Source organism: Paraburkholderia sp. BL6665CI2N2 (assembly GCF_004366535.1).
GTDB lineage: Bacteria > Pseudomonadota > Gammaproteobacteria > Burkholderiales > Burkholderiaceae > Paraburkholderia.
Genome location: NZ_SORC01000001.1, coordinates 3,961,545 through 4,018,924 on the forward strand (window position 1 = coordinate 3,961,545; position 57,380 = coordinate 4,018,924).

Genomic DNA, 57,380 nt, shown 5'->3' on the forward strand with positions numbered 1-57,380 from the left:
GGTCTTCACGCGCGCGACCAGCGTGCCGTCGTCGCGGGACAGGAAGTGCACGTAGCCCTGATAGTCGCCGAGTACCGCGGCGTGACCCAGAATGAACGGCACGCTCAGGTCGCGATTCTTCAGCTTGTCGTTCTTCCACAGCGGCGCGCCGCTGTTGGTATCGAACGCCGACACCACCGACCAGTCGTCCGCCGCGACCACGGCGCGCTCATCCTGCGCCAGACCGCTCGTGCTCGAAAACGCCTTTTCCCACACGGCGCGGCCCGAGTTCGCGTCGAAACAGCCAATCTGGCCCTGGAACGTCACGGCGCAGGTTTCCGAACCGACCAGCGTGGGCGGACCGGTCACGTCGTTGATGCGCTCGACTTCCGTCACGCCCTTCGGATAGGACACCGGCGTTTGCCAGTAGTTGTCGCCCGTTTGCAGGTTGATCGCCGCGAACGCGCCGCCGGGGAAACCGGCCAGCACGGCCGCGTCGCCCGCGAACGTCATGCCCGACGACACGCGCAGATTGAGCGGCACCGCGCGGTTGCGGTAGTTCCACTTCTGCTCGCCGGTTTGCGCGTTGAACGCGGTGATCTGACCGTCGACCGTACGCACCACCACGAGGCCGTTGCCGACGAGCGGCGGCGAAATGATTTCGCCCGGCGCCTTGGCGGTCCAGAGTTGCTTGCCGTCCGCGCCGAGCACGTAGACGTCGCCCTTCAGGCCGCCGACCGCGGTGAGTGTGCCGTCGCTGCCGACGCCTGCCGACAGGTCGTCGTGCAGTTTGACGCGCCAGACGTCCTGACCGGTCTGCGCGTCGATCTTCGCAACCGAACCGTTCGCGCCTGCCGCGTATACCGCGTTGCCCACCGCAACCGGCGAGAACAGGTAACGGCCTGCCTTACCGACGCTCGCCTTCCAGGCCTGCTGCACGTCGAGCACGGGTTTGAACTCGGTGAGCGGCGTGGGCACGCGGCGCTCGTCTTTCGTGGATGAGCAAGCCGCCATGGTGAGCACGGTCATCGCACAGGCAACGGGCACAGCGTAACGTTTCAGCAGATTCATCGGTGGACGAAGCATTCAGGAAATTAGTTAAAAGAGACCGGTTGGTCGTTGCACGCGGCGCTGATTGGCGCGCTCATATGCGGCGATCAGCCGCCCAGCGCGTCCAGCTTGAACTGAATCAACTGGCGTGCCGAGCTATCGTTTTTCGACAGCGAGTCGAGCGCGAGCTTATAGGCCGCGCGTGCATCGTCACGCTTGCCTTGAGCGGCGAGCAGATCGCCGCGGCCGTTCGCCACGATGCCTTTGAACGCGTCGGACTGCGGTTCGGCGAGCAAGGCGAGGCCCTGATCGTAAGCCTTGTCGTCGAGCAGCAATGAAGCAAGACGCAGCTTGGCGATCTGCTTGAACTCGTCATCTTTCGCGTGATCGATGGTCCATTGCAGTTGCGCCTTCGCAGCGGATTCGTCGCCCGCGGCGTACAGCGCCTTGGCGGCGCCCAGCGCGGTCATTTGCGCATACGCGGTGCGGCTGAACTTATCTTCCATGTCGGTGGCGACGCGCGTGATCTTCGCCTTGTCGCCCGATGCCACGGCTTGCTGCACCTGGTCGTACAGCACGGCGGCTTCAGCCGCCTGGCGCCGTTGCCAAAAATTCCAGCCGTTCCAGCCGGCGGCGGCCACCAGTGCCACCAGCACGATCCATGTGGTTGCATTGCCCCACTGCGTCCACCATGCCTTCAGACTTTCAATCGATTCTTGTTCGTCGTGGTAACTCATTGCCCGGCGATTTCCTCTTTCTTGCTACGTGTGCATGTCGAACCCGATTGAAAACCAACCGGCTCGACGACATCGCGATCAGTCGTCGCCGTCTTCGGCGGTTGCAACCATCGCATTGATTAGAAATTCGGTCAAGTCTTCGGCCGGCACGTTTTGTTGCTCGTTTTTACCGCCGTTAGCATTTGTATCGCGCAGCGGTTTGACGCCGACCGTGCCGTTGGCAATCTCGTCTTCGCCGAGCACCACGGCGAAGGCCGCGCCGCTTGCGTCGGCACGCTTCATCTGCGATTTGAAGCTGGCCGGTTGACCGTCGGCGCTGCAATGCAGGATCACGTCGAGACCGGTGTCACGCAAACGCTCGGCGATGATAAAGGCTTGCTCGCGCGCCGCGTCGCCCTGATGGACCACGTACACGTCACAACCTTCGTCTTCCGGCACGAGTTGCTCTTCCTTCAGCAGCTCGAGGATGCGCTCAATGCCCATTGCCCAACCGCATGCCGCCGTCGGCTTGCCGCCAAGCTGCTCGATCAGCGGATCGTAACGGCCGCCCGCCGCGACGGTACCTTGCGCGCCGAGCTTGTCGGTCACCCATTCGAACACGGTCAGATTGTAGTAATCGAGACCGCGCACGAGACGCGGATTGATCTTGAACGGGATGTTGTTCGCCTTCAGAATGCGCTGCAAACCTTCGAAGTGCGCGCGCGATTCTTCGCCGAGAAAATCGATCAGCTTGGGCGCGTTCTGCGCGACTTCCTGCATGGCCGGATTCTTCGTGTCCAGCACGCGCAGCGGGTTCGTGTAGAGACGGCGCTTCGCTTCTTCGTCGAGCACGTCCATGTGCTTTTCGAGGTACGCGATCAATTCCACACGATGCGCCGCGCGTTCATCCGCGAGGCCCAGCGAGTTGATTTCGAGCTTGATGCCCATCAGCCCGAGGTCGTCCCACAAACGCTGGCACATCATGATGATTTCAGCGTCGGCGTCCGGACCGGCAAAGCCGAGCGCTTCCACGCCGACCTGATGGAACTGGCGATAACGGCCGCGCTGCGGACGCTCGTGACGGAACATCGGACCGATGTACCACAGACGCTTCGGGCCGTCGTACAGCATGTTGTGTTCGATCACCGCGCGCACCACCGCTGCCGTGTTTTCCGGGCGCATGGTCAGATTTTCACCGTTCAGTGCGTCGGTAAAGCTGTACATCTCTTTCTCGACGATGTCGGTCACTTCACCGATACCGCGCTTGAACAGCTGCGTATGCTCGATGATCGGCGTACGAATATTCTGGTATCCGTACGAACGCAGCATCGACTTGACGGTCGTTTCGAAAAATTCCCACAGCCCGGCTTCCTGCGGAAGGATGTCGTTCATGCCCTTCACGCCGGAGAGCTTTTCGAGCTTTTTCTTCTGTTCAGTCATCTGTATTCGAGAGCCGATGTTTAGTTGGCTACCGTGGCGCGGCCATAGCTGCGCTCGACGTAGTCACTCACGATTTGCTGGAATTCTTGCGCGATGTTATCGCCGCGCAGCGTCTTGACCTTCTCGCCGTCGATGAACACCGGCGCGGCCGGGTTCTCGCCCGAACCCGGCAGGCTGATGCCGATATTCGCCTGCTTCGACTCGCCCGGACCGTTGACGATGCAGCCCATCACCGCGACGTGCATCTTTTCGACGCCAGGATACTGATCGCGCCAAACCGGCATCTGTGTACGCAAATAGGTCTGGATTTGCGACGCCAGTTCCTGGAACAGCGTGCTGGTGGTGCGACCGCAACCCGGGCACGCGATCACCATCGGCGTGAACGAGCGCAGACCCATGGTCTGCAAAATTTCCTGGCCGACGATCACTTCGCCGGTGCGCGAGGCGCCCGGTTCCGGCGTGAGCGAAATGCGGATCGTGTCGCCGATGCCCTGCTGCAGCAATACAGACAATGCCGCCGTCGAGGCAACGATGCCCTTCGAACCCATGCCCGCCTCGGTCAAGCCGAGATGCAGCGCGAAGTCGCAACGGCGCGCGAGTTCGCGGTACACGGCGATCAGGTCCTGCACGCCGCTGACCTTGCACGACAGAATGATCTGATTGCGTGACAGGCCGAGTTCGACCGCCCGCTCCGCCGAGCCGATCGCCGACTGGATGAGCGCTTCGTACATGACACTTTGCGCTTCCCACGGCGTGGAACGCGCGGCATTCTCGTCCATCATCTTCGCGAGCAGGTCCTGATCGAGACTGCCCCAGTTGACGCCGATACGCACCGGCTTATCGTACTTCGCCGCGGCTTCGATCATCTGCGCGAACTGCGTGTCGCGTTTCGCGCCGTGACCCACGTTGCCCGGATTGATCCGGTACTTGGACAACGACTCCGCGCACGCGGGGTAATCGCGCAACAGCAAATGGCCGTTGTAATGGAAGTCGCCGACCAGCGGCACCGACACGCCCATGCGGTCGAGCTGCTCGCGCACGGCCGGCACCGCCGCAGCTGCTTCCGGCGTGTTCACCGTGATACGCACCAGTTCCGAGCCGGCTTGCGCCAGTTCCTTGATCTGGATGGCGGTGCCGATCGCGTCCGCAGTGTCCGTGTTGGTCATCGACTGGATGCGCACGGGGGCGTCGCCGCCGATGGTAACGAGCTGGCCGCCCCAACGGACGTCCACCGCGTGCGACTTGCGCCGCGGTGCCTGGCCGCCGAACACCGGCTCGTTGGAAACGATCTTGCTACTGGATTGGGATTGAGCTTCGGATTGCATCGAAAAACCCATTTACGCCGCATGCGCCACACAAAAGACGTCGCGCCTGAATTGAAAAAGCGCCGCGGACCGGTTGGCCGCGGCGCATACCGTATCTGTCAAGGCAGCGCGAAACGCGCCACGTTGCCCTTGGCCGCCGCATATTTCGCGGGATCGACCGGCTGGCCGTCGAGCGTCAGCGAGTCGAGGCCGGCCCTGTTGCCGAGCGTGACCTTGAAAGGCGCTTCGCCCGTTACTGCCTTGGTATCGCCTGCGTGCACGAGGCCGGAGAACACTTCCTTGCCATCTTTGCCACGCACGCTGAACCAGCTATCCTGCTTCACGCTCAACGCGACGGTCGACTGACCCGCAGCCGGCGTCACCGTGGCCGCCGGTGCGCTCGCGCCCGGCGCGGTTGTCCCAACCGGTGCCTGCGAGCCCGTCTTAGGCGCGGCCGTCATTGCCGTCACTGCCGGGGCCGACGAAGGTGCCGTACCGGTAGCGAGCGGCGCGGGCATCGGCGTAGCCGACGCTGCATTCTCCGCTGCCGCCTGCGTATCCGGCGCTGAAGCAGCCTCTTCCGCAGTCGCTTCCGAACCTGCCGATTGGCCCTGCGCCACCGCGCCCGATGCGCCGGTTGCGCCGCCAGTGGCACCGTTCGCGCTCGCTTTCAAGCGCGCCAGCCAGGCGGACGAATCGCCGCCATTGGTGTGCCACATGCCGAGCGCGATCACCGCGACGATCACCGCCGCCACACCCCACAGCCACGAGCGGCTCTTTTGCCCACTGCCACCCAGCGAGAGCGATACCTTGCCACGCGGCAAGTCCCTACCCGACGACGCCGGCATCGACAGATCCGGCGCGGGCACTCCCTTTTCGCGGCGCAGTGCCGCCGTGAACGGCGTGGGATCCGCACCGAGCATTTTCGCGTAGCTGCGCACCACGCCGAGCGCGAAGGTCGTATCGGGCAAGTGGCTGATGTCGCCCGATTCGAGCGCGCGCAGCTTGGTGACGGACACTTTCAAACGCGCCGACACGTCGTCGATCGTCCAGCCTTTCGATTCACGCAATTGGGTCAAGCGCGCGCCAACCGCCGCCAACGAATCCATGCCCGGCTGCACAACAGGCTGCACCGCCGCCCGTGCGACCGGCGCCGGATGGCTTTCGTTCGTGTCTGTGTCCTGCGGCTGCGGGTGCTGCGGCTCACTCATCCCAAATCCTTTCGCGTCGATTCTTTTTCACTCGTGCGAGCCGGACGGGCTCAAGCCTCACGTCCGAATCGCAGACCGTTTATAACAAAATGTGCGGCCTTGTGCGCCGCTTCCGATCGCTTCTGCAAACTTTCTTTTCAATCGACGCCGGCACGGCAGGTTGTCGTGCGTTCGCGGAGCTTCTCCGAACGCGGGCGCCCTGCCTTCACCGCGCGATTACACGGCGCGAACCTCGATCACCTTGGCTGCCTTCCCGGTGCGCTCAGCGAGGCGGGTGCGGTCTTTCACCGCGCCGGCCAACTGACCGCAGGCAGCGTCGATATCATCGCCGCGTGTCTTGCGCACCGTAGTGACGACGCCCGCGTCCATCAGTACTTGTGCAAACCGCTTGATCTGTTCCGGTTTCGAGCGGATGAGGCCCGATTCGGGGAACGGATTAAACGGAATCAGGTTGAATTTGCACGGCACGTCGCGCGTGACCGCGAGCAATTCGCGCGCTTGCGCTTCGCTGTCGTTCACGCCGTCGAGCATGCAATATTCAAACGTAATGAAATCGCGCGGCGCGACCTTCAGATAGCGCTGGCAAGCCGCCATCAGTTCGCGCAGCGGGTACTTCTTGTTCAGCGGCACGAGCATGTCGCGCAGCGGATCGCTAGGCGCATGCAAGGAGACCGCGAGCGCCACCGGCAGATCGGTGCCGAGCCGGTCCATCATGGGCACGACGCCCGAGGTGGACAGCGTGACACGGCGGCGCGACAGGCCGTAGGCGTTGTCGTCGAGCATCAGGCGCATGGCCGGCACAACCGCGTCGTAATTGAGCAGCGGCTCGCCCATGCCCATCATCACGACGTTCGTGACGACCCGCTCGCCCTTGCCGTCGCCACCCGTGGCGCGCCCGCCGTCCACGCCGCGCGACGCGCGCAGTGCGAACTCGGCCATGCGCAACTGGCCGATGATTTCAGCGGTGGTGAGATTGCGGGAGAAACCCTGCTTGCCGGTCGAACAGAAACGGCAGTTGACCGCGCACCCGGCCTGCGACGACACACACAGCGTGCCACGCGTTTCTTCGGGAATGTAGACGGTTTCAACCGCGTTGCTGTTGCCGACGTCGATCAGCCACTTGCGTGTGCCGTCGGTCGAAATATTGTCGCTGACGATGCCCGGCATCGAGATCGTGGCGCGCCCCTTGAGCTTTTCGCGCAAGGACTTCGCGAGATCGGTCATGCCGTCGAAGTCGGCAGCGTTGTATTGGTGAATCCAGCGCTGCAATTGCTTGGCGCGAAACGGCTTCTCGCCCAGGCTGTCGCAGTAAGCGACAAGCCCTTGGGCGTCGAGGTCGAGAAGGTTGACGGTGGGACTGCTCGTCATATCGAATCCTGCCATTTCAGTGCGAGACTACGTTCATGCAACAAGCTGCATGAACGCAATGCCGTTCGCGCCCATTCCTGCTGCTTTTACCTTACTACTTTGCCGGGCGATTCGTGCGATAAATCCGGTCGGCTGCACGAATCGCGCACGGGAGTTCTGCTTAGCGCGAGTACACGTTCACTTGCGGGAAGAAGAATGCGATTTCAACGGCAGCGGTTTCAGCGGCGTCCGAACCGTGCACTGCGTTCGCGTCGATGCTGTCAGCGAAGTCAGCGCGGATCGTGCCCTTTTCCGCCTTCTTCGGGTCCGTTGCACCCATCAGGTCACGGTGCTTCAGGATGGCGTTCTCGCCTTCCAGCGCTTGCACGACGACCGGGCCCGAGATCATGAAATCGACGAGGTCCTTGAAGAACGGACGTGCAGCGTGCACAGCGTAGAACTTCTCCGCGTCGGCGCGCGACAGGTGAACCATGCGCGAAGCCACGATCTTCAGGCCAGCGTTTTCGAAACGGCTGTAGATCTGGCCGATCACGTTCTTGGCCACTGCGTCCGGCTTGATAATCGACAGGGTGCGTTCGATCGCCATAAAAACTCCAAAAAATTAAGAGGTTACAGATTCAAATGAATCCGCTATTGTAGCATGTTCCCGTGTATGATTGTGATTGAACCCTTACAGCATTGAAAGACTCCAAGCAGGAGTTTCCGAATACTGGTAGCGTAGGTGGTGTGGTATTTTCAGGGTATTGAAACTCCCCGCCCGCGCGCCAATCTTAGTGATGAGAGCGCTGCGGGCGGCGGGAAATCCCACCGGCGCCGCACCACTTGCTACAACCCGCTTCACAACCATACGCATCACGCTTCTGAGGTAAGGAGAGACCATGAACGAACATCCGTATAGCTTTGGCCGCAATGGCGCGGTCAGCACGGTCGAAACGCGTAACCGCGTGCTACGGAACACCTACTGGCTGCTCGCGCTGTCCATGATTCCGACAGTGCTGGGCGCGTGGGTGGGCCTCACCACCGGTTTCTCGCTGTTCGCCGCCACGAGTCCCGCCATGAGCATGCTGGCGTTCTTCGCGATCGCCTTCGGCTTCATGTTCGCCATTCAGAAGACCAAAGACAGCGCGGCCGGTGTGTTCGTGCTGCTCGGCTTCACGTTCTTCATGGGCTTGATGCTGTCGCGCATCCTGAGCTTTGTGCTCGGTTTTTCGAACGGCCCGTCGTTGATCATGCTCGCCTTCGGTGGCACTGGTGTGATCTTCGCGTCCATGGCAACCATCGCCACGGTCAGCAAGCGCGACTTCTCGGGTCTCGGCAAGTGGCTGTTCATGGGCGTGATCGTGCTGCTGCTCGCATCGGTCGCGAACGTGTTCCTGCATCTGCCGGCGCTCATGCTCACGGTGTCGGTCATGGCCATCGTGATCTTCTCGGCCTACATGCTGTTTGACGTTCAGCGCGTCGTGAATGGCGGTGAAACGAATTACATCACCGCTACCCTCGCGATCTACCTGGATCTGTACAACGTGTTCGTGAATCTGCTGGCGCTGCTCGGCATCTTCGGCGGCAATCGCAACTAAGCCTGATTCGGGGCGCGGCGTTCGAAACGCCACCGCCCTGAAAGACAAAGCCCATAACGAGCAATCGTTATGGGCTTTTTTTATGGCGCCGCGGTGTCCGCCGCGCGCAAATCCAGCGTCAGACGCGCGTCACACGCTCAGCCACGCGAATCCCTCATCTTGGGACGCCACCACCACTTCCGTCGGCGCCGCGCCCAGCACACCGGCCATGGCTGCCTGCGCCAGTTCCGGCAGATTGTTCTGCTGGCTCAAATGCGCGGCAACAAGATGGCGCAATCGCGAACGATCGAGCGAGGCGAGAATTTCAGCCGCCGCGTCGTTGTTCAAATGCCCATGATTCCCGCCGATGCGCGCCTTCAGCGACTGCGGATAACGGCTGCCCGCCAGCATCCGCACGTCGTGATTGCATTCGAGCACCAGCGCGTCGCAGCCACTCAGCACCGAGCTGATATGCGGCGTGGACGTGCCGACATCCGTCAGCACGCCGAGCCGGCTCGCGCCGTTCGACAGCACGTATTGCAGCGGCTCGCGCGCGTCATGCGGAACGGTGTAGGGAAGAATGCTGAGGTCGCCGATCGCCACCGCTTCGTCGCCCCACAGCACCTGCAGGTCAATGTCGGCTTCGTCGGCGCCCACCGCGCGGGCGGTGCCCCAGCTCATGTACAACGGAATCGACCACTTGCGCGCCAGCGTCAGCGCGCTGCCAATGTGGTCGCTATGTTCATGCGTGATCAGTATCGCGTCGAGACCCTCGACGCTCGCGCCGAGCCGCGTTAGACGCCGCTCCACTTCCCTGGCCGAAAAACCGCAATCGAGCAACACGCGCGTGGTGGTCGCGCCGCTTTGCGCTTCCACCAGCAACGCATTGCCTTCACTGCCGCTACCGAGACTCGCGAACCTCACAGTCCGCTTAGTTCAGTTGCGCGTGCAGCAGCGTCACGATGCGCTGCGCGTCGGACGAATTGTCGACCTGCCCGTTCGCCGTCAGCACCGCCACTTGCGTCACCGTGTCGCCCTTCGAACGCACGTTGACGAGGAATTCCTGGCTCGGCTTCTTCGACGAATTGCCGCTGTAGAACAGCTTGCCGAGCAGCCCTTCCTTCTTCAGTTCCTGCATCGAGTCCGCATAGCGGACGTAGTAGATGCCCTTCGCGCGATCGCGGTCGTCGACGGTAAAGTTGGTGCGGTCGAGCGCAAGGCCCACGCGCAGCCACGCGCGATCGAACGACTCAGGCAGGTCGAGCGTGGATGCGCCCGCGCTCTGGTCGATCGTGGCCGGCGCAACCGCTGTGCGCGCGTCGGTCAGCAGTTGCTTCGATTGCGCTTCGGTCAAGCCGAACTTCTGCATCAGCTTGGTGAGGAACAGGGCCTCGAGCGCCGGATCGCGCGGCCGCTCTTCCCAACGCGACGACGTCTTGTCCTGCCCCGTCAACACTTCCTCCATGGCGCTGTGCGTGATGGAGATGTCGGTCGTGTCGCCCGGCGCGCGCGACACGAGTGTGCGGAAGCTGTCACGCGTGCCCGACGAATACGCGAAATCGATGACCTTGCCCACCGTGCGGCGGAACCAGTCGTCCGGAATGTTGGCGCGGTTTTCCGCCCAGTCGGTCGTCATGATGCCGGTGGCCGGCGCGTCGGTCTTCAGCGCGAAGCCGTTTTCCTGCCAGAACTCCTGCAACTGCGGCCAGAGCTGATCCGGCGAGCGGCCGTCGACGACCAGCCAGCGGCGATCGCCATCACGTTCGATATGCATGCCGAGCGGATCCTGCGCGTTGGGCTGGCCTTCGGTCGTATTGCCGGCAGCCGTCACCGCGCGCTTCTGCGCGCCGCCCAATGCCAGATTGGCCGGCGGTGCGACATACCGCTCGTCGGTCTTGGTGGTGCTCAAATCGTTCGGAACGGCCAGCGGCGGTGCGCTGCCCGCGCCCTTGTAGTTGACGCGGTCGGAAGCAAACCAGTCGTTCAGCGTGTCACAGCCGGCGAGCGTCGTGAGGGCAAGCGCCAGCGCCGCCATGCGGGTTGCGTGGAGGGAAAGTGCGGAACGTTTCATGAGGTCCTTCGTGATGCTGGAACGCGGTGCCTTGGTTCTGTGTGCCGGGAACGTGGGCTGGATCGACGTCGGTTAAGGGAGTGCCGGTGGCAGGCTTTCGTTAGCGCTACTGGGTGCCGCGGACGCTATCCGCCTAGCCCAGCAGGCCCGCTTCGCGCAGCGCGGCGCGCACCACTTCGTGGTATTGCGCGTCGAGCGGCGTGAGCGGCAGGCGGATTCCGCCCTGCACACGACCCAGTTGCTGCAGTGCCCATTTGGCCGGAATCGGATTCGATTCGATGAACAGGTTCTTATGCAGCGACAGGAGTTTCAGATGAATTTCACGCGCGGTCTTCGCATCCGCAGCCAGGGCGGCCTTGCAGAGCTCGCTCATCGCGCGCGGCGCGACGTTGGCGGTGACCGAAATATTACCGTGGCCGCCCAGCAGCATCAGCGCGATCGCGGTGGGATCGTCGCCGCTGTAGATGCCGAAGTGCGACGGCGCGGACTTGATCAGATGCGCGGCGCGATCGATATTGCCGGTCGCTTCCTTCACACCGATGATGCCCGGCACCTGCGCGCAACGCAGAATGGTTTCGTTGCTCATGTCCGCAACGGTGCGGCCCGGCACGTTGTACAGAATGACCGGCAGATCGACGGTTTCGGCGATCTTCGCGAAGTGGCGATAGATGCCTTCCTGCGTCGGCTTGTTGTAGTACGGCACGACCTGAAGCGTGGCGTCGGCGCCGACTTCCTTGGCCTGCCGGGTAAGTTCGATCGCCTCTGTGGTGGAGTTGCCGCCCGAGCCTGCGATCACCGGAATCCGGCTCGCTGTATGCTCGACTGCGGTCTTGACCATCAGCACGTGTTCTTCGACCGACAGCGTGGCCGACTCGCCGCTCGTGCCGACCACCACGAGAGCGTTCGTGCCCTCCGCGACGTGCCAGTCGATCAGTTTGCGAAACGCCGGCAGATCGAGGCCGCCGTCTTCGAGCATCGGGGTGATGATGGCAGGAATGCTGCCGCGAATCTGAACGCCGGTGTTGCTGCCTTGGTTGCCGCTGTGGTTGCCGTTAGTCATGAAACGCCATGAATTTGATCAGGTAAACCGCGATTGTAGCGGATTAGCCAGCCAACTCGTAACAAGGCGGGGGTGCCGCCTGCGCGGGGTCGACTGAGCGCTCCGCCTCCAGAATTGCGCAGATCCGCTGGACGTAGGCCGGGCGCGGCTGCGCGAGAAAACCGTCCTGAAAAGCGACGACCCGGAGCCGGCCGCGCACGCGGTCGAGGAGCTCGCCCGGCGCCAGCAGAAACGCCGGATTAGAGGGTTTGCCGACGCTTTCGTTTCCTTGCGCGAAGGTCTCGTAAACCAGTACGCCGCCGGGCGCGAGCGCGTCCAGAAGCTGCGGAAAGAGCGGCCGGTGCAGGTAATTCGTCACCACGACGGCGGCGAATTTTGCGTCAGCCGGCAGAGGCCACGCGGCGCTTTCGAGATCGGCCTGGAGTGGGGTGACGGACGGCTCGCCGCGCAGCGCGTCGAGCGCCGCCGCGTCGCGGTCGATGGCGGTCACCGGATGCCCCAGCGACGCAAAGAAACGCGCATGCCGCCCCGCTCCGGACGCGACGTCGAGCACAGCACCGCCCTTCGCGACCAGATGCGCCCAATCGCGCACCCACGGCGACGGCTCGCCCAATCCATGCACGGCGGCAGCAGCGGAAATACTCATGAGATCAGAGCCGCTCGTCAGTTGTACGAGAGCCCCATGGCTTCCCGTACGTCGCGCATCGTTTCCGTGGCGAACCGGCGGGCCTTGTCGCAACCGTCGGCAACGATCGCGCGCAACAGTGACGGATCGTCCATGTACTTCTGCGCGCGCTCGAGCATGGGCTGCTGCTCGCGCAGGATGCCTTCGATCACGGGTTGCTTGCACTCGAGGCAACCAATGCCGGCCGTGCGGCAACCCTTCTGCACCCATTCGTGGGTGGCTTCGTCCGTGTAGACCTGATGAAGCTGCCACACCGGGCATTTGTCGGGGTCGCCCGGATCGGTGCGGCGCACGCGAGCCGGATCGGTCGGCATGGTGCGGACTTTCTTCGTGATGGTCTCCGCATCTTCACGCAGGCCGATCGTGTTGCCGTACGACTTCGACATTTTTTGGCCATCGAGACCCGGCATGCGCGACGCTTCCGTCAACATCGCTTGCGGCTCAACCAGAATGATCTTGCGCGAACCTTCGAGGTAGCCGAACAGGCGCTCCCGGTCGTTCATCGACAGGCTCTGCGACTCCTGCAACATGGCGCGCGCCTGTTCGAGCGCTTCGTCGTCGCCTTCCTGCTGGTAAGCGTTGCGCAGCTCGTGGTACAGCTTGGCGCGCTTGCCGCCGAGCTTTTTCGCGGCGTCGTTGGCCTTCTCTTCGAAGCCCGGTTCGCGGCCGTACAGATAGTTGAAACGGCGCGCGATTTCGCGCGTCATTTCAACGTGCGGCACCTGGTCTTCGCCAACCGGCACGAGCGAGCCGCGATACAGCAGAATGTCCGCCGCCATCAGCACCGGATAGCCGAGGAAGCCGTAAGTGGACAGATCCTTGTCCTTCAGCTTCTCCTGCTGCTCCTTGTAGGTCGGCACGCGTTCGAGCCAGCCGAGCGGCGTGCTCATGCCGAGCAGCAGCGCCAGCTCGGCATGCTCGGGCACCTTGCTCTGAATGAACAGCGTGGCCTGCGCCGGATCGATGCCGGAGGCCAGCCAGTCGATCAGCACGTCCCAGACATTCTTTTCGATCACTTCGGGCGTTTCGTAGTGCGTCGTCAGCGCATGCCAGTCGACGACACAAAAAAAGCACGGGTACTCGGACTGCAGCCGCACCCAGTTTTTCAGCACGCCGTGATAGTGGCCGAGGTGCAACGATCCGGTGGGCCGCATGCCGGAGAAGATACGGTCTGGGAACATGGTTATCTAGAAAAGCGAAACAAGGGGAGTCAGAATGGCGGTGATCGCGCTATAGCCGATCGTGACCAGCGGGTTCAGCCAGTATCGCGTGAGCGTGCCCGTCATGACCAGCGCCATCACGACGAAAAACCCGTACGGTTCGAGGCGCGACAGCGTGATGGACTGCCGCGGCGGCAGCAGGGCCATTAGCACACGGCCGCCGTCGAGCGGCGGCAGCGGAAACAGGTTGAGCACGCCGAGCACGAGGTTCACGCCGACGCCCGCGCCCGCCATGCGCGTGAAGAACGGCTCGTCCACGTTCATGACCGCGAGCGCGACGCCGAACAGCCCCCAGATCACCGCCTGCACGAAATTGCAGGCCGGGCCCGCGGCGGCGACCCACAGGCTGCCCCAGCGCGGATTGCGCAGGTTGCCGAAGGCGACCGGCACCGGTTTGGCATAGCCGAACATGAATGCGCCGCTCGTGGCGAAGTACAACAGCAAGGGAATCGCGATCGTGCCGAGCGGATCGATGTGCCGCATCGGATTGACGGAGACGCGGCCGAGCACATAAGCGGTATTGTCGCCGAGCCAGCGCGCGACGTAACCATGGGCGGCTTCGTGCAGCGTGATGGCGAAAATCACCGGCAGCGCGTACACCGCAATGGTCTGTATCAGGGAAGAATCCATAACTCGTTATTGTAACAACGCGATTGCGTGCGTCTGTCCGCTTTCACTCATGCCGTTTCTTCGAGGCCGAACGGCGCCAGCGACCCACGCCCCGGCCGCACCAGCACCGGTTCCGCGCCGGTCAGATCGATCACCGTGGACGGCTCGCACGCGCACGGACCGCCGTCGATCACCAGATCCAGTTGCTTCTCGAGGCGCTCGCGGATTTCTTCGGGGTCATTCAACGGCTGGGTTTCGCCCGGCATGATCAGGGTCGAGCCGAGCAGCGGCTGGCCGAGTTCTTCGAGAATCGCCAGCGTGATCGCGTGATCCGGCACGCGCAGCCCAATGGTCTTGCGCGACGGATGCGACAGGCGCCGCGGCACTTCCTTGGTGGCTTGCAGGACGAACACGTACGGACCCGGCGTCACCGATTTGATCAGCCGGTATTGGCGGTTGTCCACCATCGCGAAATTGGCGAGTTCCGACAGGTCGCGCACCAGGAGCGACAGCAACTGCTTCTCGTCGAGTCCGCGAATGCGTCGCAGACGCTCGACCGCGTCCTTGTCGTCCAGATGGCAGGCGAGCGCGTAGCTCGAATCCGTCGGCAACGCGACCACGCCGCCATCGTTGATGATCTGCACGGCCTGCTTGACGAGGCGCGGCTGCGGGTTATCAGGATGAAGCCGGAAGTATTGGGACATGGCGGCTAACGTTAGCTCACGGATGGAAGGCGGACGGTCGGCAAAGCGGGCTGCGGCTGAGCGTCGGTCGAAAATATGCGCCTTGCCCGGCCGCTTTTCGTCGACGACGTGCCGCGACGGCACGGCGCGCTCACAGCCAGCGTTCCCAGACGGGCTTCAGATCGGCGGGCAGCGGCGGCAGCGTGCCGAGATCGACGCGGCCTTCGCCCGGGGCATGGAAGTCGGACCCGCGCGACGCCTCGAAACCGAAACGGCGCGCGACATCGGCGTATTCACGGTACTGGTCCGGCGTGTGGCTGCCCGTCACCACCTCGATCGCCTTACCGCCGAGATCGATGAACTCGGCAAAAAATGCGTCGAATTCGACCGGCGAGTAAGCGTAGCGACCCGGATGCGCAATGATCGCTTCGCCGCCGGCGGCCTGAATCCAGCCCACCGCGTCGGCCAGCTTGGCCCAGCGGTGCGCCACGTAGCCCGGTTTGCCGTCGCCGAGAAAGCGGCTGAACACGTCCTGCGTGGAACTGGCGTAGCCGCTTTCCACCATGAAGCGCGCGAAATGGGTACGCGAAATCATGTCCGGATTCGACACATATTTCAGCGCGCCCTGATAGGCGTCGGGAATGCCGAGCGTGGCGAGTTGCTCGCCGATCGCCTCCGCCCGCGCGGCGCGGCCGTTGCGCGTACGCGCGAGGCCGTCGATCAGGATCGAACTGGTGGGATCGATACCCAGCCCGACGATGTGCACCGTGCGCGACGCCCACGTGACCGAAATCTCGACGCCGCTCAGATAGTCCATGCCGAGCGCCTCGGCGGTGCTTCGCGCTTCGTGCTGGCCGCCCAGCTCATCGTGATCGGTCAGCGCCCACAACGTCACGCCGCCCGCATGCGCGCGGCGCGCGACGTCGGCCGGCGCGAACTGGCCGTCGGAAACGGTGGAGTGACAGTGGAGGTCGGCGTTCATCGTCGTCTTGAAAAGGTTCTGCGCTCATTTTACTGCAACGCAGTAAGCGGACGCAGAGCTATCTCACAACGGACGCCCCGAAGCGGCTGCCCCGGAACCCGAGGACTTCTCGAAAGCGCTACGCGCAGAATCCCTCGATCAGCGCGGCCACCTGCTCCGGCTGGTCGTGATGCACCATGTGCCCCGCTCCGTCGATGATTTTCTCGCGCCAGTCGGGGAACGCCTGAAAACGCGCCTTGAATTCGTCGAGTGGAATCTCGCCGGCAATCTGCGCGAGCGTCGGCGAATTGGCGGCTTCCACGTGCAGCACCTTCGCGCTTACCTTACGCCAGGTCGCCATCACTTCGTCGAGACGGTACAGCGCCGGGCCACGCAGCTTGTGCGCGGGATCGGCGAGCAGCATGAAGCGCCCTTCGCCGTCCGGCTTCGACCAATGCTGCGCGAGAAACTGCGCGCGCTGCGGATCGAGGCGCGGATTGGTCTTGATCAGGCGCGCGGCGACGTCGTCGAGCGACGCGTAGCGCTTCAGTTGCGGCGGATCGCGCAACTCGTCGAGCCAGTTGCGCAGGCGCCTGGGCGCTTGCGCCGAGTGCGACGGCGCAAGACCGAAGCCTTCCAGATCGACCACCCGCCGCACCCGCTCCGGCCGCACGCCCGCATACACGCAGGCGATGTTCGCCCCCATGCTGTGGCCGACCAGATTCACTTCGCCGGTCGGCGCGTAGTGGTCGAGCAAGGCGTCGAGATCGGCCAGATAGTCCTGAATCCAGTAGTTGCCGCCGCCGTGCTCGGCCACCGGCCAGTCCGACAGGCCAAAACCGCGCATATCCGGCGCCAGCACCTGCCAGTCGCCGCCCAGCGCATCGACGACGAACTGGAACGACGCGGCCACGTCCATCGAGCCGTGCAGCATGAAGAGCATCGGCGCATCCGGATGGCCCCAACGCCGCACATGCAGGCGGATGCCGCGCACGGCGACGAATTCAGACTGGGAAGTGTTCATGAACGGCACGTCCAAAAAAACGAATGGTCGTTCGATTATAACGAGATAGCCCGCCTATGCGCGCGCCGGATGGTGAAGTAAATCTCAATCGCCGGACAAGAGCGGCGCCGGGACGCGGTCCGCATCGCATCCGCGCGGACCTTGCCGCGAGCCGCGAAGCGAGCACCTCGTGGCCGGGCCAAGCGGCTCAACCACACAACCGTTTACAATACCCGATTCGACCATCCAACGCGCCCGATGCGCCGGCGAGGCCGGACAGCCCGGTGAGACCAACCGTTCCGGGCGATCCGGCGCCCTGTCCAGCGCACGCAGCGACCGATCAAGAGGAGACACCGTGACCATTTACAAGCTTGGCGAAGCCGCCCCGACCATCCATGAAAGCGTCTTTGTCGCGGATTCGGCGAGCATCATCGGCAACGTGACGCTCGGGGAGAACGCCAGCGTCTGGTTCGGCGCGACGATTCGCGGCGACAACGAGCCGATCACCATCGGCGCCGCCAGCAACGTGCAGGAAAACGCCGTGCTGCACACCGACCCCGGTTTTCCGCTCACGATCGAGCCGAACGTTACCGTCGGCCATCAGGTCATGCTGCACGGCTGCACGATCAAGGAAGGTTCGCTGATCGGAATTCAGGCCGTGGTCTTGAATGGAGCGGTAATCGGCCGCAACTGTCTGGTCGGAGCGGGCGCCATCGTCACCGAGGGCAAGGTGTTTCCCGACAATTCGCTGATTCTCGGCGCGCCCGCCAAGGTGGTGCGCGAACTGACCGAGACGGATATCGCCAACATGCAGCGCGGCGCGGCAGTTTATGCCGAGCGCCGCGAATACTACAAGGCGCAGCTCGTGCGCATCGGCTAACCAGCCGGAGCGCGCGGCGCGGCATCCTGCTGCGTCATTTGACCGAGGAAAAGTTGTGAGCGACCAGTTGCAAAAATTCATGTTCAGCGCGGCGCCAGTGCGCGGCGAGATCGTTTCCCTGCGCAATACATGGCAGGAAGTGCTGACGCGCCGCGACTATCCGGCGCCGGTGCGGACGGTTCTGGGCGAAATGATGGCGGCGTGCGCCCTGCTGTCGGCGAATCTCAAGTTCGACGGCACGCTCATCATGCAAATTTTCGGCGACGGCCCGGTCAAGATGCTGGTGGTGCAATGCGGCTCCGACCTGTCGATGCGCGCCACCGCCAAGCTATCCGGCGAGGCGGCCAACGTGATCGGCGAGACGGCCAGCATGGTCGACCTGCTCAACGCAAGCGGCCACGGCCGCTGCGTGATCACGCTCGACCCGGCCAGCAAGCAGCCCGGTCAGCAGCCGTATCAAAGTATCGTGCCGCTGTCGGGCGTGGACGGCCCGCTCAACTCCATGGCCGAAGTGCTCGAACATTACATGCATCACTCGGAGCAGCTCGACACGCGCCTGTGGCTCGCGGCGAACACCGAGCGCGCGGTCGGCATGCTGCTGCAAAAGCTGCCGGGCGACGGCGGCATCGTGCCCCATCCGGGCGATCTCGACGCGGACACGTGGGAGCGCGTCTGCACGCTGGGCGGCACGATGTCGCAAGACGAGCTGCTGAAGGAAGAACCGGAAACGATCTTCCGGCGTCTCTTCTGGCAGGAAAACGTCCAGCATTTCGAACCGGCCACGGCGCGCTTCGAGTGCACGTGTTCGCGCGAAAAAGTCGGCGGCATGCTGAAGATGCTGGGCCGCGAAGAAGTCGACGGCGTGCTCGAAGAGCGCGGCCATGTCGAGATTCATTGCGAGTTCTGCAACCAGCGTTACGAGTTCGATCCGGTCGACGTGGCGCAACTTTTCGTCGCCGAGGCGCTCTCACAAGGTGTGACGCCCGCGGCTGAACAGCGGCACTAAACGAGTCGCCATTCGGCGCGCGGATTGCATACGCGCCGAACGGCGGTTCATCACGCCTGCATCACGGCAGTAAAAAAATACCGCGCCGCCCGCTGCCTTTTCAGGGCCCGGGCGGCGCAGTATCTTTGATCATTGCGTTGAATCATTGGCGGTGCGCGCGGCGCATGATTTGCTTAGGCATCCGACCGATGGAGATCGAACATGAAACATCCTACTTCGTTGATCGCGCTGCTGTGCCGTGCGCGCACGGTGGCTGTGCTGGCTGTCGTCGTCGGCAGTGGCGCGCTGGCGGGCTGCATGATGGACCCGCCGGGGCCGTCGCCGATTTATAGCCGGCTGCCCGCCGACCAGTCGGGCATGGCCGCCACCGCCCAACCGCTGACGCCTGAAGAACGCCAGCGCTATGACGCGATCGATCGCCAGGTGATGGCCGAGCAGAATCAGGCGATTGCGGCCGACAACGCAGCGCAAGCCTGGTCGCGTTACTACACGCCACCTGTCAGCGTGTACGGCAGCTATTACGGCGGTGGTTGGGGACACGGCTGGGGTACAGGTATCGGCGTCGGTTACGGGCCGTATTGGGGCTGGTGAGCGCCCACAGGCTCTGATGTGCACTGCGGAAATCGCGGCGCGGCGTGCGGCCGCGAGGGTCAAAGAAAAAGGCACGGTTCTCACCGTGCCTTCATTGCATCCGTCGTACTGAACCGTTGCCGCGCTACGGCGACGCTTAGTGCGCAGGCTTCTTATCTTTGGCAGCAGCCGCCTTGCCGCCATGCTTGCGATCCGGCTTGGCGCGCGACTCCGGATTCGGCACGACATGCAGCGGCGCCGCCGACATCTCGCCCCGTGTGGAGGTCGTGACCGAAGGCGTGTTCCCCGACGGCAACGGCGCGTTCGGCGAGACGAACTGCACGAACACCTCGCCGTCCTTCACCATGCCCATCTCATAACGCGCCCGCTCTTCGACCGCGGACGTGCCGTTCTGCAAGTCCTGCACTTCGCCTTGAATGCGTTCGTTGCGCAGTTTCGAATCGGCATTCTTTTGCACCTGCTGCGCCAGTTGCTGCTGCAACTCGTGCACGCGCAACCAACCGCCGTGCCCCCACCAGAGCGGGTACTGGATCAGCGCCAGTAGAACGATCAGGACAGCAGTGACAAGCCGCATGAAGTAAGCACAATAAATACACGCCGCCCTGCGCTATACGCAGGGCGGCGGGTTCAATCAGAAACGAAGACGAAGGATAACCGGCTCATCGGTCAGCGCCAGCACACCAGCCATTAGCGCAGATTGTAGAACGCCGACTTGCCAGGGTAGCTGGCGATATCACCGAGGTCTTCTTCGATGCGCAGCAACTGGTTGTACTTCGAGATGCGGTCCGAACGCGACAGCGAACCCGTCTTGATCTGACCGGCATTCAGGCCGACCGCGATATCCGCGATCGTCGAATCTTCGGTTTCGCCCGAACGGTGCGAGATCACTGCGGTGTAGCCGGCGCGCTTGGCCATTTCGATCGCCGCGAAGGTTTCCGTGAGCGTACCGATCTGGTTGATCTTGATCAGGATCGAGTTGGCGATGCCCTTTTCGATGCCTTCCTTCAGGATGCGCGTGTTGGTGACGAACAGGTCGTCGCCGACCAGTTGCACCTTCTTGCCGAGCTTGTCGGTCAGCGTTTTCCAGCCGGCCCAGTCGCTTTCGTGCATGCCGTCTTCGATCGACACGATCGGGAACTTGTCGGCCAGGTTCGCGAGGTAGTCCGCGAATTCCGTGGACGACAGTTGCAGGCCTTCGCCGGCCAGTTGATATTTGCCGTCGTGGTAGAACTCGCTCGCCGCGCAGTCGAGGGCGAGCAGCACGTCTTCACCGGCGCGGTAGCCGGCTTTCTCGATGGCTTGCAGAATGGTCGACAGGCATTCGTCGTTGCTGCCGAAGTTCGGCGCGAAACCGCCTTCGTCGCCCACTGCCGTGCTCATGCCGCGGTCCGACAGGATCTTCTTCAGCGCGTGGAACACTTCGGCGCCGCAGCGCAGTGCTTCGCGGAAGGTCGGCTGGCTGACCGGCACGATCATGAATTCCTGGATGTCCAGGCTGTTGTTGGCGTGCGCGCCGCCGTTGACGATGTTCATCATCGGCACCGGCAGTTGCATCGCGCCCGAGCCGCCGAAGTAGCGGTACAGCGGCAGGCCGGCTTCTTCAGCGGCAGCCTTCGCAACGGCCATCGAAACAGCCAGCATCGCGTTCGCGCCGAGGCGCGACTTGTTGTCCGTACCGTCGAGTTCCAGCAGGGTCTTGTCGAGGAAGGCCTGCTCGGAAGCGTCGAGGCCCATGATCGCTTCGGAGATTTCGGTGTTGATGTGCTCGACAGCCTTCAGCACGCCCTTGCCGCCGTAACGGCCGGTTTCGCCGTCGCGCAGTTCGATTGCTTCACGCGAACCCGTCGACGCGCCCGACGGCACCGCGGCGCGGCCCATCGTGCCCGACTCGAGCAGCACGTCGCATTCGACGGTGGGGTTGCCTCGCGAATCGAGAATCTCTCGACCGATGATATCTACGATAGCACTCATGGTTTCCTCAAGAAATGACGTTGAATTCTTTACTGTGACACTGTATCTGGCGCCTGACGATCCGGAGTCAGCGCTTCATCGCTCACTTCGGTCCCGTGCAGAGCACCGGTCTCCCCGGCAAACTACCCGCGCGCAGATACGTTCGACGACCATTGCGTGCATTCGCCGCGTGCCACGATTGTGCGTACCGATCGTGACACGCGGTGAACGCCTGAATCAGTTGAAATCGCTTTCGAGGAACGGTGCGCGCTTGACGGCCTGATCGAGCGTAACCAGCGTCTCGAGCAAATCGGCCATGCGATGCAGCGGCACGGCGTTCGGACCGTCCGACTTGGCTTCAGCCGGATTCGGGTGCGTCTCCATGAAGAGCCCCGACACGCCCACCGCCACCGCGGCACGCGCCAGCACCGGCACGAACTCGCGCTGACCGCCCGAACTCGTGCCCTGCCCGCCCGGCAACTGCACCGAGTGGGTGGCGTCGAACACGACCGGCGCATTGGTTTCGCGCATGATCGCGAGCGAACGCATGTCCGACACGAGGTTGTTATAACCGAACGACACGCCGCGCTCGCACGCCATGAAGCGGTCTTCCGACAGACCTGCTTCACGCGCGGCGTCGCGCGCCTTGTCGATTACGTTCTTCATGTCGCCCGGTGCGAGAAACTGGCCTTTCTTGATGTTGACCGGTTTGCCCGAACGCGCGCAAGCGTGAATGAAGTCCGTTTGGCGGCACAGGAAAGCCGGCGTTTGCAATACGTCGACCACCGAGGCGACCTGCTCGATCTCGTGCTCGGCGTGAACGTCGGTCAGCACCGGCAGACCGAGCTGACGCTTCACTTCCGACAGAATCCGCAAGCCTTCGTCCATGCCCAGACCGCGGAACGACTTGCCGCTGCTGCGATTGGCCTTGTCGTACGACGATTTGTAGATGAACGGAATATTCAGCTTCGCGCAGATTTCCTTCAGCCGGCCGGCTGTGTCGATCGTCATCTGTTCGGATTCGACGACACAGGTGCCTGCGATCAGGAAAAACGGCCTGTCGAGCCCGATTTCGAAATCGCCCAGTTTCATGCTTTCTCCCCGACTGCGACCGGCGCTTGCGCTTCGTGATGCGCAAGCGCTGCTTCGACGAACGACTTGAACAGCGGATGCCCGTCACGCGGCGTGGACGTGAATTCCGGGTGGAACTGCACGCCGACGAACCACGGGTGCATGCTGCGCGGCAATTCCATCATTTCCGGCAGATCTTCGCTCGGAGTACGGGCGCTGATGATAAGGCCGCCGGCTTCGAGTTGGGGCACGAAGCGGTTATTGACTTCATAACGGTGGCGATGGCGTTCGTTCACGTCCTTGCCATAAATCTCTTCGGCCATGGTGCCGGGCTTGATCGGGCAACGTTGCGAACCGAGGCGCATGGTGCCGCCCAGATCGGACTCTTCCGTACGCTTCTCGACGCGGCCTTCGCGGTCGTACCACTCGGTGATCAGCGCGACCACGCGGTTCGGCGTTTCCTGATCGAACTCGGTGCTGTTCGCGTCTTTCAGACCGACCACGTCGCGGGCGAATTCGATCACGGCGAGTTGCATGCCGAGGCAGATGCCGAGATACGGCACCTTCGCTTCGCGTGCATAGCGGATCGCGGCGATCTTGCCTTCCGTACCGCGACGGCCGAAGCCGCCCGGCACCAGCACGGCGTCCAGATGCTTGAGGCTTTCGACGCCTTGCGTCTCGACCTCTTCCGAGTCGATATATTCGATGTTGACCTTGGTCGACGTATGCATCGACGCATGGCGCAGCGCTTCGATCAGCGACTTGTACGACTCCGTCAGATCGACATACTTGCCGACCATGCCGATCGTGACTTCGTGCTTCGGATGCTCGAGCTTCTCGACGAGGTCGGACCACATGGACAGGTCCGCGGCCTTCGGCGCGAGCTTGAGCTCTTCGCAGATGATCGCGTCCAGACCCTGATCGTGCAGCATCTGCGGAATCTTGTAGATGCTGTCCGCGTCCCACACGGAGATCACGGCGTCTTCCGGCACGTTCGAGAACATGGAGATCTTGGCGCGCTCGTCGTCCGGAATGCGGCGGTCGGCACGGCACAGCAGCACGTGCGGCGAGATGCCGATTTCGCGCAGCTTCTGCACGCTGTGCTGCGTGGGCTTGGTCTTCAGTTCGCCGGCCGTGGCGACCCAAGGCACCAGCGTGAGGTGCACGAAGCACGCGCTGTTGCGGCCCATGCGCAGGCTCATCTGACGCGCGGCCTCGAGGAACGGCAGCGATTCGATATCGCCCACGGTTCCGCCCACTTCGACGATGGCGACGTCCGGCTCACCGCACGTCGCGGAAGCCGCGCCGCGTTCGATGAACGCCTGGATTTCATTCGTGATGTGCGGGATGACCTGCACCGTCTTGCCGAGATAATCGCCGCGGCGTTCCTTGCGGATCACCGATTCGTAAATCTGACCTGTGGTGAAGTTATTGGCCTTGCGCATCTTCGTGCTGATGAAGCGCTCATAGTGGCCGAGGTCGAGGTCGGTCTCCGCTCCGTCTTCCGTCACGAACACTTCGCCGTGTTGAAACGGGCTCATCGTGCCGGGGTCGACATTGATGTAGGGATCGAGCTTGAGGAGGGTGACTTTAAGACCGCGCGATTCGAGGATCGCGGCGAGGGAAGCGGCGGCAATACCCTTGCCGAGGGAAGATACTACGCCGCCGGTGACGAAAACATATTTGGTCATCGCTGGATGCTCGCGGGAAAAACGGATTATACCGTAAAGCAGGGCCCCAACCCCAGCAAAATCCTGACGGCATCCACACGTGCGCGCGCCGTGGCGGCGGCCGCTGCCGTGATGGGATCATGCACCGTTTTGCTGCGGCGCGTGCCGGCGCGGCGCGCCATGGCCGGCGTCGCGGTGCATGGCTGATGCGGCCGCCGTCGCCATCCGCGCCAACGTCCGCGCGTGCGTTCGCGTCAGCCGCGCTGCTCCAGTTCATGCAACATGCTTTGCACCGCGCGCGCGGTTTCGACGGGTTTTTCCATCGGGTAAAGATGACTGCCCTCGATCCATTCCACATGGCCGCCGGTCGCGCGGCGGGTGGCGTCGAGACCGGCCTGGCGGATTTCCTTCGAACGCGTGCCGGCGATGAAGCCCACCGGCACCGGCGCGCCCCGGGCGAGCCGCGAGCCGAGCGTATGCGGCAAGGTCTTGTAGATCTGATATTCGGTACGACGGTCGAAGGCCAGCGAGCGCGAGCCGTCCGGCGAAGTCTGCGGAATGCCGAAGTCGATGTAATCGGACAGCATGCGCTCGTCCCAGCGCGCGAACGCGGGCTTCGAATGAAAATGGCGCCACGCTTCGTCGCGGCTCGCCCACTGGGTACGTCGCGTGCGGGTCGCGGCCGCGGGCGAGAGCCGCTCGTCGAGGCCAGTCCATTGCGACACGCGCAGCATGCTGCTGCGCCAGCCGGCGATCACCGGCGAATCGAGCATCACGACCCCTCGCACCCATTGCGGCTTCTTGAGCGCGGCCATCAACGAAAGATAGCCGCCGAGCGAATGCCCCACCAGCCACACCGGCTGCTCATACGTTTTGCGGATGTCGTCGAGCAACTGTTCGACCAGATGCGGCCAGTCCTGCGTCACCGGAAAGCGCGCGTCGTGGCCGATCCGTTCGATGAAGCGCAGTTCGCAGTCGTCGGCAAGCTCGGCGAAGATCGTGCGGTAGGTCGATGCCGGAAAGCCGTTCGCGTGCGAGAAGTGGATGATGTTTTTCAACTGCGGCTGTCTCCGTTCTGTTCTTGCGTGCGGGGCGTGGCACGCACCTGCGTGCAGTCAACACGCCCGGCGCGCGTTTCTTCTATCTGTGCGGCCGGCGCCTCACCCAATAACCGGTCAGCGATCCATCCAGTAGCGGCGCTGCGTGTCGCGATAGCGCTCGAGCGTGACAGTGGCGCTGCTGCCGGCGGCCTGATTCGTCTCGCCGGCCGGGCTCACCTCGATCCGCACCGCACCGTCCGTATCGCTGCGCCCGAGTTCAATCCGCCGCGCCTTGTAGCGCTCGAACACACCCGCATTCGGATGATGAAAACGGTTGCGATAGCCTACCTGAAATAGCGCGATGAGCGGGTCGATAGAGTCGAGGAACGGCTCGGTCGACGAAGTCTTGCTGCCGTGATGCGGCACAACCAGCACCTGCGCGCGCAGCGCCTCGCGATCGCGCGCGAGCAGAACGCGTTCGACGGGCGCCTCGATGTCCGCCGTCAACAAGGCCGTCATGCGCGGTGGCACTGTGTGGATACGTCCGGGCGGCGGGCTCGCCGCAACCGGCAACGTGCTGACCCGCAGCACACAGCAATGTGCATTCGGCTTGCCTTGCAGCGGACCGGCGTCCGGCCAGAGCATCGCGAACTCCACGCCGTCCCATTGCCAGCGCTGACCCGCCGCGCACGGCAGCGTGTTGGCGCCGCGTTGCTTCGCGTTCGACCACAGCGCATTCGACGGCGCCAATGCCGCCACCATTTGATGCACCGCGATCGCGTCCAGCACAGCGGGCGCGCCGCCCGAATGATCGGAGTCGGCGTGGCTCACTACCAACGTATCGAGCGCCGTCACGCCATGCGCCTGTAAAAACGGGACGACCACCCGCTCGCCTGCGTGAGTCGATTCCGGACCCGGTCCGGTATCGAACAGCAAAGTGTGATGCGCCGTTTCGACCAGCACCGAGGTGCCCTGGCCGACGTCCAGCGCGGTCAAACGAAAACTGCCGTGCGGCGGTCCGGACGGCGGGGGTATCAGCAGCGGCAGCCACGTCAGCGGCGCCGCCCAGCGTAGCGGCCAGCCGCGCGGCGCCAGACACCAGAGCACGCCCACTGCCGCCGCGGCCAGCGTCCATGCATCCGGTTGCGGCAGACGCCAGAGTGTCCAGGCGGGGCCGGAAAGCGCTCGCAAGCCCATGGTCAGCAGTTCCAGCAAAGCGTGTGCGGCATGCCAGGCGTACGCGTCGAGCGGCGCCGGCAATGCGACGCCCGCCAGCACCGCCGGGGTGACCAGCAGGCTCACCCACGGAATCGCAAAGGCATTCGCAAGCGGCCCGATCAACGGAATCTGCGCGAACCAGTAGACGGTCAACGGCGCGAGCGCGACCGTCACGGCGAACTGCACCTGCGCGGCACTGCGCAGCCGCGCGCCCCCACCGCGCAAACGGCGGCGCAAGACAGAACCCAGTCTCGACAAGCGGCTCGCCGCGGCGCCACCCTCGGCTGGTTCATCGCGATGCTGCTCGTGATCCTGCACATGCGGCCGTCCCGAGATGGCGAACAGAATCGCCGCCACCGCGCAGAACGACAACCAGAATCCCGCCGACACGACCGCCCACGGATCGATCATCAGCACGAGCCCCAAGGCCCACGCGAGCACCGCCGAGCGTGCTACGTTGCGCCCGCTGATAAAGGCGAGCGCGACGACCCCCGCCATCCACAGCGCGCGCTGCGCCGGCACATTAAAGCCGGCCAACGCGGCATGCAGCGCGGCGAACAGCGCGCCGCCCGTCGCCGCGACGACTTGTGCCGGCAGCCGCAACGGCCAGTTGCGACCGATCCATCCGGAGCGTCGCCACATCGCGCCCGCCAGCCAGCCCGCAAGGCCCGCGACGAAGCCGATATGCAGCCCCGAAATCGCCACCAGATGACTCGTGCCCGTGCCGCGCATCAGCAGCCAGTCCGCTGCGCTGACTTCGTCCTGCGCGCCGATGGCAAGCGCCACGACGATCCCCCGATGCGGCGCGTCGGCGAGCACCGTGTCGATCCGCTCGCGTAGCGCGGCGCGCCAGCCGTCCACCGTGACGCCGACGCCGTGCGCCCTGCCTGGCAATCGCACCGCATGAGCCGGTGCGCTCACATAACCGGTGGCGCGCACGTTGCGCGCAAGCAGAGTCGCCTCAGCATCGCGCACGCCAAAATTGGCATTGCCGTGCGGGCGTTTGAGCCGCACGGTCAGCCGCCAGCGCGAACCGGGTTCGAGCAAAGGCGGCGGCGCATCTTCAGCGATCCACGAAAGCTGGATCACGCGCGGAAAAGCGTCGATTGGCGCTTCGGCCGACTCGACGTCGAATAGAAAACGCGCGCCGTTTTCGTCGCGTGACGGCAAGCCTTTGATACTGCCGACGACCTCGATATCGCGCCCTTCCCATTCGTTCGGCAAGCTCACCGCGAGGCGCAGGTCCGCGCGTATGGCTGCGTAGCCGAAGCCCACGCACGTTGCCGCGCACCACACGGCGCTCCAGCCTGCGAAGGAACGCACGCGCCGGCTGAAGCGGATGCGGTGTGAGGGCGAAGCGAGGGTCGCCGCACACGGGCGCCTGCTATCCTCGCCCAAACCCCACACCGCCACCACGACCGCGGCGCAAGCCAGCAACACCAACCCGCACAACACCGTCCAATCCGGCAACGCCGCCTGCCGTTGCAGCGCGATCACGCCCAACGCAAATCCACACCACCATGCCCGCATCCGCCCTCCGCCAGCAATCGCCGGACGATGGAACACCCGGCGCGCAGGCGTGAGCGAGCCCGCGAGGCGTGGGTATCGCCCGGCGCGAACCACTCAGACCATCGGGCTTAATTATGCAGAGGAAAGTGACAGCCGAGGCAGCGCGGCGAGCGCGTTAGCCGTTGTGCCTAGGGCGGCTTCGTCGGTGGCCATACCGCGTAGTTGCGCGAGGCCCGCGCCGATTGCGGGAATCTGCTCCGGCGTGTTGCGCTGCTTGTAGATCCACGACGGCGCGATGTCCGGCGCGTCGGTTTCGACGACCAGCGCGTCGAACGGCAACTGTTGGGCGAGACGGCGAATTTGCCGGGCGCGTTCGAAAGTCAGATTGCCGCCGAAGCCGAGATGCATGCCCTGATCGATATACGCCTGAGCCTGCTGAAAACTGCCGTTGAACGCATGCGCGATGCCGCGATGAATCTGATGCCGCCGCAGTCCCTTGATCACCTGATCCTGCGATTTGCGCACGTGGCAGATCACCGGCAGATCGAATTCACGGGCGAGCTGCAGCTGGCCGTTGTAGAAGAATTGCTGACGCGCGTCGTCGAGACCGTCGACAAAATAATCGAGTCCGATCTCGCCGATGCCGACAAACAGCGGATCATCGAGACTCGCCTCGATTTCCATGCGCAGCAGATCGAGATCGCTGTCTTGCGCGCCCGGCGTGAACAATGGATGGATACCGAGCGCATACGCGCCGCCGTCGACCCGCTGCGCCAGTTCACGCACCGCCGCGAAATTCTGCCGGCCGATCGCCGGAATCACGATGCGCGCGACACCCGCGCGGTGCGCCGCCGCCGCGACTTCCGCGCGGTCGGCGTCGAATTCCGATGCGTCGAGATGACAGTGCGTATCGATCCACATCACAGACCTCGCTAGCGGCGCGGCATCCACGCCGAATGGACGGCCATTTAAACCGGCACCGGCGGCTCTTCGTGCAGCACACCGTCGCGCAGCCGCATGATGCGGTCGCAACGTCCCGCGAGTTCGGGATCATGCGTGACGATCACGAAGCTTGTGTCGAGCGTTTGCGACAGTTCGAGCATCAGGTTGAAGACAGTGTCGGCGGTGCCGCCGTCGAGATTGCCAGTCGGTTCATCGGCCAGCACGCAGGCGGGCTTCGTCACCAGCGCGCGCGCAATCGCAACGCGCTGACGCTCGCCGCCCGACAGCTCGCCCGGTCGATGCTTCGCGCGATGTCCCATGCCGACGCGCTCCAGTACCGCGAGCGCCTCGCGGCGCGACGCTTCGGTCGTCATGCGGCGAATCCGCAGCGGCATTGCGACGTTATCGAGCGCGGTGAATTCCGGCAGCAGGTGGTGGAACTGATACACGAAACCCAGCGCGCGATTGCGCAAGTCGTTGCGTTCGCGCTCGGAGAGCTTGGTGAAGGGCTTGCCCATCACCGACACATGGCCGGCGCTCGGATCGTCGAGGCCGCCGAGCACGTGCAGCAGCGTGCTCTTGCCCGACCCCGACGCGCCGACGATCGCCAGCTTCTCGCCGCGCCGCACGCTCAGCTCGGTGTTGTTCAGCACCGTCACGTTCAGACCGCCCTGCACGAACGACTTGGAAATGCCGGTTGCTTCCAGCACGTAGGGATGCGGCACGGTGTCGGAAGAAGCCATGGATAAGTTAGCGGAACGGTCATTCATAGCGCAGTGCCTCCGCGGGACGGACTTTGGCACCACGCCAGCTCGGGTACAACGTGGCCAGCGCGGACATCACGAAGGCGATCACGCCGATTCGCGCGACGTCGGCCGGAACCAGTTCGGACGGCAGTTCGCTGATGAAATACACCGACGGCGGCAGAAACTGCACGCCGAGCAGATGCTCGATCATGGGCACGAGCCACGGAATGCTCCACGCGATCAGACAGCCGAGCACGACGCCGGTCGCCGTGCCGATAAAGCCGATCGTCACGCCCTGCACCACGAAAATCTTCATGATCGAGCCGGGCTGCGCGCCGAGCGTGCGCAGAATCGCGATGTCGGCCTGCTTGTTGGTCACCGTCATCACCAGCGAGGACACCAGATTGAACGCCGCCACCGCGATGATCAGCGTGAGGATGATGAACATCATGCGTTTTTCGATCTGCACCGCGGAGAACCACGTCTTGTTCTGCTGCGTCCAGTCGCGAATGTATAAATCGCCGGACAGCGTGCGCGCAAGCTGATGCGCGACTTCCGGCGCGCGCTGCATGTCGGTCAGGCGCAGCCGCACACCGGTCGGCGCGGGCAGCCGGAACAGCGCCTGCGCGTCCTTGATGTTGATCAGCGCGAGCGTGCTGTCGTATTCGTAGTGCCCCGACTCGAAGATGCCCACCACCGTGAACTGTTTCAGCCGGGGCAGCATGCCGGCGGGTGTGATGGTGCCTTCCGGCGCGACCAGCGTGATCTTGTCGTTGACCGTCACACCGAGATTGGTGGCGAGGTCGGCGCCCAGCACGATGCCGAAATCTCCCGGCACCAGCGCGTTCAGACTGCCGCCTTTCATCTCCTTACCGATGTCGGATACCTGCGGCTCCAGCGACGGCTCCACGCCGCGCAGCGCCACCCCGCTCACCACGTCCTGGCGCGTGAGTAACGCCTGCGCTTCGACATATGGCGCCGCGCCGATCACTTCCTTGTTCTGGCGGGCTTCCTTCGCAGTCAGCTCCCAGTTGGGCATCGAGCCGGTCGGCGAAAAGATCTCGACGTGCGCAAGCACCGACAACATGCGGTCGCGCACTTCTTTCTGAAAACCGTTCATCACGGATAACACGACGATCAGCGCCGCGACGCCGAGCGCGATGCCCGACATCGACACGAGCGCGATGAAGGAGATGAAGCCGTTACCGGTCGTGCGTTTGCCGGCGCGGGTGTAGCGCCAGCCAATCTGCCATTCGTAGGGAAATTTCAAGCGAATCCTTTTCTGCGTTTTTCGGCTTTGTGCCGCGCACGAAGGCGTGATGCGCCTCTCGTGCGGCCCGAGCGTCGTGATCATTGGTGTCGTTGCGACGCGGATGGTTCCGGTACGGCGTGCCGTTGCCTAGCAATGCGCGCGCCACCGCGGTGCGCCGGCGCCCGGGAGGCATGGTTCTGCCGTTGCCAACATCGCTGCCACCACTAATCACGCGCGAAGTTTGCCATACAATGCGGCCCGCTCGCGCAAAGGCAGTGTGGACCGGGCTCTGGACAGAAACGCCACCGCGCGGGCGCTCACGCAGACCCGGCGGCTGCCGTCGTGAAACGGACCGACTTAGCCGTGCCGGGCCCGAGGCGCAACGGCGCTTGCATCTAACGCAGGTTGTAACGCCCGCGCAGCTCGTTGATGATGCCCGCGGCGGCACTGTTGGCGGCGTCACGCACGTCGGCGTCCTTGCGGTCGCGGTGCAGATGACTGATGTCCCAGTTGCAGCCTGTCTCGTCGTCCACCGTTTCGTGAAAGCCGGTCGGGATCCAGCCGGCGGTGGCCGGGTTTGCGTCGAGCGCCTTGACGACCAGTGCTAGCAATTCCTGCTCGGTTTTGAGTTCACGCGACATGCCGGTCTCCTCGTCATGTGCGCGGTGCCGCCGCGCGCGGCTGCTGCTCCGGCGGCCGGCCGGCGGCGAACCCGGAGGTTCGCTGCCGCCAAGCTTCGTCGAGCGGATGCTGATGGTCGGAATACTCGCACTCTTTGCCCTACAATGCGCAGCATCATGCTCGCCAACCGTCTCCATCTTCTCCTGCCCTTCGCGCTGCCCGCCGCAGCGGACGCCTCCACCGCCCTTCACGACATTCGCAGCCCGGCCCTCGACCGGCTGATCGCGCGCGCGACGCTGGTGGAACGCGTGGTCGGTGAAGACTTTCAGCGCACGCTGCCGCACGAGCGCTGGGTGGCGCGCCAGTTCGGCGCGCTGCCGAGCGGCGCGGCGGCCGCCGACGAAGCGCCGCTCGCGCCCTACATGCTGCGCGCCGACGGCGGCGAACCCGGCACCGCGACATGGGCCTGCGTGCAGCCGGTACACGTGCGCATCGCGCACGATCATCTGGTGCTGATCGACCCGGCCTCGCTCGACCTGTCCGACGAAGAAGCCGGCGCGCTGCTCGCCGTCGCGCGGCCGTTGATCGAGGAACTCGGCGTGCGTATCGAAGCGCCGCGGCCCGCGCGCTGGTATCTGTCGGGCGACGGCTTCGGCACGCTCGCCGGCGCGTCGCCGTTGCGCGCGAGCGGGCGCAACATCGAAATCTGGCTGCCACACGAGGCGCATTCCGGCGAACGTTCGCGCGCGTGGATGAAGCTGCAGAATGAAGTGCAGATGGCATGGTTCGAGCATCCGGTCAACGAAGCGCGCGAGGCGCGCGGCCTGCCGGCCGTCAATTCGATCTGGTTTCACGCGCAGGGCGCGGTCCAGCCGGTACGCAGTCCGTTCGCACGCGTGTTCTCCGATGCAGCCGCTACGCGCGGTCTTGCGCTGACCGCCGGAGTCGCGGCCGGCACGCCACCGGCCTCGTTCGGCGCGCTGGCGTCGCTTGCGGGCAGTGCGAACGGCGCCACGCACGCGGGCGCGAGCATCACGCTGGTCGAACTCGATCCGTTCTCCGCGCCGTACATCGAGCAGGACTGGGCGCGTTGGAACGACGCGTTCGCCGCCATGCAGACCGACTGGTTCGAACCGGCGCTCGCCGCGCTGCAATCCGGCGATCTCGCCGAACTCGGCCTGACCTTGTGCGGCGACACCGGCTCGGTCACGCTCTCGGTCACGCGCGGCGACCTGCGTAAATTCTGGCGGCGGCGTGTGCTCGCCTCGCTCTTCATCGAATAACTGATTGCATGACTCAACGAATGATTCAACGAATGACCCACGGCCTCTCCGAATGACTCGAATCGTTACGCGCGCCTGTTCTCCCGTCGACGCCGAAATCCTCACGCGCCACGGCCTGCATCCGGTGCTCGCGCGCCTGTACGCGTCGCGCGGCGTGTGCATGCCTGACGAAATCGAAACCGGCCTCGCGCGGCTCGTGCCGCCGGTCGCGCTCAAGGGTTGCGAAGACGCCGCCGCCTTGCTCGCCGACGCGATCCAGCAGAACCGCCGCATGCTGGTGGTCGCCGACTACGACTGCGACGGCGCCACCGCCTGCGCGGTCGCCGTGCGCGGCCTGCGCATGTTCGGCGGCCGGATCGAGTATCTGGTGCCGAACCGCTTCGAGTACGGCTACGGTCTGACGCCCGAGATCGTCGCGCTGGCGGCCCGCAATGCGTCGGGCAAACCGGATCTGCTGATCACGGTGGACAACGGCATCGCCAGCGTCGACGGGGTGGAGGCGGCCAACGCGCTCGGCATCGACGTGCTGGTTACCGATCACCATCTGCCCGGCGACGAACTGCCGGCCGCGCGCGCGATCGTCAATCCGAACCAGCCGGGCTGTACGTTCCCGAGCAAGTGCATCGCCGGCGTCGGCGTGATGTTTTACGTGCTGCTGGCATTGCGCGCGGAATTGCGCCGCCGCAGCGCCTTCAATGACGCGTTTCCCGAACCGCGCCTCGACGGCCTGCTCGATCTGGTCGCGCTCGGCACGGTCGCGGACGTGGTCAAGCTCGACGGCAATAATCGCGTGCTGGTCGCGCAAGGTTTGCAGCGCATCCGCAAAGGCAAGATGCAGCCGGGCATCGCGGCATTGTTTCGCGCCGCCGCGCGCGACGCCCGCAACGCGTCGGGCTTCGACCTCGGCTTCGCGCTCGGGCCGCGCCTGAACGCGGCGGGACGGCTGTCGGACATGTCGCTCGGGATCGAATGCCTGACTACCGACGACATCGGCCGCGCATGGGATCTCGCGCAGCAACTGGACACGATGAACCGCGAACGCCGCGAGATCGAAGCCGGCATGCAGCAGCAGGCGCTCGAAGACCTCTCGGCGATCAATCCCGATGGCGCGACCACCATCACGCTGTTCAATCCGAGCTGGCATCAGGGCGTGATCGGCATTGTCGCCGGACGGTTGAAGGAAAAATTCCACCGGCCCTCATTCACCTTCGCGCTCGCCGACGACAGCGGCCAGACCGTCAAAGGTTCGGGCCGCTCGATTTCCGGCTTCCATCTGCGCGACGCGCTTGACCTGATTTCGAAGCGCGAACCGGGCCTGATCGTCAAATTCGGCGGCCACGCAATGGCTGCGGGCCTCACGCTCGCCGCCGCCGACGTGCCGCGCTTCACCGCGGCGTTCGAAGCGGTCGGCCGGGAATGGCTCTCCGAAGACGCGCTCTCACGCACCGTGGAAACCGATGGCGAACTGGAAGACGCGTACTTCACGCCGCAATTCGTCGAAATGCTGGACGCCGCCGTGTGGGGCCAGGGCTTTCCGGCGCCGGTGTTTTCGGGCGAGTTCGACATCGCCTCGCAGGCGCTCGTGAAGGACAAGCACCTGAAGCTGCAACTCGTGCGCGGCCGCCAGCGTTTCAACGCGATCTGGTTCAATCACACCGACACGCTGCCCGCGCGCACCACGGTCGCCTATCGCCTCGCGAGCGACACGTGGAACGGCGTCTCGCGCGTGCAACTGATCGTCGAGCACGCGGCGAGCTAAGGTGGCCAATTGAAAAGCCCGGTTGAACCGGGCGCGTTGCAATCGCGAACTGGCGCGCAGACTTCACGCGACGAATGCAGCCGATGAGTCGACCCCGGCGCGCCAAGCGACCTGCGGACCGTGTCGGCGCCGCCGCACCGAAAACCTCGAAAATCTCCGCAAAATCAACCACCAACACGCGCCGGATCGCTCAACGGCCTCCGGCGCGGCGTGCCGATCGGCTATAATTTCCCCTTTTTACGAAGCTATAAAAGATCGACATGGAAGCGGAACGTCTCAACGCGATCGAAGCCTCACTGGCGGACCTGCGCAATCGCGCGGACTCGCTACGGGGGTATCTTTGACTACGACGACAAAGCACTGCGTCTAATCGAAGTCAACCGGGAACTCGAAGACCCGGACGTCTGGAACGACTCGAAGCACGCCCAGGCTCTCGGCCGGGAAAAGAAGCTGCTCGACGACACCGTCGGCAAACTCACGTCGCTCGATAACGACCTGCGCGACGCGCAGGATCTGTTCGACATGGCCCGCGAGGAAGACGACGAGGAAACCCTCCTCGCCTGCGAAGCCGACGCGCAAGGCATCGAGCAGCGTGTCGCCGACATGGAATTCCGCCGCATGTTCGCGAACCCGGCGGATCCGAACAATGCCTTCCTGGACATCCAGGCCGGCGCCGGCGGCACCGAGGCGTGTGACTGGGCGTCCATGCTGCTGCGCCAGTATCTGCGCTACTGCGAGCGCAAGGGCTTCAAGACCGAAGTGCTGGAACAGACCGACGGCGACGTTGCCGGCATCAAGAACGCCACCATCAAGATCGAAGGCGAATACGCGTACGGCTTCCTGCGCACCGAAACCGGCGTGCACCGCCTCGTGCGCAAGTCGCCGTTCGACTCGTCGGGCGGCCGTCATACGTCGTTCTCGTCGGTGTTCGTGTACCCGGAAATCGACGACTCGATCGAAGTCGACATCAACCCGGCCGATCTGCGTATCGACACGTACCGCGCGTCCGGCGCGGGCGGTCAGCACATCAACAAGACCGACTCCGCGGTGCGTATCACGCACATACCGTCGGGCATCGTCGTGCAGTGCCAGAACGACCGTTCGCAGCACCGCAACCGCGCCGAAGCCATGGCCATGCTGAAATCGCGCCTGTACGAAGCGGAAATCCGCAAGCGTCAGGAAGAGCAGGACAAGCTCGAAGCCGGCAAGACCGATGTGGGCTGGGGTCATCAGATCCGCTCGTACGTGCTGGACAACAGCCGTATCAAGGATTTGCGCACCAACGTCGAAATCAGCAATACCAAGAGCGTGCTCGACGGCGACCTCGATCCGTTCATCAGCGCCAGCCTGAAACAGGGCGTCTAAGCGTAACGTAACCGGCGCGGCGTGCAAGGCCGCGCCGCGGCTTCGCCTCTGGTTCATCGCTGCTTCGCTGTTCTCGCTGTTTCCTTACACCGCCTGAGGTTTTTTACTGACTGGCCACCCGCATGCGCCACGCCCCTGCGGGCCACCGAATATCAGATCACCATGACCGAACCGACCCAGCCCAATGTCGTGCCCGAGGTGGACGACAACAAGATCATGACCGAGCGCCGCGAAAAGCTGCGCGAACTGCGTGAGCAAGGCGTCGCCTATCCGAACGATTTCCGTCCCTCGCATCACGCCGAAGATCTGCAATCGCAGTTCGAACACTCCGACAAGGAAGCGCTAGAAGCGAATCCGCTCGAAGTCGCGATCGCCGGCCGCATGATGCTCAAGCGCGTGATGGGCAAGGCAAGCTTTGCGACCGTGCGCGACGGTTCCGGTCAGATCCAGTTCTTCATCACGCCCGCCGACGTCGGCCAGGAAACGTACGACGCCTTCAAGAAGTGGGACATGGGCGATATCGTCGCGGCGCGCGGCGTGCTGTTCCGCACCAACAAGGGCGAACTCTCGGTGCGCTGCACGGAACTGCGTCTGCTGTCGAAGTCGCTGCGTCCGCTGCCGGACAAGTTCCACGGTCTCGCCGACCAGGAAATGAAGTATCGGCAGCGCTATGTCGATCTGATCGTCACGCCGGAAACGCGCAAGACTTTCGTCGCGCGCACCAAGGCGATTTCGTCGATCCGCAATTTCATGGCGAAGGCCGATTTCATGGAAGTCGAAACGCCGATGCTGCACCCGATTCCGGGCGGCGCGGCGGCCAAGCCGTTCACCACGCACCACAACGCGCTCGACATGCAGATGTTCCTGCGTATCGCGCCGGAGCTGTATCTGAAGCGTCTGGTGGTCGGCGGCTTCGAGCGCGTGTTCGAGATCAACCGTAACTTCCGCAATGAGGGCGTGTCCGTGCGCCACAATCCGGAATTCACGATGATCGAGTTCTACGCGGCGTACACGGATTACAAGTGGTTGATGGATTTCGTCGAGCAGCTGATCCGTCAGGCGGCCATCGACTCGCTCGGCACCGCCACGATCACGTATCAGGGCCGCGAGCTCGATCTGGCCAAGCCGTTCCATCGACTCACGATCACGCAGGCGATCCAGAAGTACGCGCCGCAATACACGAACGAGCAGCTGGCGGACAGCGCGTTCCTTCGCACCGAGCTGAAGAAGTTCGGCGTGGATGCGTCGCAGCCGCAGTTCCTGAACGCGGGCGTCGGTTCGCTGCAACTGGCGCTGTTCGAGGAAACCGCCGAGTCGCAATTGTGGGAGCCGACATACATCATCGACTACCCGGTCGAAGTGTCGCCGCTCGCGCGCGCGTCGGACGCGCAGCCGGGCATCACCGAGCGTTTCGAGCTGTTCATCACGGGCCGCGAGATCGCCAACGGCTTCTCGGAGCTGAACGATCCGGAAGACCAGGCCGCGCGCTTCAAGAAGCAGGTCGACCAGAAAGAGGCCGGCGACGAAGAAGCCATGTTCTACGACGCGGACTACATCCGCGCGCTCGAATACGGCATGCCGCCGGCCGGCGGTTGCGGCATCGGCATCGACCGTCTGGTCATGATGCTGACGGACAGCCCGAGCATCCGCGACGTCATTCTGTTTCCGCATCTGCGCCGCGAAGACTGAGACTTGCGTTGTTCAAGGCATATGCACACGCCCGGCTCCATGCCGGGCGTTTTTCTTGCTGCCTGCTGTGTCCCGCGGCCGCCCAACGGTTTGTAACCAGCGGTAAAAACTGCAGGCCGTGCGATGATACGACTGCCGACGTTCATCGCGCTCTCGCTGGCCGGAAGCGGCGCCCCGCCGCGTCACACGGCTTTGATGCGGCGCCGGCGCGATGATTGCCTGGAAATCGTTACAAATTGAAACCCTCGCGGAATCGATTTATCCGACACTTTGTCTTACTAAAAGTCGACTCTGTTGAAGACGGAGGCCAAAAATGGACAATCCGAACACGCAACCGACCACTCAATCCGCGCAACCCGCGCCACAACGCCGGATTCACCCGCTCGTCGCGACCGCTGCCGGCGCGGTGATCATCGCCAGCCTCGCCGCCACGGCGGCTGTCACTGGCGTGTTTTCGAAGGCGTCCGGCACCGGCGCGCAAAGCGATCAGACGCAAACGGCGCAGGTCGCCACCCAGACCACGCCACCGGGCGTAGTGGATTCGGCGGCGCCCGCGAATCCGGCGACGCAGCAGGCCGCGCAACAGCCGCAACCCGCGCCCACCCGGGCGCCGGCCCCCGCACAGCACCCGCACTACGCCCAGCAGCAACAGGCGCAGGCAGCACCTAACTATGCACAGCAGCCGCCGCCGCAACCCGCATACTGCTCGACTTGCGGCACGGTCGAGGCCATCTCGGCGGTGCGTCAGGAAGGTCATGGCACCGGCATCGGCGCGGTCGGCGGCGCAGTGGCTGGCGGCGTGGTCGGCAATCAGTTCGGCAGCGGCAACGGCCGCACCGCGATGACGGTTCTCGGTGCGCTCGGCGGCGGCCTTGCCGGCAACTCGGTCGAAAAACATATCCGCAGCACCACGTCGTATTCGGTGCGCGTGCGGATGGAAAACGGCAAGACGCGTTACTTCACGTACCATGAAGCGCCGCCGTTCCAGCAAGGTCAGCGCGTAAGGGTTCAGAACGGAACGCTCGTGGCGAGCTAACCGCACGCAGGTAGACTTTCCGCCAGACGCAAAAAAGGCGATTCCAAATGGAATCGCCTTTTTCTTTGCCGCAACCGAAAGCGCAATCAAATCGCTGACCGGTGCCGGAAAATTCAATGACGCTCAGTAATCCGCGTCTTCAATCCATGCAGCCTGAATCGCCTCGAGGATCTTTTCGTTCGACCGGTTAGGATCGTCGTCGAATCCTTCCAGCTCGGTGACCCAACGGTGCAAGTCGGTGAAGCGCACCTGTTGCGGATCGATGTCCTGGTGCTTGTCAGTCAGGGCCATCGCGATGTCTTGCGTATCGGTCCACTTCATGGCTGCATCCTCCTGTTAGTGATTTTCCTTCGCGTGATTGATCGAGTAGCGAGGGATTTCGACAACCAGATCCTGCTCAGCCGGCACCAAGGCCTGGCACGACAAGCGCGAGGCCGGTTCGAGCCCCCACGCCTTGTCCAACAGATCGTCCTCGTCTTCCTCCGACGGCGTCAAGGCGGCGAAACCCTCACGCACGATCACGTGACAGGTCGTGCAGGCGCACGACTTCTCGCACGCGTGCTCGATTTCAATGCCGTGTTCGAGCAGGCTGTCGCAGATGCTCTTGCCGGGCACGGCATCGATCACCGCGCCTTCCGGGCACAGTTCGACGTGAGGCAGCACAACGATTTGAGGCATACATTTTCCGTTTGGGTCTGCGGCACGGCGGCCGCAAACAGGCTCCGTACCATTTTACTGGCGCCGCGCGGACTTTTTAAGTCCACGCGGCGCGATTCGGTTTTTTGCGGCGGCCTCTTGCAAGTCATGGCCGCCTGCCGCTAGCGCAGGCTCAGATCTCGTCGAGCTTGCGGCCGGCGAGCGCGCGGCGAATGCCCTTGTTCATCCGGCGGGCGGCGAATTCGTCGGTGCCTTCGGCGAGCGTTTTGGTGGCGGCTTCGATCGTGTCGACGTCGTCGCTTTGCGCGACGTTGCGCAACGCATCGAGGAGCTTGTCGAGTTCGGCGCGCTCGCTGTCGTCGAGCAGTTCGGCGTCGGCGGCCAGGGCGGCGTCGGTGGCTTCCAGGAGACGGCGCGCTTCGACCTGCGCTTCGCGCAGCGCACGCGCGCGCATGTCGACTTCAGCGGTCGAGAAACTGTCTTCGAGCATGCGGGCGATGTCGTCATCGGCGAGACCGTAAGATGGCTTGACCACCACCGACGCTTCCACGCCCGAGCCCTGCTCGCGTGCGAACACGGACAGCAGGCCGTCCGCGTCCACCTGATAGGTCACGCGAATGCGTGCCGCGCCGGCAGCCATCGGCGGAATGCCGCGCAGCTCGAAGCGCGCGAGCGAGCGGCAATCGCTGACGAGCTCGCGCTCGCCTTGCACGACGTGGATCGCCATGGCCGTCTGGCCGTCCTTGAAGGTGGTGAAATCCTGCGCTCGCGCGACCGGAATCGTCGAATTGCGCGGGATGATCTTTTCGGTCAAACCGCCCATCGTCTCGACGCCGAGCGAAAGCGGAATCACGTCGAGCAGCAGCCACTCGTCGCCGTCCGCACCGCGGTTGCCCGCGAGCAGATCGGCCTGAATCGCGGCGCCCAGCGCGACCACCTGATCGGGGTCGAGATTGATCAGCGGCGGCTGGCCGAAAAACGCCTCGACCGCGCGGCGAATCACGGGCATGCGCGTCGCGCCGCCGACCAGCACCACGCCCTTGATTTCCTTGGTCGTGACTTTGGCGTCGCGCAAAGCTTTTTTCGTCGGGCCCAGCGTGCGCTGCACCAGCGCCTGTGTGATGGCTTCCAAAGTGGCTTCGTCGATCGTCAGATCGAGCTGAGCGCCGTTCGAAAGCGTGGTCTGTAGCTTCGCACTCGGCGCGTCGGACAAGGCCTCCTTGGCCTCGCGGACGCTGTCCAACAGCAGGCGTACATCTTCCGGTGCGAGCGTTTGCGGCGCGATGCCCGCTTGCTCCAGCACATGGCGATACAGCGCGTGATCGAAATCGTCGCCGCCGAGCGCGGAATCACCGCCGGCCGCGAGTACTTCGAAAACGCCTTTGGTGAGCTTCAGAATCGACAGGTCGAAGGTGCCGCCGCCGAGGTCGTACACGGCATACAGACCCTCGGAACCGTTATCGAGGCCGTAGGCAATCGCGGCTGCGGTCGGTTCGTTCAGGAGACGCAGCACATTCAGGCCGGCCAGACGCGCTGCGTCTTTGGTCGCCTGCCGCTGGGCTTCGTCGAAGTAAGCCGGCACCGTGATGACCGCGCCGACCAGTTCGTCGCCGAGCGTGTCTTCGGCGCGCTGACGCAGCGTCGCGAGAATTTCGGCCGACACTTCGACCGGGCTCTTCACGCCGTCGACGGTGCGGATCTGCACCATGCCGGGTGCGTCGATGAAATCGTACGGCGCGTTTTCGGCGCCCTCCACTTCCGCCTTGCCGCGCCCCATGAAACGCTTGACCGAGACGATCGTGTTGCGCGGATCGCTCGCCGCCTCAGCCTTGGCCGTGCGGCCGATACGTCGGCCGCCTTTTTCGAGGTAGCGCACCACCGACGGCAGCAGCGCATGGCCGTCGGCGTCGGGCAGCACGTCGGGCACGCCGCTGCGCACGGCGGCGACGAGAGAATTGGTGGTGCCGAGATCGATACCGACCGCCAGACGCCGCTGGTGGGGCGCCGGCGCCATGCCGGGTTCGGAGATTTGCAGTAGGGCCATCTGGATCTTCTCGGGGCCGCTCGGCCCCGTCCTGAATTTTCGCGTTGCTGGATGAATTGCTACGGCTCTTCTGGCGGCCATCGCCGCGTTCGTGGCGCGCCCGCTAGTTCTCGAGCCGCTCGATCTGCGTGCCGATTTCCGACGCCACCCGCTCGATGAACATCAACTGCCGCACTGCCTCGCCGGCCGCCTGATTCGCGCCGCTATCGAGCAGCGCGCCGAGCTTGTCGAAACGCATGCGTTCTTCGTCGCGCAGTTCGGTGAGCAAGGCGTCTAGCGCGTCGATGTTCTTTGCCGCGGCCGCGTCTTCGATGCCTTCGCGCCATTCCATCTGCTGCATGAGAAACGCCGGCTCCATCGCCGTATTATTCTCCGCGCCCACGTCGATGCCACGCAGATGCAACAGATAGGTGGCGCGCTTCAGCGGATCGCGCAGCGTCTGATACGCCTCGTTGGTCCGCGTCGCCCATTGCATCGCAATGCGCTTCTGCGCGTCGCCGGCCGCCGCGAAGCGGTCCGGATGCACTTGAGCCTGGACCGTGCGGTAGGCGTGATCGAGCGCGGATGCGTCGAGCGCGAACTGCGCCGGCAGATCGAACAGGTCGAAGTGGCTGTCGTTCAGCGAGGCCATCGGATAAAAGAAGTCCGTTCAGGAAAGCGCACCGGAGTGCAGTCTAAAAGCGCGGTCTTGCGACGAATGAGCGGCGGTACATGCAGCACCGGCACAGGCGAATTCGCGGATCAAATTAAAAAGGCGGCACGCGCCGCCTTTGATCCGCTGCACGCGGAATGTCCCGATTTACACGCGGAATGATTCGCCGCAACCGCATTCGTCCTTCACGTTCGGGTTGTTGAACTTGAAGCCTTCGTTCAACCCTTCGCGTGCGAAGTCGAGTTCGGTGCCGTCGATATAAGCGAGGCTCTTCGGGTCGACAATGATCTTCACGCCGTTGCAATCGAACACTTCGTCTTCGGGCGCGAGTTCATCCACGTACTCGAGCTTGTAAGCCAAGCCGGAGCAACCTGTTGTACGCACGCCGACGCGCAAGCCGACGCCTTTACCGCGCCGGGTCAGATACTTCTGGACGTGCTGTGCTGCCTTTTCGGTCAACGTAATTGCCATAGCGTTTCTCATTGCGCAGTGCGTGCCGGTCATACCTCTACCTGCTCACGCGCTGCTACCCTGCCTGCGTCAAATATCGTTCGTGCCGGACGGCTGGCGTTAATTCGCGCCGTCGTCCGTTTCGATTTACCTGAAACCGCGCCGCAACCGCCGCTTGATCAAGCGTGCTGCTTTTCGTCCGCGACGACCGCTTCACCGTGGCGTTGCTTGTAGTCGGCGACCGCTGCCTTGATCGCGTCTTCCGCGAGGATCGAGCAGTGGATCTTCACCGGCGGCAGCGCCAGTTCTTCGGCGATCTGCGTGTTCTTGATCGACATGGCTTGATCGAGTGTCTTGCCCTTCACCCATTCGGTGACGAGCGAGCTCGATGCAATCGCCGAACCGCAGCCATACGTCTTGAACTTCGCGTCTTCGATGATGCCGTCCGCGCCCACGCGGATCTGCAGCTTCATCACGTCGCCGCACGCCGGTGCGCCGACCATGCCGGTGCCGACTGCATCGTCGTCTTTCGCGAAGGAACCGACGTTGCGCGGGTTTTCGTAGTGGTCCAGAACCTTGTCGCTATAAGCCATGATGACACTCCTTGATTCGTTTCAACCTGCAATTCGTGCAGTTAGCAATTCGATAAATTCGACGTTGTCCAAACGGCGCGTCAGTGCGCTGCCCACTGGATGGTCGAAATATCGATCCCGTCCTTATGCATTTCCCACAGCGGCGACAAATCGCGCAGCTTCGAAATCTTGGTCTTCAGCAGGTTGATCACGTAGTCGACGTCCTGTTCGGTCGTGAAGCGGCCCACCGTGAAGCGGATCGAGCTATGCGCCAGCTCGTCGTTACGGCCGAGCGCGCGCAACACATACGACGGTTCCAGCGAAGCCGACGTACAGGCCGAGCCCGACGACACCGCTACATCCTTGACCGCCATGATCAGCGATTCGCCTTCGACGAAATTGAAGCTGATATTCAGGTTGTGCGGCACACGCTTTTCCATGTCGCCGTTCACATACACTTCTTCCATTTGCGACAGGCCGCGCAGCAGACGATCGCGCAGCATGCGGATGCGTTCGTTCTCCGTCGCCATTTCTTCGCGCGCGAGACGGAACGCTTCGCCCATGCCGACGATCTGATGCGTGGCCAGTGTGCCCGAACGCATGCCGCGCTCGTGACCGCCGCCGTGCATCTGCGCTTCGATACGGATACGCGGCTTGCGACGCACGTACAGCGCGCCGATGCCCTTCGGACCGTAGGTCTTGTGCGCCGAGAACGACATCAGGTCGACCTTCAGCTTTTGCAGGTCGATTTCGATCTTGCCGGTGGCTTGCGCCGCGTCGACGTGGAAAATGATGCCCTTTTCACGCGTGATCTCGCCGATCGCCTCGATGTCCTGGATCACGCCGATCTCGTTGTTCACCGACATGACCGACACCAGAATCGTGTCCGGGCGCAGTGCCGCCTTGAATTTTTCAAGGTCGATCAGGCCGTCGTCCTTGACGTCCAGATACGTGACTTCGAAGCCTTCGCGCTCGAGTTCACGGCAGGTGTCGAGCACGGCCTTGTGCTCGGTCTTCACCGTGACGATGTGCTTGCCCTTGCTCTTGTAGAAGTGCGCGGCGCCCTTGATGGCCAGGTTGTCCGACTCCGTGGCACCCGAGGTCCAGATGATTTCGCGCGGATCGGCGTTCACCAGCGCGGCGACATTCTCACGCGCTTCTTCGACTGCGCGCTCCGCCGCCCAGCCATACGAGTGGCTGCGCGATGCGGGATTGCCGAACTGCTCGCGCAGATACGGAATCATCTTGTCCACCACGCGCGGATCGATCGGCGTCGTCGCGCTGTAGTCCATGTAGATGGGCAGATGGAGAGTGTCGTTATTCATCAATTGCTCCGGGGACGTCATGTGCTCTGGCTTCTGGGTTTCTTATCAGGCTGCGGTGACTGCTCGATACCGCGCCTAGGAACCGGCCATGTTGAAAACTGAATTTGGCCCTTTCGGCGCCACGCGGACGGGTTCGACCGCCGGCGCTTCGTTGCGCCTGTCGCGTATCACGGCCGGCGCGCCTTCCCGCGAGCGCTGCTGATCGACCAGATCCTTCAGGGACACCGAATCGAGGTACTCGACCATTTTCTGGTTCAGCGTGGACCACAGCTCGTGCGTCATGCAGTGGCCGTCGTGCTGTTTGGTGCCCTCGCACGAGCCCTTGCCGCCGCATTGGGTGGCGTCGAGCGGCTCGTCGACCGCGATGATGATGTCGGCCACCGTCACGTCTTCAGCGCGGCGGGCCAGATTGTAGCCGCCGCCCGGTCCGCGCACGGACTCGACGATTTCATGACGACGCAGCTTGCCAAACAACTGCTCGAGGTACGACAGGGAGATGTGTTGGCGCTGGCTGATACCCGCAAGCGTCACCGGGCCCTGCTCCTGGCGCAGTGCCAGGTCAATCATCGCCGTGACGGCGAAACGGCCTTTCGTGGTGAGTCTCATATGGTGTGGGAACCGCAATTCTCGACAAGTTTTGTCAAGTATAAATACATGAGCGATTTAGTCAAGTATCCCTACCGCGATTTGGGTCATTTGCTTAATTGCTGAATAAGCCCGGCGCGCGCTCTCGCCGAACTCTATGGAAGCAATTGGGGACGCAGCGCCGCGATGAGGCCGCGGCAGGCAACTTCACATTGATCCAGCACTTGCTCGAAACCTTCCACGCCGCCGAAATACGGATCGACGACTTCGCGGGCGCCGCTCCAGCGGGCGTCCCCTTCGGGCACAAATTCCATCAGCAGACGAATCTTGTCGCGTTGCTGCGGCGGGCATATCTGACGCAACGCGACGATATTTTTGTCGTCCATGGCGATCAGCAGATCGAAGCGGTCGAAATCCGCCGCGGCGATCTGACGGCCGCGCAAGTCGGCGAGCTCATAGCCGCGCCGGCCGGCCGCCTGCTGCGCGCGCTCGTCCGGCGGCTCGCCGATGTGCCAGTCACCCGTTCCAGCGGAGTCGATCACAATGCGTTCCGCGAGCTTCGCCTCGCCGACCAGATGACGCATCACACCTTCCGCGGTCGGCGAACGACAGATGTTCCCGAGGCAGACAAAGCAGATGGATACGGTTTTCATCGAGGGCTTTTTCGGGCGCGTGAGGCCCGCAGGCAGACTGTTAATAAATGTTGCCGCGATTATACAAAGCTGGCCGGAATCTCGCCGGGAGCCGGGGCGCGGCTGTCGCCAGCGTGGCAGTGGGTACAACGGCCGATTGTGGTCACGCTCGACCCCGTGCTTACGACGCTTCCGCCACCGGCATCGCCGTGGCGGCGCGCATCGGTTTGGCCGGCAACGTCGAGGCGTCGTCGATCATTCCGTACGAAACGGCACGCGCGAGTTCGGCCGTCAGCTGGTCGGCGGCGAGCGGAGCTTGCGGGACGCGCGACGCGGCGTTGCCACAAATATGCAGATAAGCAGCCGCAGCAAGCGGCAAAACGATGGCGAGGGGCCAGTACACCGATATTGTCTTTTTCATGATGTCGATTCTTCCGATTGGGGCAGTTGAGTTCGTTAACCACTATGCCCAGTCGAAATCTTATAGAAATTCACAATCGGGAAAAACCCACTGGCGCGACATAGAGCGTTGCTCTGGATGGAACAGTGAATTCACGTTTCGGTGCGCACGACGTTCCACACGGGTCATGGCACAGAAAATAAATCCTTACAAACACATACAAAGCTCTTGCGACGGATGGCGATAATAGCGGTCTTACAGAAACAAAATCCCGCATCGGTCGATCACATGAAACGCTTTGGTTTTGCACCACTCGCCTGCCTCGCTGTCACCACCCTGCTGGGCGGCTGCGCGGTCTATCCGGACGGCACGCCCATGTATAGCAATGGCTACGGCGGCGGCTATAGCGGCTATGACAATTACGATGGCTACGCCCCCGGTGTGCCGGTCGTGCCGCAAACCAACGTATACATCGGCTATAGCGACTACTACGGCCCCGGCTACTACAACAACGGGCCGGGCCGCTATTACGGACCGGGACCCGGCTACGGCGGTTATCCCGACCGGGGTCGGCCGAACAACGGCAATTATGGAAACAACGGCAATCACGGCGACAACGGCGGCTGGCACGGTCAGCCGAACGGCGGATCACACGGCGGACCGCCGCCGCAGGGTGCTGTCGGTGGCCCGCGCGGACCGAGCGGATCGAATGCGCCTCGACCGGGGGCGGGCAGCCCGCCGCCACCGCCCCCCCCGCAGCAGCAGGCCGGTGGCGGAGGCGGTCACGGCAACGGCAATAACGGCGCACCCGTGCGAGGGGTGCCGGGTCGCCAGTCGGGCCAGATGACGGACCACTGATCTGGACGAACCGCTTGGTTGTCGCGCGGTACGCATGCGCTGATGCGCAGGCGCACCGCGCTCTGATTTTTGCGGCGACAACATGCGGGTGGCCCCGGCGATATCACATAGACGGCATTGCGCTTCGACGCGAGACGAGACAGCGCGATACCGGAACCACCGGCTCGCCTAATGCCGAGCGAATAGAAACAGACGACAGCAATGTCGGCCCATCAACGCTTACTCAGCCAATATGACTGCGCTGCGCCGCGTACAACTCCCTGAACGTTCGGCCGACCGGAGCGGGCATATCCCGCGTATTGGTCCAGCCCGCGCCGCCCAGCGGCAGCTTGGCGATCGACCGGTTTCTCCCGCCCATGCGTTCCAGCACACGCACAGCCAGCTTGGTGAAAAGCGCGTAAGCGTCCGGATGCAGCGCCAGAAAACCCCACACGGCGAGTCCCATGCGCTCTTTCCACGGCCGCAGACGCCGCTCCACCTGCTTCTCGCGAAGCTTTCGCAACAGGTCGGATAGCGGAATGCCCACCGGGCACACGCTATTGCACTCGCCGCACAAGGTCGCGGCCTGGGGCAAATCCAGCGCTTTGTCGATGCCGACATAGCTCGGCGTCAACACTGAACCCATCGGGCCGGGATACACCCAGCCGTAAGCATGCCCGCCCACCTTCTGATACACCGGGCAATGGTTCATGCACGCGCCGCAGCGGATGCACCTCAGCATGTCCTGGAAGTCGCCGCCGATCAGCCCCGTGCGCCCGCCGTCGACAAGCACCACGTACATATGCTCGGGACCGTCCTGGTCGCCCTCGCCGCGCGGCCCCGTCAACAGGGAAAAATAGTTCGAGGTGGTCTGCCCGGTCGCCGAGCGCGGCAGGAGACGCATCGCCGTAGCCAGATCTTCGAGTGTTGGCAGCACTTTCTCGATGCCCGTCACCGCCACATGCACGCGTGGCATCACGGTGCACATGCCCTCGTTGCCCTCGTTCGTGACCAGCACGACCGAGCCCGTTTCCGCCACCACGAAATTGCCGCCTGTCACGCCCATGTCAGCGGTCATGAAATGCGGACGCAGCATCTCGCGGGCTTCGCGCGTCATGTCAGTGATTTCGGTCAGGCGTGGCCGGTTGTGAGTCTTCGCAAACAGGTCGGCGATCTCGTCCTTATCTTTATGGACGACCGGCGCGATGATGTGGCTGGGCGGCTCGTTATCGTTGATCTGCAGAATGTACTCGCCCAGATCGGTTTCGATGGATTGCACGCCCATCTGCCCGAGCACTTCATTCAGGCGCATTTCTTCGGTGACCATCGACTTGGTCTTGATCACCTTCTTCACCTCGTGCCGGCGCGCAATGTCGCCGACCAGCCGCGCGGCCTCCTGGGTCGTCTCCGCGAACAGCACCGTCACGCCGCGCCGGGCCGCTTCGCGCTCGAAGCTTTCCAGCCACACGTCGAGATTTCCCAGCGCGCGATTGCGACGCTCCTTCAGCGCGGCGCGCGTGGCGGGGAAATCGATCGCGGTCATGGCCGTGGCGCGGGCCGACACGAACTTGGTCGATAGCTTGGTGAGATTCTGCTGCAGACGCTGGTCGGCGAGTTTCTGACCGGCGCGTGCCTTGAATTGCATCGATTGGACTTGCATGGCGGCCTTGGGCGTAATCAGGCAATACGAACGAAGCGCGAGCGGACGCGAGTCAAGCGCGCATATCTGGATGAAGACGGTGCACGTGTAGCCGCCCGCGTTATACGTCGCCGGCCAGCACCTGCGCGATGTGCAGCACGCGCGTGGTGGCGTCGCCGGTGCGCCGCAGACGGCCTTCAATATTCAGCATGCAGCCGAGGTCGCCCAGCACCACCGTGCCAGTGCCGCTCGCCCGAATATTCGCGCACTTTTCGTCGACGATCGCCGTGGAGATATCGCCGTACTTGACCGCGAACGTGCCGCCGAAGCCGCAACAATGCTCGCAATCCTTCATCTCGTTCACCGTCACGCCGACCTGCGCCAGCAAGGCGCGCGGCTGCGCCTTCACGCCGAGCTCACGCAGCCCGGAGCAGGAGTCGTGATACGTGACCTGTCCCGCGAACTCGCCCGGCTGCAATTGCACCTTGGCCACGTTGACAAGGAAATCGGTCAGCTCGAACACCTTGGCGCGCAGCCGGCCGAAGCGGTTCATCAGTTCGGGGTCGTCGGCGAAGAGGTCGCCGTAATGCGCGCGGATCATGCCACCGCACGAACCGGACGGGACCACGACGTAATCGAACTGCTCGAACTCGCGCAGGGTCTTCTCGGCCAGATCGCGCGCGATGCGCCGCTCCCCCGAGTTGTACGCCGGTTGCCCGCAACAGGTTTGCGCGGGCGGCACCATCACCTCGAATCCGGCGCCTTCGATCAACTTGATGACCGAAAAACCGATCTCGGGACGCATCAGGTCGATCAGGCAGGTAACGAACAATCCGACTCGCATGAGCCCTCCTTCGGGAAAACGTGCCTGATTATCCGCTGTTTGCCGCACAATACCAACGGCCGGAAGGCATACGACGAAAGCGGCCTGATTTGGAATAGGCGTTCCAACCGCTTTCCATCTTTTCACAATACGGGATACAATCAATTTCCGCTGTTTGACGCGTCAACCGATTCCTCCCATGAGCGATACGAACCCGGATCCCAAAACTTCGATCCAGGTGATCGAACGCATGATGCGCTTGCTCGACGCACTCGCTGCGCATAGCGACCCGGTCAGCCTGAAAGAACTCGCCATCCGCACGGAGCTGCATCCGTCCACCGCGCACCGCATCCTGAACGATATGGTGATGTGCCGGCTGGTCGACCGGTCGGATCCCGGCACTTACCGTCTCGGCATGCGCCTGCTCGAACTGGGCAATCTGGTGAAGGCGCGCCTGTCGGTGCGCGACGCGGCGCTCACGCCGATGCGCGAATTGCATCGTCAGACGGGCCAGACGGTGAATCTGTCGGTGCGTCAGGGCGACGAGATCGTCTATATCGAGCGCGCGTATTCCGAGCGATCCGGCATGCAAGTGGTGCGGGCGATTGGCGGACGGGCGCCGTTGCATCTGACCTCGGTGGGCAAGCTATTCCTCGCCGCCGACGAATCCACCCGCGTGCGAGCCTACGCCACCCGCACTGGTTTGTCGGGCCACACGCAGAACAGCATCACCGACCTGACCAAACTGGAGCGCGAGTTGTCGCACGTGCGCCAGCAGGCGTGCGCGCGAGACAACGAAGAACTGGAACTAGGCGTGCGCTGCATCGCCGCCGGCATTTACGACGACACTGGCAAGCTGGTCGCCGGTCTATCGCTGTCGGCGCCGGCGGATCGCCTGCAAGACGCCTGGATTGGCCAGCTTAGCCAGACCGCGTTGATGATCTCGGAGTCGCTCGGCTACCGGCCGCAACCCTCGCAAGACCATTCGCATAGCCATCACGCGTAAGCCGGCACTTCGCCTCTTCCGCTCAAAACAAAAAGCCTCGCAAAAAATGCGAGGCTTTTTGCTTTCATGCGGCCGGTCGGAAGCCGGCCACTGAACAAACGCTTCAGGTACCCGGACCGCCGGCGTCCGCGCTGGTAATGCGCGGCTCGCCGCCGCCGTTATCCAACCACGTGCGCAGACGTGTGGCGTCGGCGAAACGCGAGTATTTACCCGACGAGTCGAGCAGCACCATGATCATCGGGCGGCCGTGAATAGTCGCCTGCATCACGAGGCACTCACCCGCTTCGTTGATGAAGCCGGTCTTCTGCAGACCAATGTCCCACGTCGGATTGCGCACCAGCGCATTCGTGCTGTTGTACGCGAGCGAGCGCTTGCCGGTGTACACCTCGTAGCTGTGATCGGTCGAGAACTTGCGGATCAACGGATACTGGTACGCCGCGTTGACCATCTTCACGAGATCGCGTGCGCTCGACACGTTCTGGCTCGTCAAGCCCGTGGGGTTTTCAAAGTGCGTGTCGGTCATGCCAAGTTGCCTGGCCTTCGCGTTCATAGCCGCGAGAAATGCCGGACGGCCGCCCGGGAAATAGCGCGACAGCGCCGCGGCCGCGCGATTTTCCGACGCCATCAGCGCGATGTGCAGCATATCTTCACGCGACAGCACCGAGCCCACCGACAAACGCGAGCCGGTGTTCTTTTCGTAATCCCGGTCTTCGTCCGTGACTTCGATCTGGTCGGTCATGGCCTCTTTCGAGTCCAGCACCACCATTGCGGTCATCAGCTTGGTGATCGACGCGATCGGCACCACGGCGCGCGAGTTCTTGTCGAACAGCGATTCGCCCGAGTTCTGATCGATCACGTAGGCGACGCTCGAGCGCAGCATGAGAGCGTCCGGCGTTTCGTGCAGACCGAAAGCCTGACCGACGCTCGGTTGACGCGGTTCGTACGCGATGCGGCGCACCACCGAGTGATGACGGCCGTTCGACGTGTACGTGACGCGCTTGCGCTTGACGCCCGCGCGCGGCGCGTCGTCGTCAGCGGCGGCTACGGTCTTTGCAGCCGCGCCTTTGTTCGCTTTCGAGGCCTTGCTCGACACCTTGGTCTTGGTATCAGACTCGGCAGCCGGCTTTTTGGCCGCTTTGGCGTGTTTGGAAGTTTTTGCAGTTGCAGCGGGCGTGGCGGCAAAAGCGCTCACGGGCGTGGCAAACGCCGCTGCGATGACCATGGAGACGGCCACCGACAGCGCGGTGCTGCGGGCCGCGCCGTGGATCACTTTTAGCGACGAAAACATGTCGGTTTTCATGGGTGTTCGGTAGGGAGCGGCGAGAGGTTTCCGCAAGTGTAGTAAAACAACGAAAAATTAGCAATTTGAAGCACTTATACGCGCTCCTTAAACCGGCTTGTAAGCTCCGATCGCAAAAACACGAATAAGTGCCGCGCATCGATCGAAAAAAACGATCGCCGGCGCGTTACGCCTCGCCGCTGCCGCCCTATGCCGCAATCGAGGTGATTCTTCCAGCATAACGGCAATTTCGAGGCAACCTTGATCAGGGGAAATACGGTAGAGCACGTGCGGTCAAAAACCGCCGGACCAACCGGGCCGGAGTCGAACAGCGCGGTTGTTAAACGCCTGCTGCAGACCGCCAACGCGCATTCGACCAGCATCTAGCATTAACGTTCCGTGACACTTTTCGGTTTACACCGGAACGGCCATCGAGAGCTTTTTTAACAAGTGCCGGCTGTTAGCCGCCCCGCGTTGGCATGCACCCGCCGGTCAGATAGACCTTACCATTTCGTAATAAATACAGCATGATTGAGCACCAGTGCGGTGCGGCGATTAAGTTGACCTGCGTCATGAAGATGTCATGCCGATCGCATAACGCTATGTTTTATCAGTAGTTTCTTAATATTGTGCGACGCACAAAAAGCACTTGACATTCCTTGCAGCCATCCTAAAATAGCAATCATTGCTGCGATGCACAATTCATCGCGGTCCGGCGGGATGCACCAATGTATCTCACCATTCACCAATGCGGTCCGCACAGACAGACCGCAATCCAGGAGCGTAAACCATGACTCTGCTGACCCCTGAGCAATTCGCCGCAGCCCAGAAAGCCAACTTTGAAACGTTGTTCGGCCTGACGACCAAAGCATTTGAAGGCGTCGAAAAGCTGGTTGAGCTGAACCTGCAAGTCGTGAAGTCGACGCTCGCGGAAAGCCAGGAAAATGCCCAACGCGCCCTGTCGGTCAAGGACGCGCAAGAATTGCTGGCACTGCAAGCAAGCCTTGCACAGCCGGTGGCTGAAAAGGCGCTGTCGTACGGCCGTCATGTGTACGAAATCGTTTCGGCAACGCAAGGTGAATTCACCCGCGTCGCGGAAGCGCAATTCGAAGAGCAAAACCGCAAGGTCCAATCGCTCGTCGAGAACGTCGCAAAGAATGCACCGGCTGGTTCGGAAACCGCTGTCGCCGTCCTGAAGTCGGCTATCACGGCTGCCAACACCACGTACGACACGGTCCACAAGGCCACCAAGCAAGCTGTCGAAATCGCTGAAAGCAACTTCAATGCAGCTGCAACGGCCGCATCGAAGGCAGCTTCGCAAGCCGCCGCACAAGCATCGCGCTCGGCCAAGAAGGCAGTCTAAGTTTCAGTTTCAAGCATCACCCAACGCCGGCACAGCTTGAACGCTGTGCCGGCGTTACCGCAAGCAACAGCGTAGTGCCGTTGCCGTTGACACGGTGTCAACTGGCCGAACGCTCCGATACGTTGAATAGCGTATCGTTTGCCCGGCGAAAGGCCGGGATTTTTTTATGCGACGCTTTCTCGCCGTCGCGTGAATCGTTCAGCATGTGTTGATGAGACCGTCGTCCCGACGGCAACCGCCCTACTCCGCTGCCCAAAGAAAAAACGGCGCGCCCCGCAAAGGGCGCGCCGTTTTTTTGCTTCATCGAGCCCGCCTGCACGAGTGCAGGCAGACCGAATCGCGCTACTTCTTTTTCTGCGGCGGCAGGTCGGTACAGACACCTTCGTACAACTCGGCGGCCATGCCGATCGATTCGCCGAGCGTCGGATGCGGGTGAATCGTCTTACCGATATCCGTTGCGTCCGCACCCATCTCGACCGCGAGACACACTTCGCTGATCAGGTCGCCCGCATTCAGACCGACAATCCCGCCGCCGATCACGCGATGCGTTTCCTCGTCGAACAGCAGCTTCGTGAAGCCTTCGTCGCGGCCGTTGGCGATCGCGCGGCCCGACGCGGCCCACGGGAACACCGCCTTGCCGTACTTGATGCCCTCGGCCTTCAACTGGTCTTCCGTCTTGCCGGCCCACGCCACTTCCGGATCGGTGTAAGCCACCGACGGAATCTGCAGCGCGTCGAAGTACGCCTTCTCGCCGTGTGCGACTTCGGCGGCGACGTGAGCTTCATGCACGGCCTTATGCGCGAGCATCGGCTGACCGACGATATCGCCGATCGCGAAGATGTGCGGCACATTCGTGCGCATCTGCTTGTCCACGTCGATGAAGCCGCGATCCGTCACCGCGACGCCGGCCTTGTCCGCGCCGATCTTCTTGCCGTTCGGCGAACGGCCGACGGCAACCAGCACCAGGTCATAACGCTGCGCTTCCGCCGGCGCCTTCTCGCCTTCGAACGACACATAGATGCCGTCGTCTTTCGCTTCGGCTGCGGTGGTCTTCGTCTTCAGCATGACGTTGGCGAAACGCTTGCTGTTGTACTTCTCCCAGACCTTGACCAGATCGCGGTCCGCGCCGGCCATCAGACCGTCGAGCATTTCGACCACGTCGATCTGCGCGCCGAGCGTGGCATACACCGTCGCCATTTCCAGGCCGATAATGCCGCCACCGATCACCAGCATGCGTTGCGGAATCTGGCGCAGTTCGAGCGCGCCGGTCGAATCGACCACACGCGGATCTTCCGGAATGAACGGCAGCTTCACCGCTTCCGAGCCCGCGGCGATGATCGCCTGCTTGAACTTGACGACCTTCTTGCCGCCCTCGACCTGCACTTCCATATGATGCGGATCGACGAACGAGCCCGTGCCCGTGACCACTTCGACCTTGCGCATTTTCGCCATGCCGGCGAGACCGCCGGTGAGCTTCTTGACGACGCCCGACTTGAAGTCGCGCAGCTTGTCGAGATCGATTTGCGGCTTGCCGAACGTGATGCCGTGCGAGCCGAGCGCTTCGGCCTCGTCGATCACGAGCGCCGTGTGCAACAACGCTTTCGACGGAATACAGCCGACGTTCAGACACACGCCGCCGAGCGTCGAGTAACGCTCGACCAGCACTGTCTTCATACCCAGGTCGGCCGACCGGAACGCCGCCGAATAGCCGCCGGGACCCGAACCGAGCACGAGCATGTCGCACTCGATATCCGCGTTGCCGGAGAAGCTACCCGCCTGCGGAGCAGGCGCGGCAGCCTTGGCCGGAGCCGCCGCTTGCGCGGCTTGCGGTTTGGCGTCCGCTTGAGCGGGCGCCTTCTCGGGTTCCTTGGCTGGAGCCTTCGGCGCGTCTTTCGCGGGCGCTGCGTCCGCCGATGTTTCGACGAGCGCGATCACCGTGCCTTGCGAGACTTTATCGCCGGCTTTGACGCGAACTTCCTTGACTGTGCCGGCGGCATCGCTCGGCACTTCGATGGAGGCCTTATCGGACTCGAGCGTCATGAGAGCCTGTTCGTTCTCGATGACATCGCCCGCTTTGATATTGACTTCGATGACATCGACGTCTTTGAAGTCACCGATATCCGGCACTTTTACTTCGACGAGACTCATTAGTGTCCCCTTCTCGTATTGATCGTGATGAAGGAAGAACCGAAAGAAAGCAGCCTACAAGCTGGCAACGCGGCGAACAGAATCATCCTTTGCTGTCCGCCCAAGGACGCGCCTTTCTTTTGCCTACTTTTCTTTGGAAGACAAAGAAAAGTAGGTGCCGCCCCGCACAGGGGCGACCCTAATAGACCGACAAGCAATCAGGTTCCACAAAGAGACGCGGATAACAGAAACAGAAAGAACCCGCGCCCACGCAACTACACGATCAAAGAATCACACGCCGGAAATCGGCAAGAAGCGCCCCAAGATACGCATTGAACCTGGCCGCCGCGGCACCATCAATCACACGATGGTCATACGACAAAGAAAGCGGCAGGATCAAACGCGGCACAAACTGCTTACCATCCCAAACCGGCTTCATCGCACCACGCGACAGACCAAGAATGGCCACTTCAGGCGCATTGATAATCGGCGTGAAGTTCGTGCCACCAATGCCACCCAAAGAGGAAATCGAGAAGCACCCGCCTTGCATCTGATCCGGCTTCAGCTTGCCGTCACGCGCAGCCTTCGACAGCTCGGCCATTTCCTTGGCGATATCGATCAAACCCTTCTTATCCGCATCGCGAATGACAGGAACGACCAGACCGTTCGGCGTATCAGCCGCGAACCCGATATGGAAGTACTGCTTGAACACCAGGTTATCGCCATCGAGGCTGGCATTGAACGTCGGGAACTGCTTCAAAGCCGACACCACAGCCTTGATCACGAAAGCCAGCATGGTGATCTTCACACCCGACTTTTCGTTTTCCTTGTTCAACTGCACGCGCAATGCTTCGAGCTCGGTGATATCCGCTTCGTCGTTATTCGTGACGTGCGGAATCATGACCCAGTTGCGATGCAGATTCGCGCCCGAAATCTTCTTGATGCGCGAGAGCGGCTTCGGATCGACCGGACCGAACTTCGTGAAGTCCACCTTCGGCCACGGCAGCAGGTTCAACTCGCCGCCACCGCCCGCGGCCGCCGGTGCAGCCGCACCAGCCGGCGCAGCACGCTGACCGGTCATGACGCCCTTGATGAAGGCGGTCACGTCGGCTTGCGTGATACGGTTCTTCGGACCCGTGCCCTGCACCTGCGTCACATCGACACCGAGCTCGCGCGCGAATTTACGCACGGACGGCGACGCATGACTCGCGTGCCGCGCACCGCCTTCGCCAGCTGGAATCACCGGTGCCTGAGCGAGCGCCGAGGGAGCCGCCGGAGCCGGCGACGGCGCAGCCGGCGCATCGGACGGCTTCTCGACCGCTTGCTTCGGAGCCGGAGCAGGAGCCGCGGCCGCGCCGCCTTCGGCTTCCACGACCACGATCACCGAGCCTTCCGACACGGTATCGCCTACCTTGACCTTCACTTCCTTGACGACGCCGGCGGCCGAGCTCGGCACGTCCATGGTCGCCTTATCGGATTCGAGCGTGACCAGCGACTGCTCTTTCTCGACGCGATCGCCGACCTTCACCGCGACTTCGATCACGGGAATGTCTTTGTAGTCGCCGATATCCGGCACTTTGACTTCCTGCAGACCGCCGCCGCTCGCCGCGGGTGAGGGTGCCGGCGCAGCAGCAGGCGTGGCCGAAGGTGCCGCCGACGGAGCCGGTGCGGCAGCAGGCGCCGGAGCCGGCGCAGCCGCGCCACCTTCCGCACCTTCCAGCACGACGATCAGCGAACCTTCCGACACGTTGTCGCCGACCTTGACCTTCACTTCCTTGACGACGCCGGCGGCCGAGCTCGGCACGTCCATGGTCGCCTTGTCGGATTCCAGCGTAACGAGCGATTGCTCTTTTTCGACGGTGTCACCCGCCTTCACCAGCACCTCGATCACAGGAATGTCCTTGTAATCGCCGATGTCCGGCACCTTGACTTCGATCGCTTGACTCATTGTTAGTGTCTCCTGGGCCGCGCACGCGGCCTGCCCCTGCCAACGCAGGAGCGGGCGCGCACGCCATGGCACACGGGGAATGATGCCTTAGACGGTCATCGGGTTGGGTTTGGCGGGATCAAGGTTGTACTTCTTGAGCGCCTCGGCGACTACCTTGCGTTCGATCGTGCCTTCATCTGCGAGTGCATTCAACGCGGCAACCGTGACCCAGTAGCGGTCGACTTCGAAGAAGTGGCGCAGCTTTTCGCGCGTGTCCGAACGTCCGTAGCCATCCGTGCCCAGCACGACGAACTTCTGCGGCACGAACGCGCGGATCTGCTCGGTCAGCGCGCGCACATAGTCGGTCGAAGCGATGACCGGACCTTGTGCATCTTTCAGCAGCTTCTCGACGTGCGAGAGCTTCTTTTCTTCGGTGGGATGCAGCAGGTTCCAGCGCTGCACTTCGTGGCCTTCGCGAGCGAGTTCGGTGAAGCTCGGCACGCTCCACAGATCGGCGG

Annotated in this window: 55 protein-coding genes (2 of these 55 cut by a window edge); 12 read left to right on the top strand and 43 right to left on the bottom strand. The window is 63.2% G+C overall.

Annotated features, from left to right (window positions below; genetic code table 11):
- The 7 genes from bamB to ndk form a co-directional block, all read right to left on the bottom strand.
- A protein-coding gene (bamB, locus tag B0G81_RS17650) for an outer membrane protein assembly factor BamB (RefSeq protein WP_116117690.1) crosses the window boundary here: on the bottom strand, positions 1-1,050 show its 5' portion. Its footprint begins 96 nt before the window's first position; the window shows 1,050 of its 1,146 coding nt (coding positions 1-1,050); its start codon is at positions 1,048-1,050; the stop codon falls past the left edge of the window.
- 86 nt (positions 1,051-1,136) lie between these two features.
- Complete coding sequence (locus B0G81_RS17655) at positions 1,137-1,766, bottom strand: tetratricopeptide repeat protein (protein ID WP_106279496.1); 630 nt, start codon at positions 1,764-1,766, stop codon at positions 1,137-1,139.
- A 78-nt stretch (positions 1,767-1,844) separates the two neighbouring features.
- Positions 1,845-3,185: a histidine--tRNA ligase gene (gene hisS, locus B0G81_RS17660; protein WP_134137810.1), complete on the bottom strand. Its 1,341-nt coding sequence runs from the start codon at positions 3,183-3,185 to the stop codon at positions 1,845-1,847.
- 20 nt (positions 3,186-3,205) lie between these two features.
- Complete coding sequence (ispG, locus tag B0G81_RS17665) at positions 3,206-4,522, bottom strand: flavodoxin-dependent (E)-4-hydroxy-3-methylbut-2-enyl-diphosphate synthase (RefSeq protein WP_116117692.1); 1,317 nt, start codon at positions 4,520-4,522, stop codon at positions 3,206-3,208.
- Positions 4,523-4,608: 86 nt separating this feature from the next.
- Positions 4,609-5,700 carry a helix-turn-helix domain-containing protein gene (locus tag B0G81_RS17670; RefSeq protein ID WP_134137811.1) on the bottom strand — a complete coding sequence of 364 codons (1,092 nt, stop codon included), beginning with the start codon at positions 5,698-5,700 and terminating at the stop codon, positions 4,609-4,611.
- A gap of 216 nt (positions 5,701-5,916) precedes the next feature.
- Positions 5,917-7,068, bottom strand: coding sequence for a 23S rRNA (adenine(2503)-C(2))-methyltransferase RlmN (gene rlmN / locus B0G81_RS17675; RefSeq protein ID WP_134137812.1), 1,152 nt, complete (start codon positions 7,066-7,068; stop codon positions 5,917-5,919).
- A gap of 160 nt (positions 7,069-7,228) precedes the next feature.
- The gene (gene ndk, locus B0G81_RS17680) at positions 7,229-7,654 is read right to left on the bottom strand and encodes a nucleoside-diphosphate kinase (protein ID WP_012433533.1); all 426 of its coding nucleotides are present in this window, start codon (positions 7,652-7,654) and stop codon (positions 7,229-7,231) included.
- A 292-nt stretch (positions 7,655-7,946) separates the two neighbouring features.
- Between ndk and B0G81_RS17685 the strand changes: the two genes are divergently transcribed.
- The gene (locus tag B0G81_RS17685) at positions 7,947-8,645 is read left to right on the top strand and encodes a Bax inhibitor-1/YccA family protein (protein WP_106279488.1); all 699 of its coding nucleotides are present in this window, start codon (positions 7,947-7,949) and stop codon (positions 8,643-8,645) included.
- A gap of 129 nt (positions 8,646-8,774) precedes the next feature.
- Here B0G81_RS17685 and B0G81_RS17690 read toward each other — a convergent pair whose 3' ends face one another.
- From B0G81_RS17690 to B0G81_RS17730, 9 genes are all read right to left on the bottom strand, one after another.
- On the bottom strand, positions 8,775-9,548 hold the full coding sequence (locus tag B0G81_RS17690; protein ID WP_134137813.1) for an MBL fold metallo-hydrolase: 774 nt from the start codon (positions 9,546-9,548) through the stop codon (positions 8,775-8,777).
- 7 nt (positions 9,549-9,555) lie between these two features.
- Complete coding sequence (bamC, locus tag B0G81_RS17695; RefSeq protein ID WP_134137814.1) at positions 9,556-10,695, bottom strand: outer membrane protein assembly factor BamC; 1,140 nt, start codon at positions 10,693-10,695, stop codon at positions 9,556-9,558.
- 133 nt (positions 10,696-10,828) lie between these two features.
- Positions 10,829-11,755 (bottom strand): 4-hydroxy-tetrahydrodipicolinate synthase, encoded by a 927-nt coding sequence (dapA, locus tag B0G81_RS17700; protein WP_134137815.1) that lies wholly within the window; start codon positions 11,753-11,755, stop codon positions 10,829-10,831.
- 43 nt (positions 11,756-11,798) lie between these two features.
- Complete coding sequence (locus tag B0G81_RS17705; RefSeq protein WP_134137816.1) at positions 11,799-12,401, bottom strand: class I SAM-dependent methyltransferase; 603 nt, start codon at positions 12,399-12,401, stop codon at positions 11,799-11,801.
- 17 nt (positions 12,402-12,418) lie between these two features.
- Complete coding sequence (locus B0G81_RS17710; RefSeq protein ID WP_106279479.1) at positions 12,419-13,621, bottom strand: tryptophan--tRNA ligase; 1,203 nt, start codon at positions 13,619-13,621, stop codon at positions 12,419-12,421.
- Positions 13,622-13,627: 6 nt separating this feature from the next.
- The gene (locus B0G81_RS17715) at positions 13,628-14,290 is read right to left on the bottom strand and encodes a site-2 protease family protein (RefSeq protein WP_134137817.1); all 663 of its coding nucleotides are present in this window, start codon (positions 14,288-14,290) and stop codon (positions 13,628-13,630) included.
- A gap of 47 nt (positions 14,291-14,337) precedes the next feature.
- Complete coding sequence (locus B0G81_RS17720) at positions 14,338-14,973, bottom strand: L-threonylcarbamoyladenylate synthase (protein ID WP_106279782.1); 636 nt, start codon at positions 14,971-14,973, stop codon at positions 14,338-14,340.
- Positions 14,974-15,103: 130 nt separating this feature from the next.
- Positions 15,104-15,934 carry a 3',5'-nucleoside bisphosphate phosphatase gene (locus tag B0G81_RS17725; protein ID WP_116117699.1) on the bottom strand — a complete coding sequence of 277 codons (831 nt, stop codon included), beginning with the start codon at positions 15,932-15,934 and terminating at the stop codon, positions 15,104-15,106.
- 118 nt (positions 15,935-16,052) lie between these two features.
- Complete coding sequence (locus B0G81_RS17730) at positions 16,053-16,937, bottom strand: alpha/beta hydrolase (protein ID WP_134137818.1); 885 nt, start codon at positions 16,935-16,937, stop codon at positions 16,053-16,055.
- 334 nt (positions 16,938-17,271) lie between these two features.
- On the opposite strand from B0G81_RS17730, the gene B0G81_RS17735 reads away from it, so the two are divergent.
- From B0G81_RS17735 to B0G81_RS17745, 3 genes are all read left to right on the top strand, one after another.
- Positions 17,272-17,796: a gamma carbonic anhydrase family protein gene (locus B0G81_RS17735; protein ID WP_116117700.1), complete on the top strand. Its 525-nt coding sequence runs from the start codon at positions 17,272-17,274 to the stop codon at positions 17,794-17,796.
- 55 nt (positions 17,797-17,851) lie between these two features.
- Positions 17,852-18,802 (top strand): Hsp33 family molecular chaperone HslO, encoded by a 951-nt coding sequence (hslO, locus tag B0G81_RS17740; protein ID WP_012433546.1) that lies wholly within the window; start codon positions 17,852-17,854, stop codon positions 18,800-18,802.
- 201 nt (positions 18,803-19,003) lie between these two features.
- Positions 19,004-19,393, top strand: a complete 390-nt coding sequence (locus B0G81_RS17745; RefSeq protein ID WP_134137819.1) for a hypothetical protein — start codon at positions 19,004-19,006, stop codon at positions 19,391-19,393.
- Between the two features lie 136 nt (positions 19,394-19,529).
- On the opposite strand, the gene ftsB is transcribed toward B0G81_RS17745, so the two are convergent.
- The 10 genes from ftsB to B0G81_RS17800 form a co-directional block, all read right to left on the bottom strand.
- Entirely contained in the window at positions 19,530-19,967 is a 438-nt protein-coding gene (gene ftsB, locus B0G81_RS17750; RefSeq protein WP_106279469.1) for a cell division protein FtsB, read from the bottom strand.
- Positions 19,968-20,080: 113 nt separating this feature from the next.
- Complete coding sequence (eno, locus tag B0G81_RS17755) at positions 20,081-21,364, bottom strand: phosphopyruvate hydratase (protein WP_012433549.1); 1,284 nt, start codon at positions 21,362-21,364, stop codon at positions 20,081-20,083.
- A gap of 216 nt (positions 21,365-21,580) precedes the next feature.
- Positions 21,581-22,435, bottom strand: a complete 855-nt coding sequence (gene kdsA, locus B0G81_RS17760; protein WP_134137820.1) for a 3-deoxy-8-phosphooctulonate synthase — start codon at positions 22,433-22,435, stop codon at positions 21,581-21,583.
- Positions 22,432-24,105, bottom strand: a complete 1,674-nt coding sequence (locus B0G81_RS17765; protein ID WP_106279465.1) for a CTP synthase — start codon at positions 24,103-24,105, stop codon at positions 22,432-22,434. Before B0G81_RS17765 ends, kdsA begins: the two co-directional genes overlap by 4 nt.
- A gap of 233 nt (positions 24,106-24,338) precedes the next feature.
- Positions 24,339-25,142 carry an alpha/beta hydrolase gene (locus B0G81_RS17775; RefSeq protein WP_134137822.1) on the bottom strand — a complete coding sequence of 268 codons (804 nt, stop codon included), beginning with the start codon at positions 25,140-25,142 and terminating at the stop codon, positions 24,339-24,341.
- Positions 25,143-25,259: 117 nt separating this feature from the next.
- Positions 25,260-27,872 (bottom strand): DNA internalization-related competence protein ComEC/Rec2, encoded by a 2,613-nt coding sequence (locus B0G81_RS17780; protein ID WP_134137823.1) that lies wholly within the window; start codon positions 27,870-27,872, stop codon positions 25,260-25,262.
- Positions 27,873-27,983: 111 nt separating this feature from the next.
- Complete coding sequence (locus tag B0G81_RS17785; RefSeq protein ID WP_134137824.1) at positions 27,984-28,772, bottom strand: TatD family hydrolase; 789 nt, start codon at positions 28,770-28,772, stop codon at positions 27,984-27,986.
- 47 nt (positions 28,773-28,819) lie between these two features.
- Positions 28,820-29,563: a lipoprotein-releasing ABC transporter ATP-binding protein LolD gene (lolD, locus tag B0G81_RS17790; RefSeq protein ID WP_106279458.1), complete on the bottom strand. Its 744-nt coding sequence runs from the start codon at positions 29,561-29,563 to the stop codon at positions 28,820-28,822.
- On the bottom strand, positions 29,556-30,809 hold the full coding sequence (locus tag B0G81_RS17795) for a lipoprotein-releasing ABC transporter permease subunit (protein ID WP_134137825.1): 1,254 nt from the start codon (positions 30,807-30,809) through the stop codon (positions 29,556-29,558). Before B0G81_RS17795 ends, lolD begins: the two co-directional genes overlap by 8 nt.
- Before the next feature lie 377 nt (positions 30,810-31,186).
- Positions 31,187-31,609, bottom strand: a complete 423-nt coding sequence (locus B0G81_RS17800; protein ID WP_134137826.1) for a hypothetical protein — start codon at positions 31,607-31,609, stop codon at positions 31,187-31,189.
- Here B0G81_RS17800 and B0G81_RS17805 point away from each other — a divergent pair.
- From B0G81_RS17805 to B0G81_RS17825, 5 genes are all read left to right on the top strand, one after another.
- Positions 31,577-32,695: a regulator gene (locus B0G81_RS17805; RefSeq protein ID WP_134137827.1), complete on the top strand. Its 1,119-nt coding sequence runs from the start codon at positions 31,577-31,579 to the stop codon at positions 32,693-32,695. The two genes, B0G81_RS17800 and B0G81_RS17805, sit on opposite strands and share 33 nt — an antisense overlap.
- A 52-nt stretch (positions 32,696-32,747) precedes the next feature.
- Positions 32,748-34,454: a single-stranded-DNA-specific exonuclease RecJ gene (gene recJ, locus B0G81_RS17810; RefSeq protein WP_134137828.1), complete on the top strand. Its 1,707-nt coding sequence runs from the start codon at positions 32,748-32,750 to the stop codon at positions 34,452-34,454.
- Positions 34,455-34,714: 260 nt separating this feature from the next.
- Positions 34,715-35,819 (top strand): peptide chain release factor 2 gene (gene prfB / locus B0G81_RS17815; RefSeq protein ID WP_106279449.1). Its coding sequence is split into 2 segments (ribosomal slippage): positions 34,715-34,795 and positions 34,797-35,819, totalling 1,104 coding nucleotides; the frame shifts between segments, so codons are not numbered across the junction.
- A gap of 162 nt (positions 35,820-35,981) precedes the next feature.
- Positions 35,982-37,508: a lysine--tRNA ligase gene (gene lysS / locus B0G81_RS17820; RefSeq protein ID WP_134137829.1), complete on the top strand. Its 1,527-nt coding sequence runs from the start codon at positions 35,982-35,984 to the stop codon at positions 37,506-37,508.
- Positions 37,509-37,821: 313 nt separating this feature from the next.
- Positions 37,822-38,544, top strand: a complete 723-nt coding sequence (locus B0G81_RS17825; protein ID WP_134137830.1) for a glycine zipper 2TM domain-containing protein — start codon at positions 37,822-37,824, stop codon at positions 38,542-38,544.
- Positions 38,545-38,667: 123 nt separating this feature from the next.
- Here B0G81_RS17825 and iscX read toward each other — a convergent pair whose 3' ends face one another.
- The 10 genes from iscX to B0G81_RS17875 all read right to left on the bottom strand — a co-directional run bounded on the left by iscX (position 38,668) and on the right by B0G81_RS17875 (position 45,882).
- Complete coding sequence (iscX, locus tag B0G81_RS17830; protein WP_007181290.1) at positions 38,668-38,865, bottom strand: Fe-S cluster assembly protein IscX; 198 nt, start codon at positions 38,863-38,865, stop codon at positions 38,668-38,670.
- Between the two features lie 15 nt (positions 38,866-38,880).
- Entirely contained in the window at positions 38,881-39,222 is a 342-nt protein-coding gene (gene fdx, locus B0G81_RS17835; RefSeq protein ID WP_116117710.1) for an ISC system 2Fe-2S type ferredoxin, read from the bottom strand.
- Between the two features lie 151 nt (positions 39,223-39,373).
- Positions 39,374-41,245, bottom strand: coding sequence for a Fe-S protein assembly chaperone HscA (hscA, locus tag B0G81_RS17840; RefSeq protein ID WP_134137831.1), 1,872 nt, complete (start codon positions 41,243-41,245; stop codon positions 39,374-39,376).
- 103 nt (positions 41,246-41,348) lie between these two features.
- Positions 41,349-41,876, bottom strand: a complete 528-nt coding sequence (hscB, locus tag B0G81_RS17845) for a Fe-S protein assembly co-chaperone HscB (protein WP_134137832.1) — start codon at positions 41,874-41,876, stop codon at positions 41,349-41,351.
- A gap of 168 nt (positions 41,877-42,044) precedes the next feature.
- The gene (gene iscA / locus B0G81_RS17850) at positions 42,045-42,368 is read right to left on the bottom strand and encodes an iron-sulfur cluster assembly protein IscA (RefSeq protein ID WP_028199494.1); all 324 of its coding nucleotides are present in this window, start codon (positions 42,366-42,368) and stop codon (positions 42,045-42,047) included.
- 158 nt (positions 42,369-42,526) lie between these two features.
- Positions 42,527-42,940 carry a Fe-S cluster assembly scaffold IscU gene (iscU, locus tag B0G81_RS17855; protein ID WP_007181285.1) on the bottom strand — a complete coding sequence of 138 codons (414 nt, stop codon included), beginning with the start codon at positions 42,938-42,940 and terminating at the stop codon, positions 42,527-42,529.
- Between the two features lie 80 nt (positions 42,941-43,020).
- A complete protein-coding gene (locus B0G81_RS17860; protein WP_106279439.1) occupies positions 43,021-44,244 on the bottom strand; it encodes an IscS subfamily cysteine desulfurase in 1,224 nt (407 codons plus the stop codon).
- A gap of 75 nt (positions 44,245-44,319) precedes the next feature.
- On the bottom strand, positions 44,320-44,850 hold the full coding sequence (gene iscR, locus B0G81_RS17865) for a Fe-S cluster assembly transcriptional regulator IscR (RefSeq protein WP_012433568.1): 531 nt from the start codon (positions 44,848-44,850) through the stop codon (positions 44,320-44,322).
- Positions 44,851-44,984: 134 nt separating this feature from the next.
- Complete coding sequence (locus B0G81_RS17870; RefSeq protein ID WP_134137833.1) at positions 44,985-45,482, bottom strand: low molecular weight protein-tyrosine-phosphatase; 498 nt, start codon at positions 45,480-45,482, stop codon at positions 44,985-44,987.
- Positions 45,483-45,642: 160 nt separating this feature from the next.
- Positions 45,643-45,882: a hypothetical protein gene (locus B0G81_RS17875; protein ID WP_134137834.1), complete on the bottom strand. Its 240-nt coding sequence runs from the start codon at positions 45,880-45,882 to the stop codon at positions 45,643-45,645.
- Positions 45,883-46,149: 267 nt separating this feature from the next.
- Here B0G81_RS17875 and B0G81_RS17880 point away from each other — a divergent pair, with 267 nt between their 5' ends.
- On the top strand, positions 46,150-46,719 hold the full coding sequence (locus B0G81_RS17880; protein ID WP_134137835.1) for a hypothetical protein: 570 nt from the start codon (positions 46,150-46,152) through the stop codon (positions 46,717-46,719).
- 223 nt (positions 46,720-46,942) lie between these two features.
- Here B0G81_RS17880 and B0G81_RS17885 read toward each other — a convergent pair whose 3' ends face one another.
- Complete coding sequence (locus tag B0G81_RS17885) at positions 46,943-48,358, bottom strand: lactate utilization protein B (protein ID WP_134137836.1); 1,416 nt, start codon at positions 48,356-48,358, stop codon at positions 46,943-46,945.
- Between the two features lie 100 nt (positions 48,359-48,458).
- Entirely contained in the window at positions 48,459-49,181 is a 723-nt protein-coding gene (locus B0G81_RS17890) for a (Fe-S)-binding protein (RefSeq protein ID WP_134137837.1), read from the bottom strand.
- A 178-nt stretch (positions 49,182-49,359) separates the two neighbouring features.
- On the opposite strand from B0G81_RS17890, the gene B0G81_RS17895 reads away from it, so the two are divergent.
- Positions 49,360-50,166 (top strand): IclR family transcriptional regulator, encoded by an 807-nt coding sequence (locus tag B0G81_RS17895; protein WP_134137838.1) that lies wholly within the window; start codon positions 49,360-49,362, stop codon positions 50,164-50,166.
- 103 nt (positions 50,167-50,269) lie between these two features.
- On the opposite strand, the gene pbpG is transcribed toward B0G81_RS17895, so the two are convergent.
- Positions 50,270-51,466, bottom strand: a complete 1,197-nt coding sequence (gene pbpG, locus B0G81_RS17900) for a D-alanyl-D-alanine endopeptidase (protein WP_134137839.1) — start codon at positions 51,464-51,466, stop codon at positions 50,270-50,272.
- 769 nt (positions 51,467-52,235) lie between these two features.
- On the opposite strand from pbpG, the gene B0G81_RS17905 reads away from it, so the two are divergent.
- Positions 52,236-52,808, top strand: a complete 573-nt coding sequence (locus B0G81_RS17905) for a phasin family protein (protein WP_012433576.1) — start codon at positions 52,236-52,238, stop codon at positions 52,806-52,808.
- 97 nt (positions 52,809-52,905) lie between these two features.
- On the opposite strand, the gene B0G81_RS17910 is transcribed toward B0G81_RS17905, so the two are convergent.
- The 4 genes from B0G81_RS17910 to aceE form a co-directional block, all read right to left on the bottom strand.
- Positions 52,906-53,112 carry a hypothetical protein gene (locus tag B0G81_RS17910; RefSeq protein ID WP_134137840.1) on the bottom strand — a complete coding sequence of 69 codons (207 nt, stop codon included), beginning with the start codon at positions 53,110-53,112 and terminating at the stop codon, positions 52,906-52,908.
- A gap of 38 nt (positions 53,113-53,150) precedes the next feature.
- Positions 53,151-54,956 (bottom strand): dihydrolipoyl dehydrogenase, encoded by a 1,806-nt coding sequence (gene lpdA, locus B0G81_RS17915; protein WP_134137841.1) that lies wholly within the window; start codon positions 54,954-54,956, stop codon positions 53,151-53,153.
- Between the two features lie 262 nt (positions 54,957-55,218).
- Entirely contained in the window at positions 55,219-56,883 is a 1,665-nt protein-coding gene (aceF, locus tag B0G81_RS17925; RefSeq protein WP_134137842.1) for a dihydrolipoyllysine-residue acetyltransferase, read from the bottom strand.
- Positions 56,884-56,970: 87 nt separating this feature from the next.
- A protein-coding gene (gene aceE, locus B0G81_RS17930) for a pyruvate dehydrogenase (acetyl-transferring), homodimeric type (RefSeq protein ID WP_134137843.1) crosses the window boundary here: on the bottom strand, positions 56,971-57,380 show its final stretch. The gene runs 2,287 nt beyond the window's last position; only the last 410 of its 2,697 coding nucleotides appear in the window; its start codon lies off the right edge, out of view; its stop codon occupies positions 56,971-56,973.

Coding starts and splice junctions, on each gene's coding strand:
- B0G81_RS17655 (WP_106279496.1), bottom strand. CDS start 1,766: ATGAGTTACCACGACGAACAAGAATCGATTGAAAGTCTGAAGGCATGG.
- hisS (WP_134137810.1), bottom strand. CDS start 3,185: ATGACTGAACAGAAGAAAAAGCTCGAAAAGCTCTCCGGCGTGAAGGGC.
- ispG (WP_116117692.1), bottom strand. CDS start 4,522: ATGGGTTTTTCGATGCAATCCGAAGCTCAATCCCAATCCAGTAGCAAG.
- B0G81_RS17670 (WP_134137811.1), bottom strand. CDS start 5,700: ATGAGTGAGCCGCAGCACCCGCAGCCGCAGGACACAGACACGAACGAA.
- rlmN (WP_134137812.1), bottom strand. CDS start 7,068: ATGACGAGCAGTCCCACCGTCAACCTTCTCGACCTCGACGCCCAAGGG.
- ndk (WP_012433533.1), bottom strand. CDS start 7,654: ATGGCGATCGAACGCACCCTGTCGATTATCAAGCCGGACGCAGTGGCC.
- B0G81_RS17685 (WP_106279488.1), top strand. CDS start 7,947: ATGAACGAACATCCGTATAGCTTTGGCCGCAATGGCGCGGTCAGCACG.
- bamC (WP_134137814.1), bottom strand. CDS start 10,695: ATGAAACGTTCCGCACTTTCCCTCCACGCAACCCGCATGGCGGCGCTG.
- dapA (WP_134137815.1), bottom strand. CDS start 11,755: ATGACTAACGGCAACCACAGCGGCAACCAAGGCAGCAACACCGGCGTT.
- B0G81_RS17705 (WP_134137816.1), bottom strand. CDS start 12,401: ATGAGTATTTCCGCTGCTGCCGCCGTGCATGGATTGGGCGAGCCGTCG.
- B0G81_RS17710 (WP_106279479.1), bottom strand. CDS start 13,621: ATGTTCCCAGACCGTATCTTCTCCGGCATGCGGCCCACCGGATCGTTG.
- B0G81_RS17715 (WP_134137817.1), bottom strand. CDS start 14,290: ATGGATTCTTCCCTGATACAGACCATTGCGGTGTACGCGCTGCCGGTG.
- B0G81_RS17720 (WP_106279782.1), bottom strand. CDS start 14,973: ATGTCCCAATACTTCCGGCTTCATCCTGATAACCCGCAGCCGCGCCTC.
- B0G81_RS17725 (WP_116117699.1), bottom strand. CDS start 15,934: ATGAACGCCGACCTCCACTGTCACTCCACCGTTTCCGACGGCCAGTTC.
- B0G81_RS17730 (WP_134137818.1), bottom strand. CDS start 16,937: ATGAACACTTCCCAGTCTGAATTCGTCGCCGTGCGCGGCATCCGCCTG.
- B0G81_RS17745 (WP_134137819.1), top strand. CDS start 19,004: ATGAAACATCCTACTTCGTTGATCGCGCTGCTGTGCCGTGCGCGCACG.
- ftsB (WP_106279469.1), bottom strand. CDS start 19,967: ATGCGGCTTGTCACTGCTGTCCTGATCGTTCTACTGGCGCTGATCCAG.
- eno (WP_012433549.1), bottom strand. CDS start 21,364: ATGAGTGCTATCGTAGATATCATCGGTCGAGAGATTCTCGATTCGCGA.
- kdsA (WP_134137820.1), bottom strand. CDS start 22,435: ATGAAACTGGGCGATTTCGAAATCGGGCTCGACAGGCCGTTTTTCCTG.
- B0G81_RS17765 (WP_106279465.1), bottom strand. CDS start 24,105: ATGACCAAATATGTTTTCGTCACCGGCGGCGTAGTATCTTCCCTCGGC.
- B0G81_RS17780 (WP_134137823.1), bottom strand. CDS start 27,872: ATGCGGGCATGGTGGTGTGGATTTGCGTTGGGCGTGATCGCGCTGCAA.
- B0G81_RS17785 (WP_134137824.1), bottom strand. CDS start 28,772: ATGTGGATCGATACGCACTGTCATCTCGACGCATCGGAATTCGACGCC.
- lolD (WP_106279458.1), bottom strand. CDS start 29,563: ATGAATGACCGTTCCGCTAACTTATCCATGGCTTCTTCCGACACCGTG.
- B0G81_RS17805 (WP_134137827.1), top strand. CDS start 31,577: ATGCGCAGCATCATGCTCGCCAACCGTCTCCATCTTCTCCTGCCCTTC.
- B0G81_RS17800 (WP_134137826.1), bottom strand. CDS start 31,609: ATGGAGACGGTTGGCGAGCATGATGCTGCGCATTGTAGGGCAAAGAGT.
- recJ (WP_134137828.1), top strand. CDS start 32,748: ATGACTCGAATCGTTACGCGCGCCTGTTCTCCCGTCGACGCCGAAATC.
- lysS (WP_134137829.1), top strand. CDS start 35,982: ATGACCGAACCGACCCAGCCCAATGTCGTGCCCGAGGTGGACGACAAC.
- B0G81_RS17825 (WP_134137830.1), top strand. CDS start 37,822: ATGGACAATCCGAACACGCAACCGACCACTCAATCCGCGCAACCCGCG.
- iscX (WP_007181290.1), bottom strand. CDS start 38,865: ATGAAGTGGACCGATACGCAAGACATCGCGATGGCCCTGACTGACAAG.
- fdx (WP_116117710.1), bottom strand. CDS start 39,222: ATGCCTCAAATCGTTGTGCTGCCTCACGTCGAACTGTGCCCGGAAGGC.
- hscA (WP_134137831.1), bottom strand. CDS start 41,245: ATGGCCCTACTGCAAATCTCCGAACCCGGCATGGCGCCGGCGCCCCAC.
- hscB (WP_134137832.1), bottom strand. CDS start 41,876: ATGGCCTCGCTGAACGACAGCCACTTCGACCTGTTCGATCTGCCGGCG.
- iscA (WP_028199494.1), bottom strand. CDS start 42,368: ATGGCAATTACGTTGACCGAAAAGGCAGCACAGCACGTCCAGAAGTAT.
- iscU (WP_007181285.1), bottom strand. CDS start 42,940: ATGGCTTATAGCGACAAGGTTCTGGACCACTACGAAAACCCGCGCAAC.
- B0G81_RS17860 (WP_106279439.1), bottom strand. CDS start 44,244: ATGAATAACGACACTCTCCATCTGCCCATCTACATGGACTACAGCGCG.
- iscR (WP_012433568.1), bottom strand. CDS start 44,850: ATGAGACTCACCACGAAAGGCCGTTTCGCCGTCACGGCGATGATTGAC.
- B0G81_RS17870 (WP_134137833.1), bottom strand. CDS start 45,482: ATGAAAACCGTATCCATCTGCTTTGTCTGCCTCGGGAACATCTGTCGT.
- B0G81_RS17875 (WP_134137834.1), bottom strand. CDS start 45,882: ATGAAAAAGACAATATCGGTGTACTGGCCCCTCGCCATCGTTTTGCCG.
- B0G81_RS17880 (WP_134137835.1), top strand. CDS start 46,150: ATGAAACGCTTTGGTTTTGCACCACTCGCCTGCCTCGCTGTCACCACC.
- B0G81_RS17885 (WP_134137836.1), bottom strand. CDS start 48,358: ATGCAAGTCCAATCGATGCAATTCAAGGCACGCGCCGGTCAGAAACTC.
- B0G81_RS17890 (WP_134137837.1), bottom strand. CDS start 49,181: ATGCGAGTCGGATTGTTCGTTACCTGCCTGATCGACCTGATGCGTCCC.
- B0G81_RS17895 (WP_134137838.1), top strand. CDS start 49,360: ATGAGCGATACGAACCCGGATCCCAAAACTTCGATCCAGGTGATCGAA.
- pbpG (WP_134137839.1), bottom strand. CDS start 51,466: ATGAAAACCGACATGTTTTCGTCGCTAAAAGTGATCCACGGCGCGGCC.
- B0G81_RS17905 (WP_012433576.1), top strand. CDS start 52,236: ATGACTCTGCTGACCCCTGAGCAATTCGCCGCAGCCCAGAAAGCCAAC.
- B0G81_RS17910 (WP_134137840.1), bottom strand. CDS start 53,112: ATGAAGCAAAAAAACGGCGCGCCCTTTGCGGGGCGCGCCGTTTTTTCT.
- lpdA (WP_134137841.1), bottom strand. CDS start 54,956: ATGAGTCTCGTCGAAGTAAAAGTGCCGGATATCGGTGACTTCAAAGAC.
- aceF (WP_134137842.1), bottom strand. CDS start 56,883: ATGAGTCAAGCGATCGAAGTCAAGGTGCCGGACATCGGCGATTACAAG.